The sequence below is a fragment of the Variovorax sp. GW458-11-26-14-LB1 genome, from assembly GCF_059423965.1.
This window is the reverse complement of the sequence record NZ_JBWKYW010000062.1, coordinates 1-40,680: the sequence shown is the minus strand read 5'-3', so window position 1 is coordinate 40,680 and position 40,680 is coordinate 1. Positions and strand designations below refer to the sequence as shown.

Annotated in this window: 49 protein-coding genes, 1 tRNA gene and 1 riboswitch; of the genes, 24 read left to right on the top strand and 26 right to left on the bottom strand. The window is 65.3% G+C overall.

Features of this window, described 5'->3' with window-relative positions:
• Nucleotides 1-941 (top strand): hypothetical protein (locus AC07YS_RS28375; protein ID WP_495275746.1); only part of this gene is annotated, 941 nt, incomplete at its 5' end.
• A 117-nt stretch (nucleotides 942-1,058) separates the two neighbouring features.
• Here AC07YS_RS28375 and AC07YS_RS28370 read toward each other — a convergent pair.
• The 6 genes from AC07YS_RS28370 to AC07YS_RS28345 form a co-directional block, all read right to left on the bottom strand.
• Nucleotides 1,059-1,424 carry a hypothetical protein gene (locus AC07YS_RS28370; protein ID WP_495269630.1) on the bottom strand — a complete coding sequence of 122 codons (366 nt, stop codon included), beginning with the start codon at nucleotides 1,422-1,424 and terminating at the stop codon, nucleotides 1,059-1,061.
• Between the two features lie 81 nt (nucleotides 1,425-1,505).
• Entirely contained in the window at nucleotides 1,506-1,877 is a 372-nt protein-coding gene (locus AC07YS_RS28365; protein ID WP_495273877.1) for a hypothetical protein, read from the bottom strand.
• A gap of 126 nt (nucleotides 1,878-2,003) precedes the next feature.
• Nucleotides 2,004-2,471, bottom strand: coding sequence for an Imm50 family immunity protein (locus AC07YS_RS28360; RefSeq protein ID WP_495269632.1), 468 nt, complete (start codon nucleotides 2,469-2,471; stop codon nucleotides 2,004-2,006).
• Between the two features lie 121 nt (nucleotides 2,472-2,592).
• Nucleotides 2,593-2,922, bottom strand: a complete 330-nt coding sequence (locus tag AC07YS_RS28355; RefSeq protein ID WP_495269633.1) for a hypothetical protein — start codon at nucleotides 2,920-2,922, stop codon at nucleotides 2,593-2,595.
• Nucleotides 2,923-3,055: 133 nt separating this feature from the next.
• Nucleotides 3,056-3,556 (bottom strand): hypothetical protein, encoded by a 501-nt coding sequence (locus tag AC07YS_RS28350; RefSeq protein WP_495269634.1) that lies wholly within the window; start codon nucleotides 3,554-3,556, stop codon nucleotides 3,056-3,058.
• A 505-nt stretch (nucleotides 3,557-4,061) separates the two neighbouring features.
• Nucleotides 4,062-4,403 carry an HNH endonuclease gene (locus tag AC07YS_RS28345; protein ID WP_495269635.1) on the bottom strand — a complete coding sequence of 114 codons (342 nt, stop codon included), beginning with the start codon at nucleotides 4,401-4,403 and terminating at the stop codon, nucleotides 4,062-4,064.
• 197 nt (nucleotides 4,404-4,600) lie between these two features.
• Here AC07YS_RS28345 and AC07YS_RS28340 point away from each other — a divergent pair, with 197 nt between their 5' ends.
• Nucleotides 4,601-5,665 carry a tetratricopeptide repeat protein gene (locus AC07YS_RS28340; RefSeq protein WP_495269636.1) on the top strand — a complete coding sequence of 355 codons (1,065 nt, stop codon included), beginning with the start codon at nucleotides 4,601-4,603 and terminating at the stop codon, nucleotides 5,663-5,665.
• A gap of 77 nt (nucleotides 5,666-5,742) precedes the next feature.
• On the opposite strand, the gene AC07YS_RS28335 is transcribed toward AC07YS_RS28340, so the two are convergent.
• On the bottom strand, nucleotides 5,743-5,931 hold the full coding sequence (locus AC07YS_RS28335; protein ID WP_495273775.1) for a hypothetical protein: 189 nt from the start codon (nucleotides 5,929-5,931) through the stop codon (nucleotides 5,743-5,745).
• A 249-nt stretch (nucleotides 5,932-6,180) separates the two neighbouring features.
• Nucleotides 6,181-6,366, bottom strand: coding sequence for a hypothetical protein (locus tag AC07YS_RS28330; protein ID WP_495269638.1), 186 nt, complete (start codon nucleotides 6,364-6,366; stop codon nucleotides 6,181-6,183).
• On the opposite strand from AC07YS_RS28330, the gene AC07YS_RS28325 reads away from it, so the two are divergent.
• The 3 genes from AC07YS_RS28325 to AC07YS_RS28315 are packed head-to-tail and all read left to right on the top strand — an operon-like array spanning nucleotide 6,367 to nucleotide 7,581.
• Entirely contained in the window at nucleotides 6,367-6,936 is a 570-nt protein-coding gene (locus AC07YS_RS28325) for a DNA cytosine methyltransferase (protein ID WP_495269639.1), read from the top strand. It abuts the gene before it with no gap.
• The gene (locus tag AC07YS_RS28320) at nucleotides 6,933-7,391 is read left to right on the top strand and encodes a hypothetical protein (RefSeq protein WP_495269640.1); all 459 of its coding nucleotides are present in this window, start codon (nucleotides 6,933-6,935) and stop codon (nucleotides 7,389-7,391) included. Before AC07YS_RS28325 ends, AC07YS_RS28320 begins: the two co-directional genes overlap by 4 nt.
• On the top strand, nucleotides 7,381-7,581 hold the full coding sequence (locus AC07YS_RS28315) for a hypothetical protein (protein WP_495269641.1): 201 nt from the start codon (nucleotides 7,381-7,383) through the stop codon (nucleotides 7,579-7,581). The genes AC07YS_RS28320 and AC07YS_RS28315 overlap by 11 nt, the downstream gene beginning before the upstream one ends.
• 5 nt (nucleotides 7,582-7,586) lie before the next feature.
• Here AC07YS_RS28315 and AC07YS_RS28310 read toward each other — a convergent pair whose 3' ends face one another.
• A complete protein-coding gene (locus tag AC07YS_RS28310; protein WP_495269642.1) occupies nucleotides 7,587-8,201 on the bottom strand; it encodes a hypothetical protein in 615 nt (204 codons plus the stop codon).
• Between the two features lie 6 nt (nucleotides 8,202-8,207).
• Nucleotides 8,208-8,471, bottom strand: a complete 264-nt coding sequence (locus AC07YS_RS28305; RefSeq protein WP_495269643.1) for a hypothetical protein — start codon at nucleotides 8,469-8,471, stop codon at nucleotides 8,208-8,210.
• 26 nt (nucleotides 8,472-8,497) lie between these two features.
• Here AC07YS_RS28305 and AC07YS_RS28300 point away from each other — a divergent pair, with 26 nt between their 5' ends.
• The 3 genes from AC07YS_RS28300 to AC07YS_RS28290 are packed head-to-tail and all read left to right on the top strand — an operon-like array spanning nucleotide 8,498 to nucleotide 10,219.
• Entirely contained in the window at nucleotides 8,498-8,884 is a 387-nt protein-coding gene (locus tag AC07YS_RS28300) for a DUF4031 domain-containing protein (protein WP_495269644.1), read from the top strand.
• Nucleotides 8,881-9,105 carry an NrdR family transcriptional regulator gene (locus tag AC07YS_RS28295; RefSeq protein ID WP_495269645.1) on the top strand — a complete coding sequence of 75 codons (225 nt, stop codon included), beginning with the start codon at nucleotides 8,881-8,883 and terminating at the stop codon, nucleotides 9,103-9,105. Before AC07YS_RS28300 ends, AC07YS_RS28295 begins: the two co-directional genes overlap by 4 nt.
• A complete protein-coding gene (locus AC07YS_RS28290) occupies nucleotides 9,083-10,219 on the top strand; it encodes a site-specific integrase (RefSeq protein WP_495269646.1) in 1,137 nt (378 codons plus the stop codon). The genes AC07YS_RS28295 and AC07YS_RS28290 overlap by 23 nt, the downstream gene beginning before the upstream one ends.
• A 98-nt stretch (nucleotides 10,220-10,317) precedes the next feature.
• On the opposite strand, the gene AC07YS_RS28285 is transcribed toward AC07YS_RS28290, so the two are convergent.
• From AC07YS_RS28285 to AC07YS_RS28235, 11 genes are all read right to left on the bottom strand, one after another.
• A tRNA-Pro gene (locus tag AC07YS_RS28285) sits at nucleotides 10,318-10,394 on the bottom strand.
• Between the two features lie 26 nt (nucleotides 10,395-10,420).
• Nucleotides 10,421-10,879, bottom strand: coding sequence for a MerR family transcriptional regulator (locus AC07YS_RS28280; protein WP_354345139.1), 459 nt, complete (start codon nucleotides 10,877-10,879; stop codon nucleotides 10,421-10,423).
• A gap of 64 nt (nucleotides 10,880-10,943) precedes the next feature.
• A complete protein-coding gene (locus AC07YS_RS28275; RefSeq protein ID WP_095747662.1) occupies nucleotides 10,944-11,318 on the bottom strand; it encodes an integration host factor subunit alpha in 375 nt (124 codons plus the stop codon).
• Nucleotides 11,319-11,320: 2 nt separating this feature from the next.
• Nucleotides 11,321-13,762, bottom strand: a complete 2,442-nt coding sequence (gene pheT, locus AC07YS_RS28270; protein ID WP_495269647.1) for a phenylalanine--tRNA ligase subunit beta — start codon at nucleotides 13,760-13,762, stop codon at nucleotides 11,321-11,323.
• A gap of 45 nt (nucleotides 13,763-13,807) precedes the next feature.
• Entirely contained in the window at nucleotides 13,808-14,884 is a 1,077-nt protein-coding gene (pheS, locus tag AC07YS_RS28265; RefSeq protein ID WP_056579739.1) for a phenylalanine--tRNA ligase subunit alpha, read from the bottom strand.
• 112 nt (nucleotides 14,885-14,996) lie between these two features.
• Entirely contained in the window at nucleotides 14,997-15,356 is a 360-nt protein-coding gene (gene rplT, locus AC07YS_RS28260; RefSeq protein ID WP_007832499.1) for a 50S ribosomal protein L20, read from the bottom strand.
• A 24-nt stretch (nucleotides 15,357-15,380) separates the two neighbouring features.
• On the bottom strand, nucleotides 15,381-15,584 hold the full coding sequence (gene rpmI, locus AC07YS_RS28255; protein ID WP_007832497.1) for a 50S ribosomal protein L35: 204 nt from the start codon (nucleotides 15,582-15,584) through the stop codon (nucleotides 15,381-15,383).
• 153 nt (nucleotides 15,585-15,737) lie between these two features.
• A complete protein-coding gene (infC, locus tag AC07YS_RS28250) occupies nucleotides 15,738-16,361 on the bottom strand; it encodes a translation initiation factor IF-3 (protein ID WP_082818065.1) in 624 nt (207 codons plus the stop codon).
• Between the two features lie 101 nt (nucleotides 16,362-16,462).
• A complete protein-coding gene (thrS, locus tag AC07YS_RS28245; RefSeq protein ID WP_062473452.1) occupies nucleotides 16,463-18,370 on the bottom strand; it encodes a threonine--tRNA ligase in 1,908 nt (635 codons plus the stop codon).
• A gap of 216 nt (nucleotides 18,371-18,586) precedes the next feature.
• A complete protein-coding gene (locus AC07YS_RS28240) occupies nucleotides 18,587-19,384 on the bottom strand; it encodes a thioesterase family protein (protein ID WP_495269648.1) in 798 nt (265 codons plus the stop codon).
• 17 nt (nucleotides 19,385-19,401) lie between these two features.
• Complete coding sequence (locus tag AC07YS_RS28235) at nucleotides 19,402-19,716, bottom strand: putative quinol monooxygenase (protein WP_495269649.1); 315 nt, start codon at nucleotides 19,714-19,716, stop codon at nucleotides 19,402-19,404.
• Nucleotides 19,717-19,837: 121 nt separating this feature from the next.
• On the opposite strand from AC07YS_RS28235, the gene AC07YS_RS28230 reads away from it, so the two are divergent.
• Nucleotides 19,838-20,806, top strand: a complete 969-nt coding sequence (locus AC07YS_RS28230) for a GlxA family transcriptional regulator (RefSeq protein WP_159271180.1) — start codon at nucleotides 19,838-19,840, stop codon at nucleotides 20,804-20,806.
• 97 nt (nucleotides 20,807-20,903) lie between these two features.
• Here the strand turns inward: AC07YS_RS28230 and aceA are convergent, their stop codons facing one another.
• Together aceA and AC07YS_RS28220 are read right to left on the bottom strand one after the other, a co-directional pair.
• Nucleotides 20,904-22,235 (bottom strand): isocitrate lyase, encoded by a 1,332-nt coding sequence (aceA, locus tag AC07YS_RS28225; RefSeq protein ID WP_056579731.1) that lies wholly within the window; start codon nucleotides 22,233-22,235, stop codon nucleotides 20,904-20,906.
• A 233-nt stretch (nucleotides 22,236-22,468) separates the two neighbouring features.
• Nucleotides 22,469-22,861 carry a gamma-glutamylcyclotransferase family protein gene (locus tag AC07YS_RS28220; RefSeq protein ID WP_495269650.1) on the bottom strand — a complete coding sequence of 131 codons (393 nt, stop codon included), beginning with the start codon at nucleotides 22,859-22,861 and terminating at the stop codon, nucleotides 22,469-22,471.
• 35 nt (nucleotides 22,862-22,896) lie between these two features.
• Between AC07YS_RS28220 and AC07YS_RS28215 the strand changes: the two genes are divergently transcribed.
• Nucleotides 22,897-23,826: a DMT family transporter gene (locus AC07YS_RS28215; protein WP_495269651.1), complete on the top strand. Its 930-nt coding sequence runs from the start codon at nucleotides 22,897-22,899 to the stop codon at nucleotides 23,824-23,826.
• Nucleotides 23,827-23,981: 155 nt separating this feature from the next.
• Nucleotides 23,982-24,425, top strand: a complete 444-nt coding sequence (locus tag AC07YS_RS28210) for an SWIB/MDM2 domain-containing protein (RefSeq protein WP_062473465.1) — start codon at nucleotides 23,982-23,984, stop codon at nucleotides 24,423-24,425.
• A gap of 40 nt (nucleotides 24,426-24,465) precedes the next feature.
• Here AC07YS_RS28210 and AC07YS_RS28205 read toward each other — a convergent pair whose 3' ends face one another.
• Nucleotides 24,466-25,245 (bottom strand): helix-turn-helix domain-containing protein, encoded by a 780-nt coding sequence (locus tag AC07YS_RS28205; protein ID WP_495269652.1) that lies wholly within the window; start codon nucleotides 25,243-25,245, stop codon nucleotides 24,466-24,468.
• Nucleotides 25,246-25,348: 103 nt separating this feature from the next.
• Between AC07YS_RS28205 and AC07YS_RS28200 the strand changes: the two genes are divergently transcribed.
• Nucleotides 25,349-25,642 carry a hypothetical protein gene (locus tag AC07YS_RS28200; RefSeq protein WP_062473468.1) on the top strand — a complete coding sequence of 98 codons (294 nt, stop codon included), beginning with the start codon at nucleotides 25,349-25,351 and terminating at the stop codon, nucleotides 25,640-25,642.
• On the opposite strand, the gene AC07YS_RS28195 is transcribed toward AC07YS_RS28200, so the two are convergent.
• Nucleotides 25,608-27,332 carry a thiamine pyrophosphate-binding protein gene (locus tag AC07YS_RS28195; protein ID WP_495269653.1) on the bottom strand — a complete coding sequence of 575 codons (1,725 nt, stop codon included), beginning with the start codon at nucleotides 27,330-27,332 and terminating at the stop codon, nucleotides 25,608-25,610. The two genes, AC07YS_RS28200 and AC07YS_RS28195, sit on opposite strands and share 35 nt — an antisense overlap.
• A 95-nt stretch (nucleotides 27,333-27,427) precedes the next feature.
• On the opposite strand from AC07YS_RS28195, the gene AC07YS_RS28190 reads away from it, so the two are divergent.
• The 10 genes from AC07YS_RS28190 (at nucleotide 27,428) to arsC (ending at nucleotide 38,567) form a co-directional block, all read left to right on the top strand.
• Complete coding sequence (locus AC07YS_RS28190; protein ID WP_070061270.1) at nucleotides 27,428-28,084, top strand: TetR/AcrR family transcriptional regulator; 657 nt, start codon at nucleotides 27,428-27,430, stop codon at nucleotides 28,082-28,084.
• Between the two features lie 155 nt (nucleotides 28,085-28,239).
• The gene (locus AC07YS_RS28185; RefSeq protein ID WP_139706941.1) at nucleotides 28,240-29,223 is read left to right on the top strand and encodes a tripartite tricarboxylate transporter substrate binding protein; all 984 of its coding nucleotides are present in this window, start codon (nucleotides 28,240-28,242) and stop codon (nucleotides 29,221-29,223) included.
• A gap of 129 nt (nucleotides 29,224-29,352) precedes the next feature.
• Nucleotides 29,353-30,528, top strand: coding sequence for a Gfo/Idh/MocA family protein (locus AC07YS_RS28180; protein WP_495269654.1), 1,176 nt, complete (start codon nucleotides 29,353-29,355; stop codon nucleotides 30,526-30,528).
• Between the two features lie 19 nt (nucleotides 30,529-30,547).
• On the top strand, nucleotides 30,548-31,735 hold the full coding sequence (locus AC07YS_RS28175) for a dihydrodipicolinate synthase family protein (protein WP_495269655.1): 1,188 nt from the start codon (nucleotides 30,548-30,550) through the stop codon (nucleotides 31,733-31,735).
• 8 nt (nucleotides 31,736-31,743) lie between these two features.
• Nucleotides 31,744-32,622: a sugar phosphate isomerase/epimerase family protein gene (locus tag AC07YS_RS28170; RefSeq protein ID WP_495269656.1), complete on the top strand. Its 879-nt coding sequence runs from the start codon at nucleotides 31,744-31,746 to the stop codon at nucleotides 32,620-32,622.
• 318 nt (nucleotides 32,623-32,940) lie between these two features.
• Complete coding sequence (locus AC07YS_RS28165; protein ID WP_495269657.1) at nucleotides 32,941-34,035, top strand: DNA glycosylase AlkZ-like family protein; 1,095 nt, start codon at nucleotides 32,941-32,943, stop codon at nucleotides 34,033-34,035.
• Between the two features lie 314 nt (nucleotides 34,036-34,349).
• Nucleotides 34,350-36,530 carry a TonB-dependent siderophore receptor gene (locus AC07YS_RS28160; protein WP_495269658.1) on the top strand — a complete coding sequence of 727 codons (2,181 nt, stop codon included), beginning with the start codon at nucleotides 34,350-34,352 and terminating at the stop codon, nucleotides 36,528-36,530.
• Between the two features lie 97 nt (nucleotides 36,531-36,627).
• Nucleotides 36,628-36,786: riboswitch (FMN riboswitch) on the top strand.
• A 113-nt stretch (nucleotides 36,787-36,899) separates the two neighbouring features.
• The gene (locus AC07YS_RS28155) at nucleotides 36,900-37,412 is read left to right on the top strand and encodes a 6,7-dimethyl-8-ribityllumazine synthase (RefSeq protein WP_495269659.1); all 513 of its coding nucleotides are present in this window, start codon (nucleotides 36,900-36,902) and stop codon (nucleotides 37,410-37,412) included.
• A gap of 41 nt (nucleotides 37,413-37,453) precedes the next feature.
• Nucleotides 37,454-38,155: a glutathione S-transferase family protein gene (locus AC07YS_RS28150; protein ID WP_062473484.1), complete on the top strand. Its 702-nt coding sequence runs from the start codon at nucleotides 37,454-37,456 to the stop codon at nucleotides 38,153-38,155.
• A gap of 31 nt (nucleotides 38,156-38,186) precedes the next feature.
• Nucleotides 38,187-38,567, top strand: a complete 381-nt coding sequence (gene arsC, locus AC07YS_RS28145; protein ID WP_495269660.1) for an arsenate reductase (glutaredoxin) — start codon at nucleotides 38,187-38,189, stop codon at nucleotides 38,565-38,567.
• Here the strand turns inward: arsC and queG are convergent.
• A complete protein-coding gene (queG, locus tag AC07YS_RS28140; RefSeq protein ID WP_495269661.1) occupies nucleotides 38,564-39,646 on the bottom strand; it encodes a tRNA epoxyqueuosine(34) reductase QueG in 1,083 nt (360 codons plus the stop codon). The genes arsC and queG overlap by 4 nt on opposite strands.
• Between queG and tsaE the strand changes: the two genes are divergently transcribed.
• Nucleotides 39,632-40,126, top strand: a complete 495-nt coding sequence (gene tsaE / locus AC07YS_RS28135; RefSeq protein ID WP_056579690.1) for a tRNA (adenosine(37)-N6)-threonylcarbamoyltransferase complex ATPase subunit type 1 TsaE — start codon at nucleotides 39,632-39,634, stop codon at nucleotides 40,124-40,126. The two genes, queG and tsaE, sit on opposite strands and share 15 nt — an antisense overlap.
• Nucleotides 40,123-40,680 (top strand): AMIN domain-containing protein (locus AC07YS_RS28130; protein ID WP_495275745.1); only part of this gene is annotated, 558 nt, incomplete at its 3' end. The genes tsaE and AC07YS_RS28130, both read left to right, overlap by 4 nt.

Below are 40,680 nucleotides of genomic sequence, written 5' to 3'. Positions count from 1 at the left end.
TCTTTAAGTTAGCGCTGGGGGTGGTGGGCATGGGTCTGCTAATTCTGGCCTTTATCGGCTACCTGGTGGCGGGTGCCTTCGGCTTGTCGCGGCTTTCGCGTGTGCTCATTGGCGCCGGACTGGCATGCGCACCACCTGTCTACCTTAGTTGGGAATCTATTCAGTACCGCGATGGCGCAGAGGAGCTCGAGGAGGTGAGCCGGCAGCTCAGGCGAGAGGCCGAGAACTACCTGTCAGTGCAGTGCGCGCTCCAATCCAAACCCAGTAGGCCCGTCGTCGTCCGCGGTTCCGAAGGCGTCTACTTGAAGTCCAACGGTCAGTCGCCGCCCGACATTCGGGACATCCCTGCCGCATCTCCTCAGACCAGAAAATCGCAGGAGCAACATCGCCGCTACGGATACTCGCATCCTCCGCGGACCAACGACGGCCAATACAAGTCAGTTCTGTATTGGACGAGCCGTGCCGAAGAAACGGACTTCCTGAAAGCTGGCTTTGCCTTCGTTGAGTATGAAGACTATCAGGGACGCCAAACTCGTTCAGCGAATTTCGCTTGGTGGCAGAAGAACAGCTCACCGGAAGTGCTGGAACGCTTGTTGCGCCAGTACCAAGGAGGGAAGTATCTGGGGCCGCACTCCATTTTGAGAGTCCCAGTCGAAGAATTGCGGGCTGCGTACCTGATGGAGTACAGGGATGTCTCCACGCGTCAAGACCGCGATAATTGGCTTGCCAAAGGAAGCATGAAACTCTCGAAGAGAGCAGACGACCGCACACTTGCTGAATATGTTGGACTCGCCGCTTCGAATGCCTTTCTGTCTCCAGGGTATGGTCCTTGGTGGGAAAAGGTGAGCGTGTGTTCAGGCACGGAAGCGGAGTTCCTGGTGGATGGACGTTGGCAACCAGTGAAGTTCTTTTTCTCGAAGGTTGCGAGGATTGAAGACTAGCGAAGACCTAGCCGTCGAATGCTTGATTTTGGGGTAAGAGGTAGCGCGCCCTGCGAAGGTCTGCTTTCGCGAAGGCGCAATGTCCGTAGTGGGCCCAAAGCGGCTGTACAGCCCGAGCTAAAGCAGTCCTTCTCCGCCCTGGGACTTCGGTGCATCATTTGCGGCGCGATACATACGCCGCATCACATCATGTCTGCCTGACACCTGCATCAATGCGCGATTGGCTTCGAGTATCAACGTCTCGGCGTCGTAGTCGTGCTCGGGCCCTTTTCTGACAAGTTCCTCCGCCTGCACCAACGCGTCACGACAGCGTTCAAACATGCCCAGGCCTTCCAGATCTTGGCGGGCTGCCTCTAGGCTTCGATGAACGCTAGGAAGTCCGTGCGACAAGTAGAACTTGTCTATCCCCTTGCGATACAAGTTGATCCCACCTTGCGCATAGACAAGAGAATCTTCGAATTCCACAACGTGTCTTTTTGCCATGGCTTTAGGGTGCGTTGATGTTGATATGCAGATCTGGTCAGCGTCGGCTTTTGGCCGCATTCTGACCCATGGCAATGCAGCTTAGCGCAGGACTAAGGCCCCATCGACCAGGTCGAATGCCTCGCCGTTCACCGCTGTAATCGTCCCCTCAAAGAGCAGGTCGAGCTTGTGCTCTGGGTCCCAGTGCGGGTTGACGTACACGCTTGCGACGAGTTCAGGGTCCACTACGAGGGCGACTGAATCCACCTCGCCCATGACCTGGGCTCTAGTCAGGCCCGCAGGGACATCCCAAAAGTCGAGCCACTCATTGGCTTCGGCGTACCGGTAGTGCGCATAGATGAGGTCCAGGATGTGCTCGGCATGCTGCTTCGCATACTTAGCGAGCCTCGACGCCAGTTCGAGCATTGCAGCGCTGGGTCGCCCGCCCGACGGCATCTGGAGCTCGACGGTCATGTCACCGATAGCGGTGCGAACAACCGGATTCGATAACCAAGGGCTCATGGCGCGAGGGAAGAAAGAGGGGTTTAGGGCCAAGTTCTGACCGAGGTCGGAAGGTCCGGTGTTGGCCGATTGTAGGTATCAGCTATTCGGGGAGCTGACCGGATGCTCCGCGAATGGAGCCACGCCGACCACGGTTGCTCGTCTTGCCTTGAAGCTTCCCGAAAGCCCGTAGCAGTGACAGAGCTCCACTGAAAGGAGCGGAGTGTTCCCCTCATCGGTAGTCTCAAGTTCGAAATCGAGACACGAGAGGACGTTCTGATGATTCAAACCATCAAACTCAACCTCGCTCACCTCTTCGAACAGGAAGTGAACAAGCGAGTCAGCCTCCAGCCTGTAGAACCCGTCCTCTGTGACGTCAGAGGTCATATTCCATCCCCGGATGGTGAGCTCAATGCTGGGGTAGTACGTGCCGTTTGCGTGCCTCCGTGCCCGGTCCATCACGACACGATGCACTTCACCATCATGGAAGCTGGGCCAGTATCCGAACACTTTCAGAACGGCACTGTTGTTCTTTATGAATGCGTAGGCGTCAACGGGAGGATTCATGGTCACAGCATACGATGAGGGCCACACGAGCAGCAACTCTTTGCCAATGACCGGTTGTGGCCGACTGGCGTCGAAGCACCGCCGGTGGTGCAGGGCCCAAAAAGGCTCTCGCTTTTCGACTCTACCCGACCCAAATCGAAATTACTGTCGCGTCATCTTGTGCTTCCTCCAACGCTCGAGTGACAAGCAGGGATCGAGATAGCGCGTGACTCTTTTCTGCGTCGGTCGCCCCTAAGTCAGACCAATCGCGCATCGCTGCCAGTTCGACCAGCACTTCGGGGATATCGGACTGATGAATCTCCACTCCGATTGAAAACAGACCTAGCCAGCGTGATCCAAGAAATTCAATCGCAGGTTCCCACACGCGAGCAAAAAACTCCTCCGTCGCCACTGGAAACGATGAGTTCACTTCAGGAGAGCCTTTACGCCGTACGACCATCAGGACAGACACGAACCCTCCTCAATTGATATCTAAGCATGTCTACCATTGTTTAATTTGAGACCTAGCGGGAGGCGCCGTGTCCACTTCTGGGCCGTATTCTTCCGGCAGGGCGAAGGACCGGTTATGGCCGCGAGCAGCCCCGCTACCGTGCCGCTAGGTAGAGGTACTTCTGCAAGTCTGCGACGGCCATCGTCACCCGCGGTTTGACTTGATCTCCCATGGCGGCTTGTTCAAGAAATTTACCGAACTGACTGCAGAGTTGCTGCATCTGGGAAGTTGACAACCCTTGCGCGTACAACGCGGTTATTTGCTGGTCTGCCGCACGCGTAGTCAGCACTTCGTACTGATCGGCATTCATGCCAAGCGTTCTCATCGCGAACGGTCGAAATTGTCTGAGCGTTTTCTCAACCCCCGCGTTGTACTGCGCGTTGGCTTTCGTCCAATTCAGAAAATCGACCTGTATGGCTTGCCTACCGCCAGGAAGAATTTCCGTGCACTTTGCGACAAGCGCCATTGGCGCCTTCGACCAATAGTTCAACTGCCCCAACCTCGTCATCACTTCGTCAGAGACATTTGGGGGTACAGCTTGCGCCGATGCGAACGTTACTGCAGTCGTGGCAATGGCAGCTAGTAGAGATTTCATGCGGGTGTGAGGTTCGATTCTCGCCAATCTATCTGCCCCCCGATGGCTGGAGAACGGCAATGGCCGCCAAAGCTGAGCACTTGTGATGAATATCCGGTTGTGGCCGACAGTCGCCACACTCTAATCCAACTCCACTTCCTGCCCGACAGACAGTTTCGGCAAGTCGTTGGCGGTCGCCAGGACGAAAGTGAAAACCGCTAGGTCCGGTGTCCCATCGGGCGCGATTGCACGCGGCTGAGAAAGTGACCGCTTGATTGGGACTCCACCGAGGCAGGGTGTTTCTGAAAGAGAAAATTCGCCCTGGTCGAGCTTTCGCGCAAACAAGTACACAGGCCGTCGCCGGTCAAAGATGTACTCAATCCGAAACTTCATTTGGCAGCTCCCAGGAATGACTGCTCACAGGCGTTCTATCCACCTTCAGCGAACTTCCGCTCCTGGCCGCATTCTGCCGCACGCGGTCCTGCGCCAACGGACACGTTCCGGCCACTCGCCAAGGGTGACGGGCCTAGAGAAAAGCCAGCGAAGGCATCGGCCCGGTGGAAATTCTGCGCGGGCGCGTCTGAGCCAAATCCTCAAGATCGAATCCAGCCAGTTCGGCCAGCAAAAGCAGAATCGCATAGGCCATCGGCTCGGGAGCCTCAAACGGGAATAGCTGATGACGTCGCGAATTGCAAAGGCGATGTGTGGCGACGATGTTCTCGCGTGTGTCCTTGCCACCGTCGCGCCGAGCTAGCAGATGCTCCGCAGTGACATCGCCGTGCATGGGCCGCAGGCAGTAGTAGCAGAGGCCGCCCTGATCACGACAAGCGGCCCGCCTCAAGTATTGAATACGAAAATTAACCCACATTGGGGAACTCCTAAGGTTGAACTTTGGAAGTCCCCGGTTACGCGTGTTGCGTCTGGCGGGCGCCGGTCCGGTTGGCTTTCGGCGGGTGCATTCATGTGAACGCACGGTCGGGGCAACGGCCCCGAGCAAGGAAAGTCTATGGCATGTTTCTTTGAATAGCAACGCAGCCAACCGCCCCGTCAATTTCGGAATACAACTTGTTGCAACTCGTGCAGAATGTGGCGCGTTATCACTCTGTCGGCAGGCAATCGATGCGCGCTTTGGCTCTGTTCACTTTGGTTTTCACAATTTCGGCAGGCGCCACGACAGAAAGTCCAGACGGCCTTGCCTTAAAACGTTGTGACGGGGCCAAAGGCCCACTCAGCCAAGTCCTCGCGATTTGTGATGATTCGCTGAAAGAGCCGAGCCTCACCGTGCGCACACGTGCACGCATCCATGCCGTGCGCGGCAATGCCTACCGACGCAGCGGGGATTTCAAGAACGCGATGTCCGAGTATGAGGAGTCGCTTCGAATCGATCCACTCTACCCATACGGCTACAACAATCGCGGCGCCCTATGGAACATCGCTGGCGAGCCACGCAAGGCTCTGCCGGAATTTAATAAAGCTATCGAGCTCGATCCAAAAAATCCAAATTTCCTCTCCAATCGCGGAGCCACTTGGGACAAGCTGGGCGATCAAAGCAAGGCTTTGGCCGACTACAACGAAGCCATCCGTCTCGGGCCATTGACCTCGCACGCTCACATGGGCCGCGCAACAATTTTGGTGGACCGGGGCGACTACAAGAATGCAATCGCCGACAACACCGAAGCGATCCGGATCGAGCCAGACGACCCGAAAATTTTCAACAATCGTGGAGTCGCCTGGCTGAAGCTGAAGGATTACTCCAAGGCAATGGCAGACTTCGACGCAGCGATCAAGATTTGGCCAACTTTTCCGATGGCGTTGATGAACCGCGGTACTGTATGGAATGCACTGGAAAAGTACGACAGAGCCATAGCTGACTTCGACCTCGCGTTGCGGAGAACGCCTGAGTTTCCCGCCGCCCTTGCTGGTAGAGCGTTCGCTTGGTCGGTCAAAGGCGATCTCGACAAGTCAATAGCTGATTACAGCGAAGCGATACGCCTGTACCCAGACTACGGAACGTACTACTTGGATCGCGCCGAAGTGTGGCGTCGCATGGGCATGCTCGCAGCCGCAAAGGACGACAAGGAATACGCATATCGGCTCGATCCATCATTGAAACCGGCGCAATCAAAGTAGCATTAACAAACGCAGGTTTCGATCATTAGACATGCTCGCGCGAACATGCAGATGCGGCGCATCCAACAGCGGGCCCGCTACGTCGGTTTCAGACACTCGGCAAGCGCCGCGCGTAATTCACCCTCGTAGCCCTCGCGCAGTTCAATCTCAGCCATTGCCGAAGCGCTGAATCGGTCGAGGTCCACGCCAGGCGACAGCGCCTCGGTCGGCATGGCTGGGCGCGCAGGCACATCCACACGGCATTCCACCGGGATCGGCACCTTCACCGTTTGAATCGGAGCCACCCCGCACGCGGCGAGTGAGCCGGCAACGGCCACGACAGCTGCCAGGAGCGCACATCGCTTCATGGCTGCGCCCTCCCCCTCAACCATCCATCGACGCGAACCTGCGCGCTCACACAGGCGTTGCCAGGGACGGCAGGCGGCGTGCTCAGGATGGTGTTCGCAGCCTGCTGCCGCCCGGTTGCCGCGGTGCGTGCTGCAGCCTGCGCCTTCTTCGCCTCGGCGCCGCGCTTGTCAGCCAGGTCGCGAAGGTCTTTCTTCAGTCGCATCACTACAGGCTGAGGCCGCGGCCCGGGCGTTGTCGCGCTCGACAAGCGTCGTCGCCGACTTCTCGCGCGCGCCCACCCATGCCCAGCCGAGTGCAGCATTGCCCGCCACACTCAGGCCGAGCGCAACCAACAAGGTTTGCATCAGGCTCATTTGCTCAGCACCTTCAAGGCGCGATCCGTCGCCGCCTTGCGCTCATGCGGGTATGCCCTTGCGCCAATGGTGATCGATGCCGCCGATCACGGTGTGCCTCAACGCCGCAGCCGCCTGTTCATCGTCGGAACGCGCAGCAAGCACCCCATCTCCCTGAAGTTGCCCCAGCGCGAGCACATTCCCGCGAGCGCCATCGTGAACTTCGACACGGGAGCATGGTCGCCCATCCGCACCGCGAAGCGCAGCCTGGCGACTCTTCGGCGCATCCATCAAGGCCGCCGGGACCTCGGCTGCGGTCGCTTCCTCATTCCGTACTACGGCAGCGGCTCCGGCCTCACCGGGCGAAGCATCCACAAGCCCATCGGCACCATCACCACAGTTGACCGCTGGGGCGTTGTGCGCGGCAACCGCATGCGGATGCTGCAGGCGGACGAAGCGCGCGCCGCGATGGGCTTCCCATCCGACTACCAACTTCCATCGCAGCACAAGGCGGCAATGCACATGCTCGGCAACGCCGTGTGCCCGCCTGTCGCACGCGACGTGATTGCCAGCCTCTTGGAGGCCGCATGAAGCGCCGCCCGCACATCCCGCGCGTGAACCCGGCCATCTGGGAACAGCTCATCGCTGCGCGCCAAGACACGCCCACGGAGGCGGTCACGGAGGCAATGACGAAACTGCACGATGCCTTCTGCCGGCTCCGCGCAGGCAGCACCGATGACGACACGTTCGACCGCCTCGCGGCCTGCATCAATGTCGGTCTCGTGCGCGCCGAACAGATCGACCCGGTATGCGTCGCCCCAATGGTAGCCGCGCGTGATGCGCTGATCCGCTGCGACGGCATCCGCGGCCGGCATGGCCGGTATGGCTTCGACGGGCCCGGCCTGCAGGCCGTCGCCGCCGCGCTCGATGTCTACGAGGAAATCTTGCGCAACAGCACGCCGCAGCAGATGCGTGAGGCCATGACGGCATCGATCGCGCTCATGCGCCGCCAAGCCGAGGCAGGAGGAATTCCACATGGCCTGTGATATCTGCGGCAAGACCGGCACCCGCTTGGCCGATCTCCTCGACTCGTACAAGACCGACGACATTCAGTCCATCTGCCCCGAATGCGAGAAGGCGGTCGACGCACAGAAGCGCAAACTTCAAACTTGGACGGCGACTCTGCTCAACCGGCTCCTCAAGCGCTTCGTGCAGGTACGCAGGAGCATGTCATGAAGACGTCAGGGCCACATTCGACGAAAGGCTTTCCTGAGCGAGTCCCCAAGGCGCGTCGGGGAGCCATCTTGTTCACGAAGTTCCGCCACCTCACGGGTGAAACTCAGTGCGGACCGAAAGTCGTTCAGGGCGTGCTGAGCTGTGACAGCCATGGTCTCGATGTTCGCCAGTTCCTCGAGCAGGCCGTCGGTAGCGCTCAGCCCTGGCCCATGATCGCCGCGTGCATCAGCAGACCAATCTATTGTCGGCAGGAGAGCTCCGACCCTTTCAAGCCTGGAGCAGAGGTCAGCAAGGTCTTCGGCGCCGGTCAGAGGCGACGCGGTCAACCTTATCAACTGTTCTTCGGAAGGCACCGGCACTGCCAGCACCTGATTGACCGCCCCGACGAAACTCAGAAGTCCGTTGGGGTGCGTCGCAATCTCCCGGTGCGAGAGGCGAACCGCCGTGATCGCGGCGCGAATATTCAGAAGCTTCGTTCCAACAAGGGCGGCCGTTACACCAGCGGCTGCGATCGCTTCTCTTCGTCGCTGTCGCTCTTCAGTTCTTGCGATCCGAATGGCAGCAAGAATCGCGGCGACCGAGCCGATGGCCTGAACCCACGCGGGCAAGTCGATAGTCATCTGACGTCAATTGCCAGGGGCCAGATCCCAGCGGGACTGCACCGAGTACAGCACTTGGAGCACCCACGCTTCGTAACCACCCGCGTTGCTGAAGACTTCCATCGTCCAGTTGCTTCCGTTCGGCTCGCGCTGCCCCGCGGCATAAGCGGTAGGCATCGGCACGGTGATCTCTGCGCCGTCGGCGCGCACCTCTTCACCCTCGTGGATGCGCCGATGTACTTCTGCTCGAATTTCTTCAGCGCTGTGTTCTTCCCGGTCGGCTGTGGCCATGGCCGTCTCCTTTTGAAAGCCGCAGTATGACGGTGTACGTCGACGACATGAAGGTCGCCTTCGGGCGGACGGTGATGTGCCACATGCTGGCCGACACCGACGAAGAGCTGCACTCAATGGCCGAACGCATCGGCGTGCAGCGCAAGTGGTGGCAGAGCCCGGCGAAGATCAGCGACAGCCACAACGACATCGCGCTCGGCAAGTGCACGCTGGCTGTGAAGGCGGGCGCTGTCGAGATCTCGTGGCTGCAGGCCAGCGCGATGAATCTGCGCCGGCGCATCACCGGGCGGCTCGGGCCCGCAGCCGACGCTTTGAGCTGGCTCAATCAGCACAAATTCCAACGTCGTGCCGCTGCTGATTCAGCGTCGCACGCGAAAGTGCCACTGTGCGACAGGTCAAAGGAACTCTCATGAAATGCCCGGCTTGCACGAGCACCGAGCAACGCGTGCTCTCCACGCGCAGTGGGGACTCGAAGATCACCCGCCTCCGCAACTGCGACGCCTGCGCCTACCGCTGGAACACCGTCGAGATCGACGCACAGAATCTCAACCGCATGGAGTCGGCCGTCGCCGCCGTGCGGACCTTCACCAGCTTGTCCAAGGAACTCGACGATGCCGCGGCCGCGCACGGTTAACAAGAAGATTCCCGATCTGCCGCGCGGGATGCGCAAGGTCGATGGGATCTGGTACTGGCGCGGCACCGACGGCCTCACGAAAGAGATCGAGGTCAAGCTGCGGGCCGCGGGCATCAAGGTGAACTGCGGCACCACCCCAGTCCTGGCGCGGTTGTGGTGGGAGAAGCACGTGTCGCCTGCGTTGGTGGCCGCCGTGCCCGATGACGACGTGGTCGGTACCGTCGAGGAAATCATCCGAAAGTACGAGGCCGACGAGTTTCCCACCATCAAGCGCGAGAAGACCAAAGAAGAATACGAGGATCGCATCCGGCGCCTGCGTGAGGCGTTTCGCACGAAGCGCTACCCGAAGAACGAACTGCAGGCCCTGCTGCCGGGCTACATGAGCGCGGTGACCATCACGCAGCACCTGCACGACAACCGCGACCGCGCGTCGTCAGCCAACAAGGACATCCAACTGCTGTCGCGCATGTTCCGCCTGGCGCGAGTGCGCTGGGGCCTGACCACCTTCAACCCGTGCGAGGGCATCGAGTACTTGCCGGAAACGCCTCGCGACCAGTACGTCAGCGACCAGCGCTACTGCCAGATCTACGAGGCGGCGAGTCCGGTGCTGCAGTGCATGCTCGAGATCAGCACCCAGACCGGCGCGCGGGCCGGCATGATCTTCGACATCAGGATCGGCGACTTCAACGAAGACCGCATCGAACTGCGCGTGACGAAGAAGCGCAACGAAAAGGGCCACGTGACGAAGACCTACGCCATGACGCCCGACCTCTGGCGGGCGCTGACGCGCGCGCTCGAGCTGAGAAAGAAGAACCGCGGCGGCGCGGCAAGTCTGCCCAGCGACTACCTGTTCATCACGAAGCAGGGCAACCCGTACGGCAAGGAAGCGTTCAAGAGCCTGTGGCGCGTGGTGCGCACGAAGCTCAGCCTGGCGGCCCGGGAGATCACGTTCCACGACATGCGTGCGAAGGCGGCCTCAGACGCCGACTCGGACGTTGCCGCGCAGGAGTTGCTGCACCACGAAGACGTGAAGGTCACGAAGCGCGTCTACCGTCGCAAGGTGCCCGTCGGGACCCCCTTGCCATCTGCAATTGGGGGGCGTGGAGAGGGCTGAAAACCTCTGGGTTTGTCAGAACCACCTCTCATTTGTCAGACGCAAAGAAAAACGGGTCAGAGCTTTTGGCTCTAACCCGTTGATCTATCTACTGATTTTGGTCGGTGTGAAAGGATTCGAACCTTCGACCCCTTGCACCCCATGCAAGTGCGCTACCAGGCTGCGCCACACACCGAAGCTCTCGATTATAGCGGGCTAAATTCAGTGTCCGACAGTCAGAAGCTCACGAATTTCAAAGAGTTCGCGGCGAAGGTGCAACAACTGCGACAGATCGACGGTCTGCGCGGCCGCCGAGGGCCTCGGTTCCTCGTGCACGGCGGCGTCGAATTCTTCCTGGCCGATCTCGATGGCCTCCAGGCCTTCGAGCGGTACTTCGCCCGCCTTGCGACGGTCGCGCTCGCCCTGCGTGAGTTCCTGCAGCTTGTTGCGCGCACCGCTGATGGTGAAGCCCTGGTCGTAGAGCAGGTCGCGGATGCGGCGAATCATCAGCACTTCGTGGTGCTGGTAGTAGCGGCGGTTGCCGCGCCGCTTCATCGGGCGCAGCTGGGTGAACTCCTGCTCCCAATAGCGCAGCACGTGCGGCTTCACGCCGCAGAGCTCGCCGACCTCACCGATGGTGAAGTAGCGTTTGACGGGAATCGGCGGGAGCGTTTTCTCCATTGAAATCAAGACTGTGCGCGGGAAACCTCATAGATTACTCTACGCGGCCGCACAGCACCAAGCACTATTCCGCGCCCAGGCTCCACTCGACTTCGGAAGTGCCGCCCTGCGGCTCGACGCTGCCCTGGATCTGCTCCTTGAGCTTGGCGCTCGCATGGAAGGTGGCCACGCGGCGCTCGCCGATCGGAATGGCTTCGCCGGTGCGCGGGTTGCGTCCGGGACGCGGCGCCTTCACGCGGATCTGGAAGTTGCCGAAGCCCGAGATCTTCACGTCCGTGCCTTCGATCAGGCTGCTGGCCACGAGCTCGAAGAACGCCTCCACCATGTCCTTCGACTCACGCTTGTTCAGGCCGATCTGCTCGAACAGCAGGTCGGCCAGGTGCGCCTTGGTGAGCGCCGGCGTTTCGAGGGCTTCGAGCGTGAATTCGGCGGCGTTCATCTTCATCCTCTCAAGCGGCCGCCCAGGGTGGCGCCCAGTTGTTCGACGATTGCACGGACAGCGGGTTCGACCTGCTCGTCCGTCAGCGTGGCGGCATCGCTCTGGAAGGTCAGGCGCACGGCCATGCTCTTCTCGCCCGGTGCCAGCGCACCTGGCGCCGCCACGGCGCCTTCGCGCAGGGGCTGCGGACGGTAGATGTCGAACAGCGTCGCATCGCGCAGCAGGCCCGAGGCGGACGCGCCCGCGCGAATAGCCTGCATCAGCGCGTCGTGCGACACCGCTTCGGCCACGACCACCGCGATGTCGCGTTCGACGGCCTGGTGCTTGGGCACCGGCTGCGCCACGGGCACGGGCCGCGCCGTGACGGCGTTGAGGTCGAGTTCGAACAGCACGGGCGCCTGGGTGAAGTCCCACTTCTGGCGCCAGCGCGGATGCAGTTCGCCGATGAAGCCGATGGCCTGGCCGTCGAGCAGCACGCGGGCCGAACGGCCGGGGTGCAGCGCGGGGTGCTCCGCCGCTTCGAAGGTCGGCACGCGCGGCGCGAGCAGCGCTTCGACATCGCCCTTGACGTCGTAGAAGTCGGCGCGCTGCGGCTTGCCGTCCCAGCGCGACGCCTCGGCGTCGCCCCAGGCCAGGCCGGCCACGCGCATGGGCTGGTTCACGCCGCGCACGGTGCTGTCGGTGGTAACGACGCTGTCGTCGCGCAGGAACACGCGGCCCAACTCGAACACGCGCACGCGCGGTGCCTTGCGGTCGAGGTTGAACTTGAGCACCTGCAGCAGCGAGCCGAGCAGCGACGAGCGCATCACGCTCATCTGGCTGGCGATGGGGTTCAGCAGCTTGACCGGGTTGGCGTTGCCCGCCAGGTCCTGCTCCCAGTGCGCTTCGACAAAGCTGAAGTTGATGGTTTCCTGGTAACCCAGCGCTGCAACGCTGCGGCGCACCGCGAAGCGGCTGCGCTGCGCCTCGGGGCGCACGCGGGCCGTGATGGGCGCGAGCGGCGCGGTGGTCGGCAGGTTGTTGAAGCCGATCAGGCGCGCCACTTCTTCGATGAGGTCTTCCTCGATCAGCAGGTCGAAACGGTGCGGCGGCGGCGTGACGGTCAGCGTGCCTTCGCCTTCGGTGATTTCGAAACCGAGGCGGTGGAGTGCGTCGGCGCATTGCGCCTGCGTCAGCGGCATGCCGATGACGCGCGCGGCACGGGCCACGCGCAGCGTGACGGGCGCGGCCTCGGGCAGGCGCAAAGTCTGGTCGTCCATCTTGCCGGCTTCGCCGCCGCAGATCTCGACGACCAGTTGCGTGATGCGCTCGATGATCTGCACCGTGCGGCTCGGGTCGACGCCGCGCTCGTAGCGGTGGCCGGCGTCGGTCGAGAAGTTGAAGCGACGCGAGCGGCCCTGCACAGCCTCGGGCCACCAGAACGCGGCCTCGACGTAGATGTTGCGCGTGTCGTCGGTCACCGAGGTGGCGTCGCCGCCCATGATGCCGGCGAGCGATTCGACCTCGCGGTCGTCGGCGATGACGCCGACCTTTTCGTCGACGGTGATCGTCGTGCCGTTGAGCAGCTTGAGCTGTTCGCCCGCCTTGCCCCAGCGCACCGTGAGGCCGCCGTGGATCTTGTCGAGGTCGAAGATATGGCTGGGCTGGCCGTACTCGAACATCACGTAGTTCGAGATGTCGACCAGCGGCGTCACGCTGCGCTGGCCACAGCGCGCGAGGCGCTCGACCATCCACGCGGGCGTGGCGACCTTGGTGTTCACGCCGCGCACGATGCGGCCCGAGAAGCGGCCGCACAGGTCGGGTGCCTCGACCTTGACCGGCAGCACATCGGAGAACGACGTGGCCACGGGCGCAATGGCCGGCGTCTTCAGCGGTGCGCCGGTGAGTGCGGCGAGTTCGCGCGCCACGCCGTACACGCTCAGGCCGTGCGCCAGGTTCGGCGTGAGCTTGAGCGTGAGCAGCGCGTCGTCGAGCTTGAGCACGTCGCGCACATCGGCACCGAGGGGCGCGTCGGCGTCGAGTTCGAGCAGACCGCCGTGGTCTTCGCTCAGTTTCAGCTCGCGCGCCGAGCACAGCATGCCCTGGCTCTCGACGCCGCGCAGCTTGCCCAGCTTGATGAGGAAGGGCTTGCCGTCTTCACCCGGCGGCAGTTCGGCGCCGACGAGGGCGCACGGCACCTTGATGCCGACGCGCGCATTGGGCGCGCCGCACACGATGTTCAGCAAAGCGCCCTGCCCCACGTCGACCTGGCACACGCGCAGGCGATCGGCATTCGGGTGCTGCTCGGCTTCCTTGATTTCGCCGACCACGATGCGCGTGAAAGGCGGCGCCACCGGACGGCGCTCTTCGACTTCGAAGCCGCCCATGGTGAGCGTTTCGGCCAGTGCGGCGCTGTCGAGGGGCGGGTTGCAGAACTCGCGCAGCCAGGATTCCGGGAATTGCATCTCTTCGATCTCGATCTGGTTTTTTTATCTGTGGAAAGGACGTGCTTACTGGAACTGCGAGAGAAAACGCAGGTCGCCGTCGAAGAACAGGCGCAGGTCGTTCACGCCGTAGCGCAACATGGTGAGCCGATCGGGGCCCATGCCGAAAGCGAAGCCGATGTAGCGCTCAGGGTCGAGGCCCATATTGCGCACGACGTTCGGGTGCACCTGGCCGGAGCCGGCGACTTCGAGCCAGCGGCCGGCCAGCGGGCCGCTCGCGAACTGGATGTCGATCTCGGCGCTCGGCTCGGTGAACGGAAAGAAGCTCGGGCGGAAGCGCAGCACGAGGTCGTCGCGCTCGAAGAAGGTGCGACAGAAGTCGGTGAAGACGACCTTCAGGTCCTTGAAGCTGACGTTCTCGCCGAGCCACAGGCCTTCGCACTGGTGGAACATGGGCGAGTGGGTGGCGTCGCTGTCGACGCGGTAGGTGCGCCCGGGCGCGATCACGCGGATCTCGGGCGCCTTCACGGTGCCGGTGGTGTCGGCAGCAGCAGCGGCGAACTCGGCCGCGTACTTCTTGGTGTGCTGGTGGGCGTAGCGCACCTGCATCGGGCTGGTGTGCGGACGCAGGTTGTAGGGAATGCCGTCGTCGCCCTTGAGGTCGACGTAGAAGGTGTCCTGCATCGAACGCGCCGGGTGGTTGGGCGGGTTGTTGAGCGAGGTGAAGCTGTGCCAGTCGCTCTCGATCTCGGGGCCGTCGGCCACGTCGAAGCCCATGCTCGAGAAGATTTCCTCGATGCGCTCCAGCGTGCGGCTCACGGGGTGCAGTCCGCCGCCGGCGCGGTGGCGGCCGGGCAGGCTCACGTCGAGCGCTTCGGCGCGCAGCTGCAGCGAGAGTTCTTCGTCGGCGAGTTGCTGGCGGCGGTCGGTCAGTGCGGCCTCGATGGCCTGCTTGCCGACGTTGATCGCGGCGCCGCGGGACTTCTTCTCTTCGACACTCAGCGCGGCCATGCCCTTCATCAGCTCGGTGATGCGGCCCGACTTGCCAAGGAACTGGGCCTTGGCGTTTTCGAGCTCTGCGGGCGTTTTCGCTTCGGCGAAGGCGGCGCGTGCGGTGTCGACCAGGGAGTCCAACTCGTTCATAGCAACAAAAATCTTCGAGGGGAAATAAAAAAGAGCTGGAGCCTTTTCAAGCGCCAGCCCTTGAGCCGTGGGCGCAAGAAGCCGTCCGGAGACGGCAACCTGCTGTGCAAAATCAAGCAGCCAGCTTGGCCTTGACCTGCTCCACGATGCCGGCAAAAGCGGCCTTGTCGTGCACGGCGATGTCCGCAAGCATCTTGCGGTCGATCTCGATACCGGCCTTGCGGATGCCGTTGGCGAACTGGCTGTAGGTCAGGCCCAGTTCACGCGAGGCGGCGTTGATACGCGCGATCCACAGCTGACGGAACACGCGCTTCTTGGTACGGCGGTCACGGTAGGCATATTGCCCAGCCTTCATCACCGCCTGTTTGGCGACGCGGAAGACATTACCGCGGCGACCGCGAAAACCCTTGGCGAGTGCGAGAACTTTTTTGTGGCGGGCGCGAGCCGTTACACCACGTTTGACGCGAGGCATGTGTGTACTCCTTGTTCGTCTGAGTTAAATGCCACGACCGGGCAGCATGGCGGCGACAGAAACCATGTTGGTCTCATGCACTGCGACTGCACCACGCAGGTGACGCTTGTTCTTGGTGGTCTTCTTCGTCAAGATGTGACGCTTGAAGGCTTGACCGCGCTTGACGGTGCCACCGGGACGAACGCGGAAACGTTTTTTCGCGCTGCTCTTGGTCTTCATTTTGGGCATGTGAATGCTCCTTTAGTTTGTGCTCGTGAGGCGCCGCGGATACTCCACGGACTTGTTGGCCCCGAGACACTTCTTTATCTCGCCCCCGCCTGCACTTCTTTCGAAATGCGGGCCAGGGCGAAATCCCTTCAAAACCCGTCTACTGCAAATGCCTCAGGCGGTTGCCGTGGGCGCTGCTGCCGGCGCAGCATCTGCTGCCGGCTTCGGCGCCGCGCCGCCAACCTTCTTGCGGCCCGGAGCGATCATCATGATCATCTGACGGCCTTCCAGCTTCGGGAACTGCTCGACCATGATCGTGTCGCCCAGCTCGTCGCGAATGCGCTGCAAGAGTGCCAGACCGAGCTCCTGGTGCGTGATCTCGCGGCCGCGGAAGCGCAGCGTGATCTTGCATTTGTCGCCCTCTTCAAGAAAGCGCCTGATGTTGCGCATCTTGATGTTGTAGTCGCCATCGTCGGTACCGGGCCGGAACTTGATTTCCTTGACCTCGATGACCTTCTGCTTCGACTTCGCCTCGGCTGCCTTCTTCTGCTCGTGGTACTTGAACTTTCCGTACTCGATCAGGCGGCACACGGGCGGATTGGCCGCAGCAACGACCTCCACCAGATCCACGTCAGCCTCACCCGCAAGGCGCAAGGCTTCGGAAAGGCTCATGACACCCAATGGCTCGTTTTCCGGGCCGACCAGGCGGACTTCCGGGGCCATGATTTCCCGGTTCAGGCGGTGTTGGCGTTCCTCGCGGTGGCGGCGGTCGCGAAATGCAGTAGCGATGGTCAGAATCCTTCAAAGTTTGCTACAAAATCTGTAGCGATCGCCGCTCAGTCTTCGCGGACAGGCGGCACGAGATGGCAGAGAAACATATGGGGTGTTTCAGAGACAAATCAACGCTTGTCAGCAACGTCCTGGACGAGCCGTTGCGTGAACGATTCGAGGGACATTGCACCGAGGTCTTGATTGCCCCGGGCGCGCACTGCGACGGCACCTGCTTCCTTTTCCTTGTCACCCACGACGAGGATGTAAGGGAGCTTTTGCAACGAATGCTTCCGTATTTTATACGTAATCTTTTCGTTGTGCAGATCCAGCTGAACTCTAAGCCCTTGATTTTGCAGCGTTTTCGCAACTTGCGCCGCGTAGTCGGCCTGTCCTTCGCTGATATTGAGCACCGCCACCTGCACCGGAGCGAGCCACGCGGGCATGGCGCCGGAGTGGTGTTCGATCAGCATGCCGATGAAGCGCTCGAGGCTGCCGACGATGGCGCGGTGCAGCATCACCGGGTGGGCCCGACCGCTCGATTCCGTGACGTACTCCCCGCCCAGTCGCTCGGCCGTGTTGAAGTCGACCTGCATCGTGCCGCATTGCCAGTGGCGGCCGATGGCGTCGCGCAGCGTGTACTCGATCTTCGGGCCGTAGAAGGCGCCGTCGCCGGGCGAGATGACGAAGTCCACGCCCGAGCGGCGCAGCGATTCCATCACCGCGTGCTCGGCCTTGTCCCACAGCTCGTCCGAGCCGACGCGGTTCTCGGGCCGCGTCGCGACCTTGTAGAGGATGTCCGTGAAGCCGAAGTCGGCATAGACCTTCTGCAGCTGCGCCGTGTAGGCGATGCATTCGTCGAGGATCTGGTCTTCCGTGCAGAAGATGTGGCCGTCGTCCTGCGTGAAGCCGCGCACGCGCATGATGCCGTGCAGCGCGCCGCTGGGTTCGTTGCGGTGGCACTGGCCGAACTCGCCGTAGCGCAGCGGCAGGTCGCGGTAGCTGCGCAGGTCGCTCTTGAAGATCAGCACGTGGCCCGGGCAGTTCATCGGTTTGAGCGCGTACTCGCGCTTCTCCGACTCCGTCGTGAACATGTTGTCGCGGTAGTTCTGCCAGTGGCCCGTCTTCTCCCACAGGCTCTTGTCCAGGATCTGCGGGCCCTTCACTTCCCAGTAGCCCGTGTCGCGGTAGATGCCACGCATGTACTGCTCGACCTGCTGCCAGACCGCCCAGCCCTTGGGGTGCCAGAACACCACGCCCGGCGCCACTTCGTCGATGTGGAACAGGTCGAGTTCCTTGCCCAGCTTGCGGTGGTCGCGCTTCTCGGCTTCCTCGATGCGCTGGATGTACTGGTCCAGCTGCTTCTTGTCGGCCCAGGCCGTGCCGTAGATGCGCTGCAGCTGCTCGTTCTTGGCGTCGCCGCGCCAGTAGGCGCCGGCCAGCTTCGTGAGCTTGAAGACCTTCAGGAAACGCGTGTTCGGCACGTGCGGGCCGCGGCACATGTCGACGTATTCCTGGTGGTAGTACAGGCCCATGGCCTGCTCGTCGGGCATGTCTTCGACGAGGCGCAGCTTGTAGTCCTCGCCGCGCGACTTGAAGACCTCGATGACTTCCGCACGCGGCGTCATCTTCTTGATCACGTCGTAGTCCTGCGCGATCAGCTCGCGCATGCGCGCCTCGATGGCGGCCATGTCCTCGGGCGTGAACGGGCGCTCGAACGAGATGTCGTAGTAGAAGCCTTCGTCGATCACGGGCCCGATCACCATCTTGGCCGTCGGGTACAGCTGTTTCACCGCATGGCCGACCAGGTGGGCCGTCGAGTGGCGGATGATCTCCAGGCCCTCGTCGTCCTTGGGCGTGATGATCTGCAGCCTGGCGTCGCGGTCGATGACGTCGCTGGCATCGACGAGCTTGCCGTCGATCTTGCCGGCCACCGTCATCTTGGCGAGGCCGGGGCCGATGGACTGGGCCACTTCGGCCACCGAAACCGGGCCGGGGAACTCGCGGCGCGAGTTGTCGGGGAGCGTGATCTGGATCATGTGAAAACCTCGGGGAGAAAAACAAAAAAGCGCGGTGGATGCCGCGCTTTGCTTGGTTGGTGCGCTGGAAAAACCAGCGAGCGCGGGGCTACCGGCCCTTTCCTTCGAAGAAGAAAAAGCCGCTGAATCCTTGCGGGGTAGTTCGCGGTGTCATAACCAAGGTGCCTTTCTCGCTCTTGTTGAGTGCAGAGTGGGCGATTCTAGCCGCTGCCCGCTTCAGCCGCGCGCCTCGAACAGGAGGCTGGAAACGCACTGCCCGACCGGCCCGTCGCGGTCGTGCAGCTGCCCGACGGCATAGCCCGTGCCCATCGGGCCCGCAAGCGTGAGGGCATCGACCAGCACCCAGTCGCCGCGCGGCGCCCGCCGCAGATTGATCGTCAGGTCGGCATTGACGAAGCCCAGCCGCGCCGGATGCGCCCACTGCGAGATACCCGCCACGAGATCGGCCGCCGAGGCCACCTGGGCCAGCGGCGATGCGGCCTCGGCGTCGACCAGCGACCGGCCCAGGCGCAACCATGCCGCAGCCGGGCCGGGCTCGAGAATCTGCCCGCGTGCCATGCGCACGTCCACGCCGGCAAAGAACGGGCTCATGCGGGACGCTGCCGCGGGAATGGGCGCGCCCTCTTCCGGCGGTGCGAACGTCGCGGCGGCGAAGGCGTCGGCGGCCGGCAGTGCGGGCGTCTGCCCGCTGCGCAGCAGCAAGGCGGTGCAACGCAGCACGGACTTGCCATCCTGGACCATGTCGAACGCCACCGTGCGCGCCTTGGCGCCGTCGCGCAGCAGGGTGAATTCGAGCGTGATCGGCGCCCGGGTCGCCGGGCGCCAGAAATCGAAGCCCAGCCGCGCCACCTCGCGGCCACCGCTTGCCTCGTGCGCCTGGAGCGCGCGCACGAGCAGCGCGGCAGTCGCGCTGCCCTGCAGGGCGTCGGCGGACCACGGGCCGATGGCCGCCTCGGTGGGCACGAAGCGTTCGCCATCGCTGACGAACACCGGGTCGCCGATAGGTGTCGTCATGGGCTGCACCTGCACGCTCACGACGCCGCGGCCGCCACGTTCTTGAGGCCCAGCACCTCGATCGGCTCGATCGAGGGCGGCCCGGCGAACAGCTCGGGCGCCTGCGCCATCAGGGCCTGGGCAATCGGGCCGCTCAGGTGCGCCTGGCGACCGGCTTCGTCCTCGAACGCATCGAACACGCCGAAGGTGCTGGGCGACAGCCGCAGCGCAAACCAGATCGGCGTGGTCTTTTCCTCGCGCGCCATGGCCAGGCCGGCCTCGAGGAATTGCTGGACGGCGGCTTCCTTGCCGGGCTCGGCCTCGAGGCGGGCGAACAGTGCGAACTTGATCATGGGACATCTCCTGGGGTGGACAACAACGGCGCACGGGATTGCGCGGCGCTGGCATGGACTCTAGGCAAGCCCCGCCCTCTGGGCCATTGGCTTTTTTGACATCTTTGGTATCGTTATTGCCATGAAACTCGATGTCCTCGCCCTCGACGGCGTGTTCGACTCCGGCCTGGCCACGGTGCTCGATGTCTTCACCACCGCGAACGAACTCGCCGCCATGCTGCAACTCGACGTGGCGCCTTTCGACGTCACCATCGTGGGCACCCGCAAGCGCGTGCGCACCGCCCAGGGTTTCACCGTGCCGGTGACGCACACGCTGGCCGACACCGGCGCCGCCACCGACTGGCTCGTCGTTCCGGCGCTCGGCTGCAAGATGCCCGAGACGCTGGAGCCTGCCCTGCAACGCGCCGACGTCCGCGATGCCTGCGCGGCACTGCGCGCGCGTGCCGAAGACGGCGGCTGCATCGCCGCCGCGTGCATCGGCACCTTCGTGCTGGCGGAAGCCGGCGTGCTCGCGGGCCACAAGGCGACCACCACCTGGTGGCTGGCCACGCTCTTCCGGCAGCGCTACCCGGCAGTGCTGCTCGACGATTCGCGCATGCTGGTCAGCTCGGGGCCGCTCGTCACGGCGGGCGCGGCGCTGAGCCACGTCGACATGGCGCTGTGGCTGGTGCGCCAGGCCAGCCCCGAACTCGCGGCGCTGGTCGCGCGCTACCTCATCGTGGACTCGCGCCCGTCGCAGTCGGCCTACGTGATCTCCGACCACCTCTCGCATGCCGACCCGCTGGTGGAGCGCTTCGAGCGCTGGGCGCGCGGGCGGCTGGCCGAGGGTTTCTCGCTCGACGAAGCGGCGCAGGCCGCGGGCACCAGCAAGCGCACGCTGGCCCGGCGCATGCAGCAAGTGCTGGGCAAGAGCCCGCTGTCGTACGTGCAGGACCTGCGCGTCGAACGCGCCGTGCACCTGCTCAAGACCAGCAACAAGAGCCTCGAGCAGATCGCGGGCATGGTCGGCTACGCGGACGGCGTCACCTTGCGCACGCTGCTGCGCCAGCGGCTGGGGCGCGGCGTGCGCGAGGTGCGCCTCGAAGCCTGAGCCTCGCCCGTCGAGCGCCCACGAAAAAGCCCGGCACGAGGCCGGGCTTGGGGGCGACAGCGCAACGCGCCGTCACTCAGCGATCAACGAAGGCAGCTCAGTGGAACTGTTCTTCTTCGGTCGAACCGGTCAGCGCCTTCACGCTGGACGAGCCGCCCTGGATCACGGTGGTCACGTCGTCGAAGTAGCCGGCGCCGACTTCCTGCTGGTGCGACACGAAGGTGTAGCCCTTGTCGCGTGCGGCGAACTCGGGTTCCTGCACCATGTTCACGTAGTGCTTCATGCCTTCGCCGTTGGCATACGCGTGGGCGAACTGGAAGGTGTTGAACCAGTTGATGTGGATGCCGGCCAGCGTGATGAACTGGTACTTGTAGCCCAGTGCCGACAGGTCTTCCTGGAACGAGGCGATCTGCTTGTCGTCCAGGTTCTTCTTCCAGTTGAACGACGGCGAGCAGTTGTACGACAGCAGCTTGCCGGGGCAGGCGGCGTGCACGGCTTGCGCGAATTCACGGGCAAAGCCGATGTCCGGCACGCCGGTTTCGCACCACACCAGGTCGGCGTACGGGGCGTAGGCGACGCCGCGGCTGATGGCTTGCTCCAGGCCGTTCTTGACGCGGTAGAAGCCTTCTTGCGTGCGCTCGCCGGTCAGGAAGGGCTTGTCGTTGGCGTCGTGGTCGGACGTGATCAGGTTCGCGGCTTCCGCATCGGTGCGGGCAAGGACGATGGTCGACACGCCCATGACGTCGGCGGCGAAACGCGCCGAGATCAGCTTCTCGCAGGCTTCCTGCGTCGGCACGAGCACCTTGCCGCCCATGTGACCGCACTTCTTGACGGCCGCCAGCTGGTCTTCGAAGTGCACACCGGCAGCGCCCGACGCGATCATGTTCTTCATCAGTTCGAAGGCGTTCAGCACGCCGCCGAAGCCGGCTTCCGCGTCCGCGACGATCGGCAGGAAGTAGTCGATGAATTCCTTGTCGCCCGGGTTGATGCCGCGGCCCCACTGGATTTCGTCAGCGCGCTTGAAGGTGTTGTTGATGCGACGGACCATCGTCGGCACCGAGTCGTAGGCGTACAGCGACTGGTCGGGGTACATCGTTTCCGAGGTGTTGCCGTCGGCGGCGACTTGCCAACCCGACAGGTACACGGCTTCGAGGCCTGCCTTGGCCTGCTGCATCGCCTGGCCGGCGGAGATCGCGCCGAAGGCGTTCACGTAACCCTTCTTGGCACCGCCGTTGATCTTGGCCCAGAGCTTTTCAGCGCCGCGCTTGGCCAGCGTGTGCTCGATGGGGAGCGAACCGCGCAGGCGAACCACGTCGGCTGCGCTGTAGCCGCGCTTCACGCCCTTCCAGCGGGGGTTGGTGGCCCAGTCCTTTTCGAGGGCGGCAATTTGCTGTTCGCGGCTCAGTTGTTCGTTCAGGGTCTGGGGCATGGTCACTCCGTGAGGTTGATTGAAGGTTGGCGTTGCGGCCGTGGTGTTACTGTAATCCGATTGCGGACTCTTATGTCTTATAGAAGACATATTTTTGAACCAACAAAATCAACAACTTACAGATATATTTCTCAATGAGAAATTATTTTTCTCATATCGAGAAAAAATATTGCGGCGCAGCAGTTTGAAGTTTCGCGATGCGGAATTGCTCTTTCGGTTGTGAAAACCTGCGCCTATCCCGCGATGCCCGCCGCATGCGCGATCCAGTCGCCGCTGTCGATCACGTGGCGGCCCGCGATGCGCGTCGGATGGATCTCGTAGACCAGGCAGTCGATCGATTGCGCGCCCACCACCACGCGCACGCGGCGCCGGATGTACTCGCCCGAATCGTCGTCGGCCACTTCCTCGAGCCGGTCGAGTTCGCGCTCGACCTGCGGCGCGACGCGATAGACCTCGCCCTTCACGCGCCCCGCGCCACCGAGCACCACGCCCGGGTACGCGCCCAGGTCGTACAGCGTGCCCGCGATGACGGCCCCGCCGACGAACACCGGCGCCGGCCGGTAGCGCGCGATGTCGTTGCGCCCGCCGCGCCGCAGCGTGCCGTAGACAAGAACGTGGGGCATCATCGAATCCATCCGATCAACAACCAGCGCCCAGTCTATTGAACCCCGCCGCTTCCACCTCCGGCCGCCTCGTGGCCTACGGCTGCCTGGCCTTGAGCATGTCGCTCGTCGGCATCTACGTCGCCCTCTCCAAGCCGCTGGTGGCAGCCTTCCCGGTGCTGCTGCTGGCTTGGCTGCGCTTCGGCATCGCGGCACTCGCCATGCCGCATTGGCTCCAGCCCACGCCCGACGAGCCGCCCATGAGCGCACGCACGCGCGGGCTCGTGTTCCTCGAGTCCTTCCTCGGCAACTTCCTGTTCTCGATCTGCATGCTGTTCGGCGTAAGCCTCACGAGCGCGGTGTCGGCGGGCGTGATCATGGCGTCGATCCCCGCCGTGGTCGCGGTGGCGAGCTGGCTCTTCCTGCGCGAGCGCATCACGGCGCGCATCGGGCTGGCCATCGGCTGCGCCGCGCTCGGCATCGGCCTGCTCGCTTTCACGCCGACGCATGCACCGGCCACCACCGGCAGTACGGTCGGCGCACCGTCGATGCCCTGGCTGGGCAACCTGCTCGTGTTCTGCGCGGTGCTCTGCGAGGCCGCCTACGCTGTGATCGGCAAGTCGCTCACCGGCAAGCTGGGGCCCAAGCGCATCGCGTCGCTCATCAACCTGTGGGGCTTCGTGCTGTCGATGCCCTTCGGCATCTGGTTCGCGCTGCAGTTCGACTTCACCGCCGTGCGCTTCGGCACCTGGGCGCTGCTGGTCGCCTACGCACTGGCCGCCAGCATCTGGACCGTGTGGCTGTGGATGACCGGACTTCGCCACGTACCAGCGGCACAAGCGGGTGTCTTCACTGTGCTGCTGCCCGTCAGCGCGGCGCTCGTGGGCGTGCTCGTGCTCGGGGAAAACCTCACTTCGCCGCAGCTGCTTGCCTTCGCGATCGCCCTCGTGGGCGTGGTGCTGGCGACGTGGCCGGGGCGACGAACGTGAACAACGTCCCTTCCCCCCTCTGAAAAAACAACAGCTCCCAATGAAAAAAGCGCTTTTTCCCTTGGAAACGCGTTTTTTCTCATTTAGCATCCGCATTGCCACTGGAGACGCAAGTTTTTCATTGGTGAACGTTCAACCAAAAAAGGAAATCAACCATGGCAACTGCAAAGAAGGCTCCGGCCAAGAAAGCTCCGGCAAAGAAGGCCGCTCCCGCAAAGAAGGCTGCGGCTCCTGCAAAGAAGGCCGCTCCGGCCAAGAAGGCAGCGGCGCCCGCCAAGAAGGCTGCTCCTGCAAAGAAGGCTGCACCGGCGAAGAAGGCTCCTGCAAAGAAGGCCGCTCCCGCCAAGAAGCGCACCCCCAACGCTGCGTTCATGAAGGCCCTGACCCCCAGCCCGGCCCTGGCCGCTGTGGTCGGTTCGACGCCTCTGCCGCGCACCGCTGTGGTGAGCAAGCTGTGGGACTACATCAAGAAGAACAACCTGCAAGACAAGGCCAACAAGCGCAACATCAACGCCGACGCCAAGCTGAAGGAAATCTTCGGCAAGGCCCAGGTTTCGATGTTCGAACTGGCTGCGCTGATTGGCAAGCACGTCAAGTAAGTGTTCGGGGGCCTCGTGCTCCTGAGTCAAAAAGCCCGCGTCATGCGGGCTTTTTTTTCGCCTGCAGCAAGCCTTCACCCGCCTCAAAGAAGCGCGCGGGCGTGCAGCCGAAGTGCTTGCGGAAGGCCTCGATGAAGGCGCTCACCGAGCTGTAGCCCACCGTCAGCGCCACCGCCGTCACTGGCTCGCGCAGGCTCAGCAACTCCACGGCCTTCAGCAAACGCGCCTGCTGGCGCCATTGCGTGAAGCTCAGTCCGGTCTCTGCGGCGAAGCGGCGCGTGAGCGTGCGCCGGGCCATGCCAATGCGATCGGCCCAGTCGTCGATGCCGTCGGCCAGCGCAGGATCGTCTGCCAGCGCACGCGCCATCGCCACCAGCCGCGGGTCCTGCGGCATGGGCAGGTGCAGCGACTCGCGCCCGCCGGCCGCCAACTCGTCGACCAGCACACCCACCAATCGCGCGCGGCGGGGCTCCTGCAGTGCGTCGGATGGGTCCAGCGACATCAGCCGCGCCACCAGCTCCCGCACCAGCGGCGTGGCGGCAAAGACATGCGGCCCCTCCGGCAAGGCCTGCGCCACCGACGCATCGATGTGCAGGTGCCATCCCGCCGTGGCCCCGAGGCTCTGCGCGGCATGGGCGCAGCGCGGCGCGATCCAGCCGATCCATCCCGGCGGCTGCACCCAGCGCCCCGCGGGCGTCTCGATGACCTGCAGGCCTTCGCGCAGCGCGAACAGCTGGCCGGTCGCGTGCGCGTGGCAGCCCGTGACGCGCGGTGCCTCGTGCGCGTAGCGCCAGAGCGTGGCGGGCGATTCAGCCGCCATGGCTGGCCCGCGAGCGGTATCGATTGGCCCCGCGCCGCAAGCCGGGCACGGCCCTGCTGCCTAGCATCGAATGCATCTCCACCCGACTCACCAAGGAACCGCCATGAAAGCGCAAGACATCATTCCCGACGGACAGGACTTCACCGTCATCGACGGCCACACAGTGCGCAAGGGCTCGGTCGGCGCCTTCCTCGCCAATGCGCGCGTGCTCGAAGACCCGAACGCCACGGCCGACGAACGCCGCGTCGCCCGCGACGACCTCGCGGCGCTGATTCCCACGCTCGACGCGCTCGGCCTGTTCGACGTCTTCGAACTGCGCTCGCCTGCGCTGCGCGACGAGGTGGCCCGCCATCGCGTGACGCTCAGCCCTGCGCCTGCTGCTTCGCCGCGCGCGTGATCGACGCCAGCGTGCCGCGCGTAGTGATCACTTCGGGGTCGAGCGGGATCTCGATCAGCGTGCCGGTGTCGGCCGCCAGCGCGCGCAGCAGCGCGGCCTCGAACTGCGACGTCTCGGTGACGCGCTCGGCCGCGTAGCCGTAGGCGCGCGCCAGGGCGCAGAAGTCGGGGTTGCGCAGCGCGGTGCCGCTGGTGCGCTCGGGGTACTCGCGCTCCTGGTGCATGCGGATCGTGCCGAACATGCCGTTGTTGAGCAGCACGACGATGCTCTTGCCGCCGTGCTGCGAGGCCGTGGCCAGCTCCTGCCCGTTCATCAGGAAGTCGCCGTCGCCCGCGATGGTGAAGGCCACGCGCCCGGTGGCGATGCTCGCGGCAATGCCCGCCGGCACGCCGTAGCCCATCGCGCCGCTGGTGGGCGCCAGCTGCGTCTTGGCGCCCTTGGCGAGCCCGTGGTAGCGGAAGTAGCGGTGCACCCAGCTCGCGAAGTTGCCGGCGCCGTTGGTGATGGCCGCATCCGCCGGCAGGTGCTTCTGCAGCAGCGCCACCACGACCGCCATGTCGACCGCCCCGCGCGGCGTCTCGGCCGGCATGCCGGTGAGCGCCTGCGGCTGCAGCCAGGCTTCGTAGTCGGCGTGCAACTGCTGCGTCCAGGCTTCCCATGGCAGCGAGGGCGGCGCGCTCAGCACCTCGAGGCTGCGCGCCGCGGCGCTCATGCCGGCGTTGATCGCCAGGTCGGCCTGGTAGACGCGGTTCAGCTCCTCGGCGCTCGCATGGATGTGCACCAGCGTCTGCTTCGCCTTCGGCGCTTCGAGCAGCGTGTAGCCGCCGGTCGTCATCTCGCCCAGGCGCGGGCCGATGGCCAGGACCAGGTCGGCATCCTTCACGTGCTGCGCGAGCTTCGGGTTGATGGCGATGCCCACGTCGCCCGCGTACTGCGGGTGGTGGTTGTCGAAGGTGTCCTGGAAGCGGAAGGCGTTCGCCACCGGCAGGCGCCAGTTCTCGGCGAAGCGCTGCAGCGCCTGCGCGGCCTGCGGCGTCCAACCGCCGCCGCCGGCGATCAGTAGCGGGCGCTGCGACTTCAGCAGCAACTCGCGCAGCGTACGCAGCGCGCCCGGGTCGCTCCACGGCTGGACCGCCTCCACACGCGCCAGCGGGCGTGCCGCCGTCTCGGTGCGCAGCATGTCCTCGGGCAGCACCAGCACGACCGGGCCCGGCCGGCCGTTCATCGCGGTGGCGAAGGCGCGCGCGACGTACTCGGGAATGCGGTCGGCGTCGTCGATGCGCTCCACGCGCTTGGCGAAACCCTTGGTGCTCGGCCCGAAGAAGCTGGCGTAGTCCACTTCCTGGAAGGCCTCGCGGTCGCGGAAGTCGCTGCCGACGTCGCCCACCAACAGCACCATCGGCGTCGAATCCTGGAACGCGTTGTGCACGCCGATCGAGGCATTGGTCGCACCCGGCCCGCGCGTCACGAAGCACACGCCCGGGCGCCCCGTGAGCTTGCCGTGCGCCTCGGCCATGAAAGCCGCGCCGCCCTCCTGCCGGTTCACCACGAAACGCGCGCGGTCGCGGTAGGCATGGAAGCCGTCGAGCACCGCCAGGAAGCTCTCGCCCGGCACGCCGAAGGCGAGTTCCATGCCCTGTTCGACCAGGCACTCGACGATCAGGTGGCCCGCGGGTTGTGATGTACTCATGGAAAGTTCGAACCTCAGTTGCAAATGTCTCCGGCGATTATGTGTGCCTGCCTTCAACGCCTTGTCTTAATTCCCCAATTGGTTAAATTCGCGTCATGAAGGCCCCCAAGGACTCTTTGCCCGAAACGCTCGAGCCGCGCTCGCGCGACGCCGACCGCTCGCAGCTGGCCATCCTCGCGTCGGCGCGCGACGAGTTCGCCGCGCGCGGCCTGGCCGGTGCGCGCATGGACAGCATCGCCGAGCGCGCGGGCCTGAACAAGCGCCTCATCTACTACTACTTCGGCAGCAAGGACGACCTGTTCCTGGCCGTGCTGGAGCGCGTGTACGCCGACATCCGCGCCGCCGAGCAGCGCCTGCACCTGGACGAGATCGAGCCCGTCGAGGCGATCCGCCAGCTGGTGTCGTTCACCTGGCACTACTACCTGGAGCATCCCGAGTTCATCACGCTGCTCAATAGCGAGAACCTGCACGGCGCGGCGCACCTGAAGCGCTCCGAGCGCATCCAGGAGATGAACTCGCCGCTGGTGCAGCTGCTCGACACCGTGCTGGAGCGCGGCAAGAAGGACAACCTCTTTCGTGCCGGCGTCGACCCCGTGCAGCTGTACATCTCGATCGCCTCGCTGTGCTACTTCTACCTCTCGAACAACCACACGCTGTCGGCCATCTTCGGGCGTGACCTGCGTGCCCCCAAGGCGATGGCGCAACGCCTCTCGCACATGACCGACCTCGTGCTGGGCTACGTCCTGCACTGAGCCTTCGGGCGCTGCAGGCGCCCTTTTCCACGCCTCCGGGTTTTCACCAAGCAGCGTCGGTTGACGCTGCGGCGCAGCCATTCCTACAATTCACTAATTCACTCAATGGTGAATTGATGACTCAAGAACTGCGGCCCGACCGCGCGGAGACAACCTTGAAGCAACTTGCACGCACCACCCTCCTGGCCTCGCTGACCTGCCTGGCCGCCCTGCTGCCGGGCCTGGCGGCCGCGCAGAACGGCTACCCCACCAAGCCGATCCGCGTGATCGTTCCCTTCGCCGCCGGCAGCACGACGGACATCATTGCCCGCGCCATCGCCGACAAGATGGGCACCAGCATGGGCCAGGCACTGATCATCGAGAACCGCGGCGGCGCCAGCGGCACCATCGGCCAGCAGGCGGTGGCCACCGCCGCGCCCGACGGCTACACGGTGATGATCCATTCGTCGTCGCACACGGTGAGCCCGTCGACCTTCGCCAAGCTGCCCTTCGACACGGTGCACGACTTCGCGGGCGTCACGCCGATCTCGTCGCTGCCCAACGCACTGGTCATCTCGCCCAGCAAGAACATCAAGACCCTGCCGCAGCTGCTGGCCGCCGCGCGCGCCAAGCCCGGCAGCATGAACTTCGCCTCGGCCGGCCAGGGCAGCGCCACGCACCTGAACGCCGAGAAGTTCAAGATGGCCGCGAAGATCGATGCCACCAACATCCCCTTCAAGGGATCGGGCGAGGCCGTCACCGAAGTGCTCTCGGGCCGCGTCGACTACTACTTCTCGCCCATCGCGCCCGTCATCGGCCAGATCAAGGAAGGCCAGCTGCTCGCACTGGCCGTGGGCTCGCCCAAGCGCGCCGCCGCCCTGCCCGACGTGCCCACCACCACCGAGGCCGGCGTGCCCGGCTCCGAGTTCAACTTCTGGATCGGGATGATGGCGCCCGCCAAGACGCCGCGCGACGTCGTCAACCGCCTGCACGACGAAGTGGTCAAGGCCCTGGCCACGCCCGAGGTGAAGGAACGTTTCCTCAAGCTGGGCGCCGACGCCTGGACGCTCAAGCCCGAGCAGTTCGACGCCTACATCAAGGACGAGATCACCAGCAACGCGCAGCTCGTGAAGGCCGCCGGCCTCGCGGTCCAGCAGTAACAGCAGACACGCCGAGGTCTCGCGCCGCGTCGTGCACGCGGGGCAGCCCGGCCTGCCCCGGCGTTGCCACGCGCCACGCCGATCGAAGACCCTTTTTCTTTTCCCCTGCATCTCCCCAAGGAACCCACGATGGCCATCCAACGTCTCGGAATCATCATGCACGGCGTCACCGGACGCATGGGCATGAACCAGCACCTGATCCGCTCCATCTGCGCCATCCGCGCCCAGGGCGGCGTGACGCTGTCGAACGGCGACAAGGTCATGCCCGACCCGATCCTCATCGGCCGCAGCGCCGAGAAGATGGAAGCACTCGCCAAGGCCCACAACATCCCGCGCTGGGGCACCGACCTCGACCAGGCGCTCGCGAACAAGGACGACACCGTCTTCTTCGACGCCGGCACCACGCAGATGCGCCCCACGCTGCTGGCCAAGGCCATCCGCGCCGGCAAGCACGTGTACTGCGAGAAGCCGATCGCCACCAACCTCAACGAAGCCGTCGAGATCGCCCGCCTGGCCGACGAAGCCGGCAAGGCCACGGGCCTGAAGCACGGCGCCGTGCAGGACAAGCTCTTCCTGCCCGGCCTGCGCAAGCTCGACATGCTGCGCCGCGCGGGCTTCTTCGGCCGCATGCTCAGCGTGCGCCTGGAGTTCGGCTACTGGGTGTTCGAGGGCGACCTGCAGCCGATCCAGCGCCCGAGCTGGAACTACCGCAAGGAAGACGGCGGCGGCATGATCCTGGACATGATGTGCCACTGGCGCTACGTGCTGGACAACCTGTTCGGCGAGGTGAAGTCGGTGTCGTGCATCGGCGCCACGCACATCCCCACGCGCTGGGACGAAGCCGGCAAGCCCTACGAGGCCACCGCCGACGACGCGGCCTACGCCACCTGCGAACTCACGGGCCACAACGGCGAGCCGGTGATCGCCCAGCTCAACATGAGCTGGGCCACGCGCGTGCGCCGCGACGACCTCGTGACCTTCCACGTCGACGGCACCGACGGCTCGGCCGTGGCCGGCCTGTCGAGTTGCCGCGCCCAGTCGCGCGTGGCCACGCCGCGCCCGGTGTGGAACCCCGACGAGAAGCAGACGATGAACTTCTTCGACCAGTGGCAGGAAATTCCGGACTCGCAGGTCTACGACAACGGCTTCAAGATCCAGTGGGAGCACTTCATCCGCCACGTGGTGGAAGACGCGCCCTACAAGTGGACGCTGCCCGAAGGCGCCAAGGGCGTGCAGCTGGTCGAGGCCGCGCTCGCCTCGTGGCAGGAGCGCCGCTGGATCGACGTGCCCACGCTGAAGGTCTGAGGAAGAAGAAGACAAAGCCATGGCACTGTCGCTGACCCTCCCCACCGCGAGCGGCGCACTCGCGCCCTACGCCCTGCGCGGCACCGCGCCAGTGAAGCCCGATGCGGGCGTCAAGTTCAACCGCATCGCCTACTCGGCCGCCCACGTCGTGGCCGACCCGCTCGCCGCCATCGACCCGTGGCTGCAATGCGCGGTCGACTGGGACACCACCATCGCCTACCGCCGCCACCTGTTCTCGCTGGGCCTGGGCGTGGCCGAGGCGATGGACACCGCGCAGCGCGGCATGGGCCTCGATTGGCCCACGTCGCTCGAACTGATCCGCCGTTCGCTCGACGCCGCGAAGGACGTGCCGGGCGCACTCGTCGCCTCGGGCTGCGGCACCGACCACCTGAACATCGACGACGTGAAGAGCGTCGACGATGTGATCCGCGGCTACGAAGAACAGATGGCCGCCATCGAAGCGCTCGGCGGCAAGCTGATCGTGATGGCGAGCCGTGCGTTGGCCCGCGTGGCAAAAAGCCCCGCAGACTACGAGCGCGTGTACGACCGCATCCTGAGCCAGGCCAAGCAACCCGTGGTGCTGCACTGGCTGGGCGACATGTTCGACTCGGCGCTCGCAGGCTACTGGGGCACGAAGGATGTCGACGCAGCGATGGACACCGCCGTCGGCATCATCGCGGCGCACCCCGAAAAGGTCGATGGCATCAAGATCTCTCTGCTCGACAAGGACAAGGAAATCGCCATGCGCCGCCGCCTTCCGAAGGGCGTGCGCATGTACACGGGCGACGACTTCAACTATGCCGAGCTGATCGCCGGCGACGGCTTCGGCAGCGAGCCGACGCACGGCAAGAGCGATGCGCTGCTGGGCATCTTCGACGCCATCGCGCCCGCCGCGAGTGCCGCGCTGGGCGCACTGGCCCAGGGCAACACCGAGAAGTTCCACGCGATCCTCGGCCCCACGGTGCCGCTGTCGCGCCACATCTTCGCGGCGCCCACGCGCTTCTACAAGACGGGCGTGGTGTTCATGGCCTGGCTCAACGGCCACCAGAAGCACTTCACGATGGTGGGTGGCCAGCAGAGCACGCGCTCGCTGCAGCACTTCGCGGAACTCTTCCGTCTCGCGGATGCAGCCAACCTGCTGGAGCAACCGGAGCTCGCGGTGCGGCGCATGAAGACGCTGCTGGCGCTGCACGGCGTGGAAGGTTGATGGCGACCATGCGCGACTTTTCGCAGAACCACGACTGGCTGTCGATCAACACGGCGACCATCCGCAAGCAGTCGGGCGCCGAGGTGCCGCTGGACCGCCTCATCGACCAGTGCGCCGAACGCGGCATCCGCGCCATCAGCCCGTGGCGCGACCAGGTCGCGACCGTCGGTCTCGACAAAGTGGCCAGGCAGTTGAAGGCGCACGGCATCGGCCTCTCGGGCTACTGCCGGGGCGGCTTCTTTCCCGCGCCCGATGCGGCCGGCCTGAAGGCCGCACTCGACGACAACCGCCGCGCCATCGACGAGGCGAAGACGCTCGATGCGCCTTGCCTCGTGCTCGTGGTCGGCGCCCTGCCCGGCGCGCTCGATGGCAAGGCCGCATACAAGGACATCGCCCGCGCGCGCAGCGAGGTGCGCGACGGCATCGCTGCATCGCTCGACTACGCGCGCGAGGTCGGCATGCCACTGGCCATCGAACCCCTGCACCCGATGCAGGCGGCCGACCGCGCGTGCATCAACACGCTCGAGCATGCGCTCGACCTGTGCGACGAACTCGATGCGGGCAAGACCGGCATGCTCGGCGTGGCGCTCGACATCTATCACGTGTGGTGGGACCCGAAGCTGCAGCAACAGATCGCCCGCGCCGGCCGCGAGCGGCTGCTGGCGTACCACGTCTGCGACTGGCTCACGCCGACGCGCGACCTGCTCTCCGATCGCGGGATGATGGGTGACGGGGTCGTCGAGCTGAAGAAGATCCGCGGGTGGGTCGAGGACGCGGGGTTTGCCGGGTTCAGCGAGGTCGAGATCTTTTCGAACCTGGACTGGTGGCAGCGGCCTGGGGCGGAGACACTCGACGTTTGCATCGAGCGGCACAAGACTGCCGTCTGAGCGCTGCCGTTCAGGGCGCGTGCCCAGGCCACCGGGCACTTCCCTCCGCGAATGTCCCCCGGGGCTGCGCCCCTCCTCCTTGATTTCGCTGCGGGAAGCACCCAGTGTCCTGAGCACGAGGCACGCTGCGGGTGCGCGCCGATCAACACGTGCTCTGAACACGCTCACGTCGATGAGGTGCCTTGCGCAGCGAAATCAAGGAGGAGGCCGCAGGCCGGGGGACATTCGCGGAGCAAGGTACCTCGTCGGCGGGAGCGACGCCCTGAACAGCAACTCGCCACGAAGCGAAAAGTGGCCACCTGTGCTGCAATCCGCCCCATGGCTGACCCCACCCTCGACGACCTGCGCCGCTACGCCGTCGCGCGCACCCTCTTCACGCCGACGACGCTCCCTGCCGCCATCCGCAAGCTCGGCTTCGTGCAGGCCGACCCGATCCGTGCGCCGGCGCGGGCGCAGGACCTCACGCTGCGCCATCGCGTGAAGGACTACCGCGCAGGCGATCTCGAAAGCCGCTACGCGCGGCTCGCGATCGAGGAAGACTGCCTCGTCAACTACGGCTTCCTGCCGCGCGAACACCTGGCGCTGATGCATCCGCGCGAGGCCAAGAAAGCCTGGGACGCCGACACGCGCCGCAAGGCCGCCGACGTGCTGGCCTATGTGCGCGAGCACGGCCCGGTGCATCCGCGCCAGGTCGAGCAGCACTTCGCGCATGGCCGCATCCAGAACTACTGGGGCGGCTCCAGCAACGCGACCACGCACCTGCTCGACGGCATGCATTACCGCGGCCTGCTGCGCGTGGTGCGGCGCGACAGCGGCACGCGGGTGTACGAGGCGGTGAGCCACCCGCCCGCCGACGACAGCCCCGCCGGGCGCGCGCAGCGTGCGGCGGCGCTCATCGAACTGGTGTTGCGCAAGTACGCGCCACTGCCGGCCACGAGCCTGACCTACCTCGTGCGCCTGCTCGGCTACGGCGCGCCGCACCTGGCCGCGCAGACCCAGGCGGCGCTGCGGCTGGCGCGCGAGGAGTTGGCCAATTGCCGCATCGACGGCACCACCTGGTACTGGCCCGCCGACGAGAACCCCGTCTCGCGCCGTCATGCGCCCGACGACGCGGTGCGCCTGCTCGCGCCCTTCGACCCGGTGGTGTGGGACCGTCGCCGCTTCGAGCTGCTGTGGGGCTGGACGTACAAGTTCGAGGCCTACACGCCCGCGCCGAAACGGCAGTTCGGCTACTACGCGCTGCCGATGCTGTGGCACGACCGCGTGATCGGCTGGGCCAACGTGAGTGCGCCCGAAGGCCGCCTGCAGCCGGCCTTCGGTTATGCCGACGCGAAGAAGCCGCACGGCGCGGCCTTCCGCGCGGGCCTCGACGAAGAACTGCACCGCATGACGCAGTTCCTCGCAGGCCGCTGACGCCGCCTTTTATAATCGCCCGCCTCAGCCAGCCGCCCGCGCCCGCCGCGAGCCCGCCAGCCGTCTTCGAAGGAACGAAGACGCAGCAGCCCGAGCGACGACACATCCCGTCGTCGCCCCCGGCCACTGCCCCCACGACGCCGTAGACACACAACACCAGCCGGATGCGCTTTCCTTTCGGAATGCGCCACGGCACGCGCTCGTTCGTTTCCGTTTTTTTCGATCGCACCCGAGAAGCCATGGCGCGCCTGACCGCGCCGCAGCCACTCCCCCGCCCTAGACACACCTGACGCAGGACACAGGAGAAGCTGCACATGACATCCAAGAATCGTCGCCCCGGAACGCCGCGCACGCGGCGGGGCTATGCCACGCTCGCGGTCACCGCCGTGGCGCTTGCCGCCAGCGCACATGCCCACGCGCAAGAAACCGCCGCTGCCGAAACGCGGCAGGCCCTGCCCACCGTCACCGTCTCGGGCGATGCGGGTGAAACCGCCACCGGCCCCGTGACGGGCTTCGTCGCCAGGCGCGGCAGCACCGCCACCAAGACCGATACGCCGCTGATCGAGACGCCGCAGGCCATCTCGGTCGTCACGCGTGACCAGATCGAAGCCCAGGGCGCGCTCACCCTGCGCGAGACCACCAACTACACGGCCGGCGTGGTGTCGAGCTACTTCGACAGCCGCGTGGATTCGTTCAAGGCCCGCGGTGGCGACGCGGTGCAGTACCTCGACGGCCTGCAACGCACCTACGGCACCTACAACGCCAGCCGGCCCGACCCGTACATGCTGGAGCGCGTGGAACTGCTGCGCGGCCCTTCGTCGGTGCTGTACGGCCAGGGCGGCATCGGCGGCGTGCTCAACCTCGTGTCGAAGCGCCCGCAGGCCGAGACGCAGCGCGAAGTGCAACTGCAGCTGGGCAACAACGCGCGCAAGCAGATCGCCGCCGACTTCACCGGCTCGCTCGATCCCGAGAGCAAGTGGATGTACCGCCTCGTGGCCGTGAACCGCAACAGCGGCACGCAGGTCGATCACGTGTCGGACGACCGCATCGCGATCGCGCCCTCGCTCACCTGGCGCCCGAACGCCGACACCTCGCTCACGCTGCAGGCGTCCTACCAGAAGGACAAGAGCGGCTCGCTGATCGGCTTCTTCCCGTGGCAAGGCACGCTGCTGCCCTCGCTGTACGGCCGCATCCCGACCTCGACCTTTACCGGCGAGCCGGGCTTCGACCGCTTCGACACGCGCAGCACCTCGCTGGGCTACCTGTTCAGCCACCGCCTCAACGACACCTGGACGGTGCGCCAGAACCTGCGCTCAACGGAGAGCAAGGTCTGGTACAACACCTCGTACACCAGCTTCACGGCCAACCGCCTCACAGGCCGTCCGGCGCGCCCGGTGTTCAACGCCGACCAGCGCACCATCGAGCGCGACCTGAGCAGCGACATCAACGGCGGCAAGATGCTGCTGCTCGACAACCAGGCCGAGGCGCACTTCAAGACCGGCGAGGTCGAGCACACGCTGCTGCTGGGCGCCGACTTCCAGCGCAACACCACCTCCAAGCTCTCGGGCCGTGGCCGTGCGGGCGCGCTCGACGTGTACGCGCCGGTGTACGGCAACTACACGGCGCCTACCAGCTTCACGCGCGCACCCGAGGTGGTGCAGAAGCAGGCGGGCCTGTACGTGCAGGACCAGGTCAAGTACGGCCGCTGGATCGGCCTGCTGGGCCTGCGCCACGACAAGGCCACCACCGACACCGAAGGCCGCCCCGCCGCGGCGGCCGACGACAAGGCCACCACCAAGCGCGCCGGCCTGGTCTACCTGGCCGATGGCGGCTGGGCGCCGTACCTGAGCTATGCCGAATCGTTCCTGCCGCTGGGCGGCGTCGACACGTCGAACAACCCCTTCAAGCCGCAGCGCGGCAAGCAGTGGGAAGCCGGCGTGAAGTGGGAACCTGCGGGCCAGCGCACCTCGTTCATGGCGGCGGTGTACGACCTGCGCGACACCAACCGCAAGACCCCCGACCCGACCAACCCGCTCAACAGCGTGCAGCTCGGCGAAGTGCACGTGAAGGGCCTGGAGCTGGAGTACAAGGGCAGCATCGCGCGCGACTGGGACTGGATCGCCTCGTACGCCTACACCGACGCGCGCGTGTCGAAGAGCAACGGCTCCGACCTGGGCAAGCGCATCTCGGGCGTGCCCAAACACACGGCCTCGGCCTGGGTGACCAAGCGCTTCTCGATCGGCGGCCTGCACGGCTTCTCGGCCGGCGGCGGCGTGCGCTACCTGGGCAAGTCGTACGACGGCATGGACAGCAACCCCGCGCCCGCGGTCACGCTGTTCGACGCGATGTTCGCGTGGGACAACGGCCCGCTGCGCCTGGCGCTCAACGTGGCCAACCTGACCGACAAGGTGCAAATCACCACCTGCCTGGCGCGCGGCGACTGCTTCTACGGCCAGCGCCGTACCCTGACCGCGAGCGCGACGTACCGCTTCTGAAGCAAATCCCCGCGCGCTCGAAGGTCTGGCGCGCGGGCGACAACCGGCCCGGCGGCGTGCTTCTAGAATCGCGCCGTCGTCCGGTTCGCCGGACGGCAAGCGTTCTCAGGGCGGGGTGCAATTCCCCACCGGCGGTGATGGCAACGAAAGTTGCACAAGCCCGCGAGCGCCTCGGACCTGCCACAGGTTCGAGGGTCAGCAGATTTCGGTGCGATTCCGAAGCCGACGGTCACAGTCCGGATGAAAGAGAGCGCGAAATGCGGGCATGCCCGCGCGCCTTGCTTTGCTCTTTTTGGGCACACCGGCGCGCGAGCGGGCCTGTGGTTTCGTGCGCCCTGATTCAGGAAACCTGCTTTCAAGAGGCACACCATGAGTCAGATCAACGACCTTCCCCTTTCTGCCGTCACCGCGTCGGGTTCGCCGCGCGGCCAGCGCATCGCATTCGTCGAGGCGCAATGGCATTCCGACATCGTCCACCAGGCACGCGACGCCTTTCTCGAAGAGATGCAGCGCCTGGGCGTGGCACGCGAGCTCATCGACATCTTCGATGTGCCCGGCGCCTTCGAGATTCCGTTGCACGCCAAGCGCCTGGCCAACTCGGGCAAGTACGCGGCCATCATCGGCTGCGCGCTGGTGGTGGACGGCGGCATCTACCGCCACGAGTTCGTCGCCAACACCGTCGTCAGCACGCTGATGTCGCTGCAGCTGGAGACCGACGTGCCGATCTTCTCGGCCGTGCTCACGCCGCACCACTTCCACGAGCACGTGGAGCACCGCAAGTACTTCCACCGCCACTTCGCGGTCAAGGGCACGGAAGTGGCCGAGGCCTGCTTCAAGACGCTCGAGGCGCTGGACAAGATCGACGCGCTGCTGGCCGCCTGAGCGGGTTGGCAAGAGGCGCACGCCTGCAGTAACCTGCGCGGATGGCCTCTCCATCCGCCCCGGCGGTCGCAGCAGCAGCCGCCGACCGCTACACCCTCTATGGGGCGCCCGGCTCGGGCGCCACGCCCATCCACGCCGCGCTGACGCTGATCGGCGCGCAGGTCGACACGGTCGACATCGCCCCCTGGGAGGGCGAGTCCGAACGCGAGCGGCTGACCGGCGTCAACCCGATGCAGCAGGTGCCCGCGCTCGTGCTGCCTTCGGGCGAAGTCATGACCGAGAGCGCCGCCATCCTCATCTGGCTGGGCGACCGCTACCCCGAGGCCGGGCTCTGCCCCGCGCCCGGCGATCCGCGCCGCGCGCAGTACCTGCGCTGGATGGTCTACCTGCCGGCCTCGATCTATTCGATGTTCTGGGTGCGCGACGAGCCGTCGCGCCTCGCGGCCGATGCCGCCGCGCAGGCCGTGGTGCTCGAGCGCACGGCCGCGCGCATCGCGCACTGCTGGCACCTCATGGACACGCAGATCGACGAACCGTCGCCCTACCTGCTCGGCGACAAGCTCAGCATGCTCGACCTGTACGTGACCGTGGTGTCGCGCTGGACGCCGACCCGCCGGCGCTTCTACCGCGTGGCGCCGCGCATGGCGCGCGTGGTGCGGCGCGTGGACGCCGACCCGCGACTGGCGGCGTTCTGGGCGGCGCGCTTTCCGTTCTCGATGGATGCGGACGAAGAGACAAGCTGAGGCCCATTCTTCTCTTCTCATAATCGACGCCATGACCGCACGCACACCGACCACCGCCTACCCGATGACGATTTATCATAAGCCCAACTGCAGCACGTCGCGCAACGTGCTGGGCTTGATCCGCGAAAGCGGCGTGGAGCCCGAGATCGTCCTGTACCTGGAAACGCCGCCCTCGAAGAAGAAGCTGCGCGAACTGGCGAAGGCCATGGGCCTGACGGCGCGCGACCTGCTGCGCACCAAGGAAGCACCCTACGAAGAACTGAAGCTGGCGGACGAGAAACTGACCGACGACCAGCTGTTCGACGCGATCGTGGAGAACCCGATCCTGCTGCAGCGCCCGATCGTGGTGTCGCCGCGCGGCACGCTCATGAGCCGGCCGTGGGAGCGCGTGCGCGAGATCCTTCCCGCTTAAGTCGGTTGATCTTCGGACTGCTGCGCCAGCCCCCACGCGACATGCTCGCGCACCAGCTCGCTCGGATGCTCGGCGCGCGTGGCCAGCGCGTCCTTCGCGCCGCCCTCGCCTGATCGCACCGCATTGCCCAGCGCCACCGCGATGTTGCGCAGCCAGCGCTCGTGGCCGATGCGGCGGATCGGGCTGCCTTCGGTGCGGCGCAGGAAGTCTTCCTCGCTCCACGCGAACAGCTCGGCCAGCGTGCGGCCCGTGAGCCCCTCGCGCGCGTCGAAGTCGGGCAGCGTGCTCTTCTTCGCGAACTTGTTCCAGGGGCAGATCAGCTGGCAGTCGTCGCAGCCGTAGATGCGGTTGGCCATCAGCGGGCGCAGTTCCACCGGAATGGCGCCGGCGTGCTCGATGGTCAGGTACGAGATGCAGCGGCGCGCATCGAGCCGCTGCGGCGCGACGATGGCGCGCGTCGGGCACACGTCGATGCAGGCGCTGCAGCTGCCGCAGTGCGCGCTGACGGGTTCGCTCGGCGGCAGCGCCATGTCGACGTAGATTTCGCCCAGGAAGAACATCGAGCCCGCGTCGCGGTCGAGCACCAGCGTGTGCTTGCCGCGCCAGCCCTGGCCGCTGCGCGAGGCGAGCTCGGCCTCGAGCACCGGCGCCGAATCGGTGAAGGCGCGGTGGCCGAAGGGGCCGACCTCTTCGGCGATCTTCTCGGCGAGTTTGGCGAGGCGGTTGCGCAGCACCTTGTGATAGTCGCGGCCCCGCGCATAGACCGATACGATGGCCTCGCCGGGCCGCGTGAGGCGGTCGAACTCGACGGTCTGCCAGTCGCCCGGTGTGGCGCGCGGCAGGTAATCCATGCGCGCGGTGATCACGCTCACCGTGCCCGGCACCAGCTCCGCGGGCCGCGCGCGGCGCGTGCCGTGCGTTGCCATGTATTGCATTTCTCCATGGAACCCATGGGCCAGCCATTGCATCAGACCGTCTTCGGCGCTCGACAGATCGACGCCCGCGATTCCGATTTGGGAGAATCCGAGTTCCCGGGCCAAGGCCTGAATACGAGCAACGAGTGGATGGCTGACGATCACTTGCCGATTGTAGAAACGCGCACCCTGCGCTGGCAGGGCGAAGACGACACCGACGCGCTGGCGCGCGCGCTCGCCGCATCGCCCGCGTTGCGCGACGCTTTCATCGCGCTGCAGGGCGACCTAGGCGCCGGCAAGACCACCTTCGTGCGTCACCTGCTGCGCGCGCTCGGCATCACCGGGCGCATCAAGAGCCCCACCTACGCGGTGGTCGAGCCGCACGAGGCGCCCGACGGGCTGGCCATCTACCACTTCGACTTCTACCGTTTCGCCGACCCGCGCGAATGGGACGACGCGGGCTTCCGCGACATCTTCGCGGGCCCGGGCCTCAAGCTGGCCGAGTGGCCGGAAAACGCCGCGGGGCGCACCCCACCTGCCGACCTAGCTATTAAAATAGAAGCAATGACCGACGACACCCGCAGCGTGACCCTCCTGGCGAACACCCCTCGCGGCAGCGATCTGCTGGCGTGCCTGGCCGCATGAAGGCGACCGGCCTGAAACGGCGCGTGCTGCTGCAAGGCGGCAGCATCGCGCTGATGCTGGGCGTGCACCAGATCGCGCGCGGCGCCAGCATCCTCGCCGTGCGCGTGTGGCCCGCCGCCGACTACACCCGCGTGACCATCGAATCCGACGCCCGCCTCAACTCGCAGCAGTTGGTGGTCGGCAGCCCGCCCCGGCTGGCCGTGGACATCGAGGGCATCGACCTGAACACCGAGCTGCGCGACCTGGTCGGTAAGATCAAGCCGGGCGACCCGTACATCAACGGCCTGCGCATCGGGCAGAACGCACCGAAGGTGGTGCGCATCGTGTTCGACCTGAAGCAGACCGTGCGCCCGCAGGTGTTCTCGCTGGCACCCGTGGCCGCCTACAAGCACCGGCTGGTGCTCGACCTGTACCCCGAGCAGGCCATCGACCCGATGGAAGCGCTGATCGCCGAGCGGCTGCGCGATGCGCCCAAGAACGGCAGCAGCACCGCCACCGCCCCGAGCAACGGCCCTGTCGTCGCCACCGCCCCGCCCGCCGCACCGTCGCCGGCC

Coding starts and splice junctions, on each gene's coding strand:
- AC07YS_RS28170 (WP_495269656.1), top strand. CDS start 31,744: ATGCGCGACTTTTCGCAGAACCACGACTGGCTGTCGATCAACACGGCG.
- AC07YS_RS28155 (WP_495269659.1), top strand. CDS start 36,900: ATGAGTCAGATCAACGACCTTCCCCTTTCTGCCGTCACCGCGTCGGGT.
- AC07YS_RS28210 (WP_062473465.1), top strand. CDS start 23,982: ATGGCAACTGCAAAGAAGGCTCCGGCCAAGAAAGCTCCGGCAAAGAAG.
- AC07YS_RS28350 (WP_495269634.1), bottom strand. CDS start 3,556: ATGAAATCTCTACTAGCTGCCATTGCCACGACTGCAGTAACGTTCGCA.
- AC07YS_RS28230 (WP_159271180.1), top strand. CDS start 19,838: ATGAAACTCGATGTCCTCGCCCTCGACGGCGTGTTCGACTCCGGCCTG.
- AC07YS_RS28160 (WP_495269658.1), top strand. CDS start 34,350: ATGACATCCAAGAATCGTCGCCCCGGAACGCCGCGCACGCGGCGGGGC.
- rplT (WP_007832499.1), bottom strand. CDS start 15,356: ATGCCTCGCGTCAAACGTGGTGTAACGGCTCGCGCCCGCCACAAAAAA.
- AC07YS_RS28240 (WP_495269648.1), bottom strand. CDS start 19,384: ATGACGACACCTATCGGCGACCCGGTGTTCGTCAGCGATGGCGAACGC.
- AC07YS_RS28195 (WP_495269653.1), bottom strand. CDS start 27,332: ATGAGTACATCACAACCCGCGGGCCACCTGATCGTCGAGTGCCTGGTC.
- AC07YS_RS28300 (WP_495269644.1), top strand. CDS start 8,498: ATGACGGTGTACGTCGACGACATGAAGGTCGCCTTCGGGCGGACGGTG.
- aceA (WP_056579731.1), bottom strand. CDS start 22,235: ATGCCCCAGACCCTGAACGAACAACTGAGCCGCGAACAGCAAATTGCC.
- AC07YS_RS28320 (WP_495269640.1), top strand. CDS start 6,933: ATGAAGCGCCGCCCGCACATCCCGCGCGTGAACCCGGCCATCTGGGAA.
- AC07YS_RS28310 (WP_495269642.1), bottom strand. CDS start 8,201: ATGACTATCGACTTGCCCGCGTGGGTTCAGGCCATCGGCTCGGTCGCC.
- arsC (WP_495269660.1), top strand. CDS start 38,187: ATGACCGCACGCACACCGACCACCGCCTACCCGATGACGATTTATCAT.
- AC07YS_RS28315 (WP_495269641.1), top strand. CDS start 7,381: ATGGCCTGTGATATCTGCGGCAAGACCGGCACCCGCTTGGCCGATCTC.
- AC07YS_RS28150 (WP_062473484.1), top strand. CDS start 37,454: ATGGCCTCTCCATCCGCCCCGGCGGTCGCAGCAGCAGCCGCCGACCGC.
- pheT (WP_495269647.1), bottom strand. CDS start 13,762: ATGCAATTCCCGGAATCCTGGCTGCGCGAGTTCTGCAACCCGCCCCTC.
- AC07YS_RS28190 (WP_070061270.1), top strand. CDS start 27,428: ATGAAGGCCCCCAAGGACTCTTTGCCCGAAACGCTCGAGCCGCGCTCG.
- AC07YS_RS28275 (WP_095747662.1), bottom strand. CDS start 11,318: ATGAACGCCGCCGAATTCACGCTCGAAGCCCTCGAAACGCCGGCGCTC.
- AC07YS_RS28305 (WP_495269643.1), bottom strand. CDS start 8,471: ATGGCCACAGCCGACCGGGAAGAACACAGCGCTGAAGAAATTCGAGCA.
- AC07YS_RS28235 (WP_495269649.1), bottom strand. CDS start 19,716: ATGATCAAGTTCGCACTGTTCGCCCGCCTCGAGGCCGAGCCCGGCAAG.
- tsaE (WP_056579690.1), top strand. CDS start 39,632: ATGGCTGACGATCACTTGCCGATTGTAGAAACGCGCACCCTGCGCTGG.
- AC07YS_RS28180 (WP_495269654.1), top strand. CDS start 29,353: ATGGCCATCCAACGTCTCGGAATCATCATGCACGGCGTCACCGGACGC.
- AC07YS_RS28345 (WP_495269635.1), bottom strand. CDS start 4,403: ATGTGGGTTAATTTTCGTATTCAATACTTGAGGCGGGCCGCTTGTCGT.
- AC07YS_RS28165 (WP_495269657.1), top strand. CDS start 32,941: ATGGCTGACCCCACCCTCGACGACCTGCGCCGCTACGCCGTCGCGCGC.
- AC07YS_RS28330 (WP_495269638.1), bottom strand. CDS start 6,366: ATGAGCCTGATGCAAACCTTGTTGGTTGCGCTCGGCCTGAGTGTGGCG.
- AC07YS_RS28365 (WP_495273877.1), bottom strand. CDS start 1,877: ATGACCGTCGAGCTCCAGATGCCGTCGGGCGGGCGACCCAGCGCTGCA.
- AC07YS_RS28295 (WP_495269645.1), top strand. CDS start 8,881: ATGAAATGCCCGGCTTGCACGAGCACCGAGCAACGCGTGCTCTCCACG.
- AC07YS_RS28360 (WP_495269632.1), bottom strand. CDS start 2,471: ATGAATCCTCCCGTTGACGCCTACGCATTCATAAAGAACAACAGTGCC.
- AC07YS_RS28205 (WP_495269652.1), bottom strand. CDS start 25,245: ATGGCGGCTGAATCGCCCGCCACGCTCTGGCGCTACGCGCACGAGGCA.
- thrS (WP_062473452.1), bottom strand. CDS start 18,370: ATGATCCAGATCACGCTCCCCGACAACTCGCGCCGCGAGTTCCCCGGC.
- AC07YS_RS28370 (WP_495269630.1), bottom strand. CDS start 1,424: ATGGCAAAAAGACACGTTGTGGAATTCGAAGATTCTCTTGTCTATGCG.
- AC07YS_RS28175 (WP_495269655.1), top strand. CDS start 30,548: ATGGCACTGTCGCTGACCCTCCCCACCGCGAGCGGCGCACTCGCGCCC.
- AC07YS_RS28200 (WP_062473468.1), top strand. CDS start 25,349: ATGAAAGCGCAAGACATCATTCCCGACGGACAGGACTTCACCGTCATC.
- AC07YS_RS28290 (WP_495269646.1), top strand. CDS start 9,083: ATGCCGCGGCCGCGCACGGTTAACAAGAAGATTCCCGATCTGCCGCGC.
- rpmI (WP_007832497.1), bottom strand. CDS start 15,584: ATGCCCAAAATGAAGACCAAGAGCAGCGCGAAAAAACGTTTCCGCGTT.
- AC07YS_RS28220 (WP_495269650.1), bottom strand. CDS start 22,861: ATGATGCCCCACGTTCTTGTCTACGGCACGCTGCGGCGCGGCGGGCGC.
- AC07YS_RS28280 (WP_354345139.1), bottom strand. CDS start 10,879: ATGGAGAAAACGCTCCCGCCGATTCCCGTCAAACGCTACTTCACCATC.
- pheS (WP_056579739.1), bottom strand. CDS start 14,884: ATGAACGAGTTGGACTCCCTGGTCGACACCGCACGCGCCGCCTTCGCC.